Below are 57,457 nucleotides of genomic sequence, written 5' to 3'. Positions count from 1 at the left end.
AACGCCATCGACCACATCGAAATCCTGCGCGACGGCGCGGGCGCCCAGTACGGCAGCGACGCCGTGGCGGGCGTGATCAACATCGTGCTGAAAAAGGCGCGCACGGGCGGCACCGCCTCCGTCAGCTACGGCGCCAACCATACGCATTTCGCCCCCACCGATCAAACCCTGACGGATGGCCAGACCGTCATCGTCAACGCCGACTATGGCGTGCCGCTGGGCGAGGCGGGCTACTTCCGCTTCGGCGCGGAAACGCGACGCCGCTCGCCCACGGAACGGGCCGGCCCCAGCGACGCAGGCTGGACGTCCTACAATTTCACGCCGGCCGACCAGGCACTCGACGGCAAGGTGGTATTCAAGTCGGGCGACTCGCGCCAGCGCAACAACTACCTGTTCTACAACACCCAACTTACCCTGGCCAACGGCCTGGACCTGTACTCGTTTGCCACGCTCAACGAGCGCAAGTCCGACGGCAGCGCCTACTTCCGCTATCCGGGCGACCCGTCGAATGTACCGGCCCTGTATCCGCACGGCTACCGCCCCGTCACCAACGGCGACAAGCGCGACCTCAGCATCGTTGCCGGCGTGCGCGGCAGCGCGGGCGAGTGGAATTGGGACGCCAGCGCGCGCCACGGCAGCGACCGCTTTGACTACGGCGTGAGCCACTCCGTCAACGCCTCGCTGGGCGCGGCCAGCCCCACGCATTTCAATCTGGCCGGTTTCGACTTCCGCCAGAATGCCTTGAATATCGATGCCACGCGCAGCATCGACATCGGCTTGCCAGCACCGTTGAGCGTGGCCGTGGGCGCCGAATGGATGCGCGAAACCTACCAAAGCTCGGCCGGCGACCCTGCATCCTATGCGGCCGGCAGCTTCACCGATGCGCCACCGGGCGCCCAAGCGGGACCGGGCTTGCGCCCGTCGGATGCCTACGACGGCAGCCGGCAGATCCGCTCCGTGTATGCGGACGTGGAAAGCGACCTCACGCCGCGCCTGCTGGTGGGCGCCGCCGCCCGCTATTCCGACTACAGCGACTTCGGCAGCGCCAGCACAGGCAAGCTGTCCACGCGCTATAAAGTGACGGAGAATTTCCTCGTGCGCGGCTCGCTGTCGAACAGCTTCCGCGCGCCGGCCCTCGTGCAGACGGGTTTCCGCTTCGCCACCTTGAACTTCAACGCCGATGGCACGGCCCTGCAAACGGCGGCTTTGCTGCCGGCCAGCGACCCGCTGGCGCGCAGCTTCGGCGCGCAACAGCTGAAACCGGAAAAATCGACGAACGCCTCGCTGGGCCTGGCCTGGAAACCGGCAGCCGCTACCAGCGTGACGGTGGACGCCTACGTGATCCGCATCCGCGACCGCATCACGCGTTCGAGCGACTTGCAAAGCGACGCCGTCACGGCCTACCTGGCCGCGAATGGCCGCGGCGACATCCAGTCCGTCGCTTACCTGGCCAATTTGCTCGACACCGCTACCCGCGGCCTGGATGTGGTGCTGAACCACGATCTGGCCTTCACATCAGGCAAGCTGAACCTAAACGCGGCCCTCAACCTGAACAAGACCAGTCTCGACAAGGTGCACCAGAGTTCCACCGCGCTGGCCAATATCGATCCGAGTCTGACCCTGCTGACGGAGACGAGTTTGTTCCGCATCAAACATGCGTCGCCCACCAGCAAAGTGATCCTCGGCGCCGACTGGCAGGCGGAAGGCTGGGGCGTGCAGGCACGCGCCACGCGCTTTGGCGAACTGAAAGATTTTTCGTATGACAGCGATGCGCCCTTGATCGACGGCATTCCCGCGCAGCGCTTCGGCGCCGTCTGGTCGCTGGACCTGGAAGGGCAATTGAAACTGAGCAAGCAACTGACGGTGAGCGTGGGCGGCAACAATATCCTCGACCGCTATCCGCAGCGCGTACGGGAAACGAATAACGCCACCTATGGCGGCGCCCTGCCCTACAATTTCATCAACCCCATCGGTGTCAATGGCGCGTACTTTTACGCTAAATTAAGCTACACGTTCTGACACTGGATACAAAGGACATCATGATCATCAAACGCCTCTCCCACCTCGTCGCCGGCGCCTGCCTGAGCGCCCTGCTGCTGTCCAGCGCCCAAGCTGCCGCGCCGCTGGTGCTGATGACGGACTTCGGCACGGCCGACGGCGCCGTGTCCGCCATGCATGGCGTCGCCTATGGCGTCGATCCCCAGCTCACCATTTCGGACCTGACGCACCAGATTCCCGACTACGACATCTGGCTGGGCGCCTACCGTTTGTACCAGACGGCCAATTACTGGCCGCAAGGCACCGTGTTCGTCTCCGTCATCGATCCGGGCGTGGGCACCAACCGCAAGTCGGTGGTGCTGAAAACCAAAGGCGGCCGCTACTTCGTGGGGCCGGACAACGGCCTGTTTACCCTGATCGCCGAGCGCGACGGCGTGGCCGAACTGCGCGAAATCGATGAAAAGGTCAACCGTCTGGCGGGCTCCGCCGAGTCCTACACCTTCCATGGCCGCGATGTCTACGCCTACGTGGGCGCGCGCCTGGCGTCGGGCGCCATCACGTATGAACAGGTGGGCCCGCCATTGCCCAATGAATCCGTGATCAAGATCGCGTACCAAAAGCCTGTGCGCGACGGCAATACCATCCGCGGCATCGTGCCCGTGCTCGATGTGAAATATGGCAATGTGTGGACGAATATCCCGAAATCGCTGCTCGACGAATTGCAGGTGAAATTGCACGATCCGCTGCAAGTGCGCATCTTGCACAAGGGCAAGCAAGTGGCCAAGGTCACGGCACCGTTCGAGCACACGTTTGGCGGCGTCGCCAAGGGCAAGCCGCTGGTCTACCTGAACAGCCTGCTCGACGTGGCCGTGGCCATCAGCCAGGGCGACTTCGCCGCCAAACACCACGTCGAGTCGGGCGTGGATTGGGAAGTGGAAGTGAGCAAGGCCCCTGCCGCCAAATAAGCCCCTCGCCCGCGGCCGGGACGTCTTGTCCTGGCCCTTTCTTTCTCGTTCACGTGGCGCGTTTGCGCCATATCAAAACAGATCGCCGCTCCTGCTGCCGATAGCCGTTGATTTGTAAATCCGGTGAACCTGTGCGCACCTGCCCACTCTAATTTTTGCAAGCGATGCCAGCCTTGCTACGACGGCCCGCCCGCACCGTGGCAGGCAGCTGGCAAGGTATGACTACCCACGATAGCTTTCCAACGAGAAAGGAACAATCATGACGGCCCCACTCCCTAGCACCAGCAAGCTTGTCCTCGGCACCGCCATCGTGTGTGCGCTGCTGGGCGGCTGCAACAAGCACAACGAAACCACCACCGCGCCGGCCGCGCCGGCCACCACGCCCGGCACGGGCGGCAGCGGCACCTCGGGCACCAGCGGCACCACCACGCCGGACACCACCACGCCCGCCACCCCATCCGTTGCGCCGGGCACCACCACCAATCCCGACGGCACGACCACGCCGCCGGCCACTCCGCCCAGCACGACACCGGGTACCGGCACGGGCACCGGTAACGGGACGGGCACAGGGACCGGCACCACGCCACCGCGCAGCAGCTAAACGCCGCTTCCGTTCCGCGCCAACGCCCGGCCAGGCTGCACGCCTGCAGCAGAATACGCAACCAGGAGCCTTCCGATGAAGGCTCTTTTTATTGCACAGCGCAACAATCTCCCTGCCACGGCGCGTCAGTGGGCCGGCACCGCCTTGCCGGCCGCCCGGGCGCTCAGCGCCTGGTGGTCCGCCGCCAGGAACAAATACATGGCAGGCACCACGAACAGGGTAAACAAGGTGCCGATGGACAGGCCCGTGAAAATCACCAGCCCCATCGCGTGACGCCCGGCCGCGCCCGCGCCTGAGGCGATCACCAGCGGCAGCACGCCAAACACCATGGCGGCCGTCGTCATCAGGATGGGGCGCAGGCGCACCGCGGCCGCCTCTTCGACGGCCTCGCGCTTGCTCTTGCCTGTCTTTTGCAGCTGATTGGCCACTTCCACGATCAGGATGCCATGCTTGCTGATCAATCCCATCAGGGTCACCAGGCCCACCTCCGTGTAGATATTGATCGATGCAAAGCCGAGGAAGATGAACATGGTCGCGCCAAACAGGGCCAGCGGCACGGAAACGAGGATCACGACGGGGTCGCGGAAGCTCTCGAACTGCGCCGCCAGCGCCAGGAAGACGATCACCACGGCAAACAGCATGGTGACGATGAAGCCGCCCGATTCCTGCACGAACTGCCGCGACTGGCCCGCGTAATCGGCCGTGTAGCCGCTGGGCGCCACCTGGGCCAGCGTCTCGCGCATGAAGCCCAGCACCTCGCCCTGCGAGGCGCCGGACACGCCGGAAAGCGTCACGGAATTGAGCTGCTGGAAGCGGTTGATCGACTCGGGCACGACATCGTACTGGATATGCGCGACGGTACTGGCCGGTATCATCGTGCCGTTGGGCGTCTTGATATGGAAATCCAGCACGGCCGACGGATTCAGGCGGTCGACCTGCAGCACCTGCGGGATCACTTTATACGAACGCCCGGCGATGGAAAAGTAATTGACGTAGCCGCCGCCCAGGGCCGCGCCCAGCGCCTGCCCCACATCCTGCTGCGTCATGCCCAGCGCGGCGACGCTGTCGCGGTCGACCGCCACGGTGGCTTGCGGCTTGTCGATTTTCAAGTCCGTATCGATGAAATAGAACTTGCCCGATGCGCGCGCCTTCTCCAGCACCTGCTGCGCGATGGCATCGAGGTTCTCAAACGGCTCCGTGGTGGCGATGACGAATTGCACGGGCAAGCCAGAGGAACCGGGCAAGGCGGGAAACTGGAAAGCGGCCACGCGCGCGCCGGCGATCTTGTTCCAGCCCGCCTGCAAGTCTTGCTGCACCTCCTGGGCGCTGCGCGTGCGCTGGTCCCAGGGCGTCATCAGCATGCCGCCAAAACCCGAATTGACCGTCGGCACGCCCGTGATCTGGAACATCTGGCTGTATTCGGGCATGGCCTTGGCCACCTGGTAGATTTGCTCCGCATATACTTGCATCTGGTCCGACGTGGCCGTCGGGTCGCCCACCACCTGCGACAGCACGACGCCCTGGTCTTCCTCGGGCGCCAGCTCGGACTGCGACATCTTGAACATCAGCCCCAGCACCACCATCAATAGCGCCGCCATGACGATGAGCACCACCCAGGTGTCGAGCAGCGCATGCAGCAGGCGTTGATACGTGCCGTGCACCTTGCCGAAGACGCGGTCGATGGCTTGCACGAAGCGGCCGCTGTCCTGTTCCGGACGGAAAAAGCGCGAACACATCATGGGCGACAGGGTCAGGGCCACCACGCCCGACACGGCCACGGCGCCGGCCAGGGTGAAGGCGAATTCCGTGAAAAGCGCCCCCGTCAGGCCGCCCTGGAAACCGATGGGCACGTACACGGCGATGAGCACCACCGTCATGGCCAAAATCGGGCTGCCCAGTTCGCGCGCCGCCAGCAGGCTCGCTTCCAGCGGCGGCTGGCCCTGCTTCATGTGGCGGTCCACGTTTTCCACCACGATGATGGCGTCGTCGACCACCAGGCCGATGGCCAGCACGATGGCCAGCAAGGTCAGCAAGTTGATGGAATAGCCGAGCGCCAGCATGGCCGTAAACGTGCCGATCAGCGATAGCGGCATGGCGATCACGGGAACGATCACGGCCCGCAGGCTGCCCAGGAACAGATAGATGACGATGGTGACGATCAGCAGCGCCTCGACCAGGGTCTTGATGACCTCCTTGATCGAGGTATTGATGAAGAAAGTCGAGTCGTACACGATTTCGCCCGTCAGTCCGGCCGGCAACTGGGACTGGATGTCGGGGAAGACGGCGCGCACGCGCTTGGCCACGTCGAGGATATTGGCTTCCGGCGCCACCTTGATGCCGATGAAGACGGAGCGCACGCCGCTGAAAGCCACGTTGAAATCATAGTTTTCCGAACCCAGCACGACGGTGGCCAGGTCTTCCAGCCGCACGATGGAGTCGCCGCTGCGCTTGACGACGAGCTTCCTGAATTCCCCGACCGAATGCAGGTCCGTGCCGGCCGTCAGGGGAACGGTCACCATCTGGCCCTTGCTGGCCCCCAGCGCAGCCAGGTAATTGTTATTGCCCAGGGCGGTGCTGACCTCGGCCGCCGTCACGCCGAACGCGGCCATCTTGTCCGCATCGAGCCAGGCGCGCAGGGCGAACTGGCGCGCGCCCAGCAGTTCCGCCGTCTGCACGCCGCTGACGGAGTCGAGCTTGGGCTTGACGACACGGCTCAGGTAATCCGTCACATTATTCGTCGGCAAGGTATTACTGTAAAAACCCAGGTACATGGCATCCGTCGTCTGTCCCATCTGCACCGTCAGCACGGGCGTCTGCGCCTGGGCGGGCAACTGGTTCTTCACGGAACTGACCTGGGTGTTGATCTCCGTCAAAGCCCGGTTCGCGTCGTAATTGAGGCGCAAGGTAGCCGTGATGGTCGACACGCCGCTGCTGCTGGACGAGGACAGGTAATCGATGCCCTGCGCCTGGGCGATGGCCGATTCCAGCGGCTGCGTAATGAAACCGGCCACCGTCTGCGCGTCGGCGCCGTAATACGTGGTGGAGATCGTCACCACGGCATTCTGCGTCTTCGGATACTGGTTGATGGGCAAGCTGAACAGGGAGCGCAAGCCCAGCACCACCAGCAGCAGGCTCACCACCATCGCCAGCACGGGCCGGCGGATAAAGAGATCGGTGAAGTTCATGGCGGCGCCTCAGTGTTCCTGCGGGGTGGGCTGCGGATTGTTGCCCGGCTCGACGACGTTGCTGATCACCACGGGGCTGCCGTTCTTGAGCTTGATCTGCCCGCTGGTGACGACTTGCTGCCCCTCGGTGAGCCCCGTCAGCACGGCCACCTGGTCGCCGCGCGTTTCACCCGTCGTGACAAACACTTGCCGCACCGCCAGCTCGCCCGCCTTCGGCGGTGGGGCGGCGGGAGCGGCGCCGCCCGGCGCGGCGGCCTTGGGCGCCTGCTGCGCCGGCTGCACGACGAAGACGGTGGAACCATACGGGTTGTAGGTGATCGCCGTCTGCGGCAAGGTCAGGTACTGTTTCTTCCCTCCCACTTCGACAGTGACGTTGGCAAACATACCCGGCAGCAACTGCCGCTGGGGATTGGCCACCGTAGCTTCCACCTGCACATTGCGCGTGGCGGGGTCGACCTTGGAACTGATGGCGCTGACCTTGCCCGCAAACACCGTGTTCGCATGCGCATCGCTGGACAGATTCAATACCTGGCCCACCTGCAGGCCGCTCAGCTGCTTTTGCGGAATATAGAAGTCGACATAGATGGGGTCGATGGTTTGCAAGGTGACGATCTTGTCGCCGGGATTCAGATACTGGCCTGGATTGACGGTGGTGATGCCGAGCTTGCCCGCGAACGGCGAGCGGATGGTTTTCTTCTCCACCAGCGCCGCTTGCTGGGCCGCTAGCGCCTTGCGGCTTTTCAGGTCGGCCACGTCGTTGTCGATCTGCGCCTGGCTGATCGCCTGCACGGCAAACTGCTGGCGGTCGCGCGCCAGCACGGACGCGGCCAGTTCGGCGGCCGCCTCCAGGGCGCGCAGCTGCGCCAGGTCGGCGTCGGCGTTCAGCTGCAGCAGAACTTGCCCTGCCGTCACTTCCTGGCCGGACTTGAAATGGATGGACCTGACGAGGCCGGCGATTTCGCTCGTCACGTCGACACCGCGCACGGCCACCAGGGTGCCCACGGATGCCAGGTGCGGCTGCCACTCGACCTTACGGATGATGGTGGCCGACACCGTCTGCGGCGTGGGCTTGGGGGAACTGGCCATGAGCTGGCGGATGTGCAGGAAAAATCCCAGCGCCAGCAGGGCAATCAACAGCACCACCGCCCCCAGCATGATGAGCATGCGTTTCGTGCGTTTCGTCATGGATACGCTCCTTGTCATTGCTTCCCGCTGCCATTGCGCGTGCCGTGTTGCAAGGCCTTGCCGAGCCGGCCCGTCAATCCGCTGCCGTGGAAACGGCCTGCAGCGCAGGACGGTTCCACCAGCCACCGCCCAGCGCCTGGAACAGCGCGGCGCTATCGGCATAGCGGGCCGCCTGCGCCTGGACCAGCCCCACCCGGGCCTGCTGGTAGGTGCGCTGGGCGTCCAGCAAGCTCAGATAGCTGATGGCGCCCAGCTTGAATTGCTGCGTACTCAGCGCCAGCGATTCGCTGGCCAGCGCCTCCACCTCGGCTTGCTGCTGCAAGGCGGCGGCATCGGCTTCGAGCGCGCGCAGACTGTCCGCCACATTCTGGAAAGCGCCCAGCACGGTGGCGCGGTAATCGGCCGCCGCGCCCTCGTAGGCGGCGATGGCGGCACGCCGCCCGGCGCGCAATGCGCCCCCATTGAAAATAGGCTGGGCCAGCCCCGCCGCCACGCCCCACACTGCAGAACTGGCGTGCAGCAGCGCGGGAACGCTGGTGGCCAGCGCGCCGACATTGCCCGTCAGGGTGAACTGGGGATACATGGCTGCCGTGGCGACGCCGATCTGTGCGCTGGCCTGCTGCAGCAGCGCTTCGCTGGCGCGGATGTCGGGACGCTGGCGCACCAGGGCCGACGGCAGGGAAACGGGCAAGTCCTGCGGCAGGCGCAGCGACGCCAGGTCGAATTCAGGCATGCCGGGCTCGCTGGGCAAGCGGCCCGCATACACGGACAGCTGGTGGCGCGTCAGGGCCAGCGCCTTTTCCAGCGGCGGCACGCTGGAGCGCGTCTGCGCCACCGTGTTGCGCTGGACCAGCACCGTGGCGCGGCCGATGGCGCCGAAGCGCAATTGCTGCTCGATCAGGTCCAGCTGTTTCTGCTGCGCGTCGAGTATCTCGTCGGTGGCCTGCAGCTGGGCGCGCAACGATGCTTCGCGGATGGCCGTCGTCACGAGGTTGGCCGTCAGGGCCAGGTACACGGCTTCCAGCTGATACTGCCGATAGTCGACCAGCGCTTGCAAGCCTTCCAGCTGGCGCTTGTTGCCGCCAAACACATCCAGCGCATACGACACATTCACCGAGGCATTGTACAAATTGAGGATGCCGCCCTTGCTTTCCAGGCTGCTGTTTTTTTCGCGGCTGACGCCGAGCCTGGCGCCCACCTCGGGGTACAGCAGGCTGCCGGACAGGGCGCGGTAATTTTCATCGGCCTGGCGCAGGGCCGCCTGGGCCGACGCCAGGCCGGGACTGCGCGCGAGGGCGCCGCGCACCAGCTGGTCCAGCGCCGGCGACTGGAACAGCGACCACCATTGCGCGGGAATGTCCTGGCCCGGCACAAAGCGCTGCGCCTGGCCGGCGGGACCCGGCGCCGCCGCCGTTTGCGCCGGCAACGGTGCCGGCGTGTAGCGGTCGCCGCCGCCGGGGGCGGCGGGCGGCCGGAAGTCCGGTCCGACGGCGCAAGCGGCCAGCAGGCATGCCATGAGGATGCCGAGTATGGGCTGCCGGATGCTGGAGAACATGGTGCTGGTCCGTTACGTTGCCGTGCCACATTGCCGTTGAAAAACATCGCAAAAGTATTGCGATACCAGGCTGGCGAACTCGCCCACCCGTCTTACGATTGTAGAGCACCAGACGTAAAAAGAGCCTTCCGAAGAAGGCTCTTTGACATGGCACAAGTACCGCGCAGCCGAGGCTGCCTGACTTATTTTTGCAGGCTGACCGGCACCGCTTTCGGCGTGCGGCGGCCCATCAGGAACAGCACGGCTTTCTTCAGCATGCGGTAGACGAAGCGCACCAGCAGCAGGGTCAGCACGCACTCGATCAGGGTCAGGATCAGGGCGAAAGCCACAGGCATGCGCGCGGCGCGGCGGTGGAACTTGGCCACGGCGCCATCGCGGGCGATTTCGATGCTGTCATAGAAGGTCGGCACGACCAGCAGGGTCAGAATCGTCGAGGTGATGGTGCCGCCGATGATGGCGATCGCCAATGGACGGTAGAACTCGCCGCCCTCGCCCAGGCCCAGCGCCACGGGGAACATGCCGGCGATCAGCGCGAACGTCGTCATCAGGATGGGGCGCAGACGCATGCGGCCCGCATACATCAGCGCATCTTCGCGGCCATGGCCTTCTTCCTCGCGCTTGCGCGCCGCGTCGAGCAGCAGGATGGCGTTCTTGGCGACCAGCCCCATCAGCATGATGATGCCGATAAAGCTCATCAGGTTGAGGGTATTGTTCGTGATCACCAGCGCCACCACCACGCCGATCAAACTGAGCGGCAAGGACATCATCACGGCCACCGGCGCGGTAAATGAACCGAACTGCATCACCAGGATCAAATACATCAGGCCGATACCCATCACCAGCGCGATCAGCATTTCCGTGAACAGCTCCTGCTGGTCCTGGCCGGCGCCGCCCAGCGCCAGGCCGTAGCCGGGCGGGAAGTCGATGGAGTTGGCCAGTTTCATGGCGTCGCTCGTCACTTCGCCATTCGAGCGGCCTTGCGCATTGGCCGAGACGGTGATCGTGCGCTTGCCGTTCTTGTGCTCGATGCCGGACGGGCCCTTGCCCATGGTGATGGTGGCGATCTGGTCGAGCGGCACCATTTGCGAGGTGCCTGTCACGCTGATCGGCAGGCGCTCGATGTTCTCGGAGGCCACGCGGTCGTCGGGATGCAGGCGCACGGCCACGTCGCGCGTTTCGCCCGTCGGATCGACCCAGTCGCCCACTTCCACGCCGGCAAACGCCACGCGCAGCGATTGCGCCGCGTCATTGACGGAAATGCCCATCGAGTTGGCCAGGCCGCGGTTGAGCTCAATCTGCAGCTCGTTCTTCGGGTCCTGCTCCGACAAGCCCACGTCGACGGCGCCGGGAATGGCGCGCAGCTTGTCCATGTAGGCGTTGGTAATTTCCATGAGTTTACGCGAATCGGGACCCGTGAACTCCACCTGGATCGGCTTTTGCGAACCGTTGCTCAAGTCGTCCTGCACCACGTATTCGGCGCCCACCAGGCGCGACATCTTCTCGCGCAGCTCGACGGCGATTTCCTTGGCCGAACGCTTGCGCGTGTTGCGCTTGCCGATGTCGACATACACGCGGCCGCCGCCCGCATTGATGGAGCTGTTGGTATCCTTGGTTTCAGGCAAGGTGCGCGCCAGCACGGCCGCCGCTTCCAGTTTCAAACGCGAATACTCGATGCTGCTCGACGATGGCGTGCGCACATTGATCATCAGATTGCCCGAATCGGATGCCGGCAGGAAACTAGTGCCGCCATGCGTAGCGTGCAGAACAATGGCGCCCACCAGACTGCCGAAGGCGATCACGGCCATCCAGCGGCGGTGATGCAAGGCCCAGGCGATCACGCGGCCATAGCGGTCGGCCTGGTGATCGAACCAGTGATTGAATTTCTCCAGCACGCGGCCGATGCCTTTTTTCGGCGCCGCATGTTCCTCGACGGGGTCGCCCCAGTAAGCCGACAGCATCGGGTCGAGCGTAAACGAGATGCCCAGGCTGACGAGCACCGAGCACGTCACCGTCAAGGCAAACGGACGGAACCATTCGCCGGAGATCCCCGGCATGAAGGCCACGGGAATGAAGACGGCGATAATCGAGAAGGTCGTGGCGGCCACGGCCATGCCGATCTCGGCCGTGCCTTCCAGCGCGGCCGTGCGACGGTCCTTGCCCATCTGCATGTGGCGCACGATGTTTTCGCGCACCACGATGGCGTCATCGATCAGCACGCCGATGGCCAGCGACAGGCCCAGCAGGGTCATGAAGTTCAGGGTAAAGCCGCACAGCCAGACGGCGATGAAGGCGGCAATCACGGACGTCGGCAGGCTCAACGCCGTGATCAGGGTCGAACGCCACGAGTTCAGGAAGGCGTAGACGACGAAAATCGTCAGCACGGCGCCCAGCACCAGCGATTCGATCACATTGTTCAAGCTATGCTGGGCGTTTTCGCCGCCGTCGCGCGTCACTTGCAGGATCGTGCCTTTAGGCAAGGTCTTGTTGATTTCCGCCACCATGTCGCGGATCTTGTTGGCCACGCTGACGGTGGATGCGTCGCGCACGCGGGTGATCGAAATGCCCACGTTGGGCTTGCCGCTGCGCATGCTCAGGCTGTTGACTTCGGCAAAGCCGTCCTCGATGGTGGCCACTTGCGCCAGGCGCACGATTTCCTCGCCGCGGCGCTTGATCACCACTTTTTCGAAGTCGGCCGGCGACTCGATGCGGCCCACGAGACGGATGCTTTTCTCGTCCAGGGTGCCGCGCACCTTGCCCACGGGGGCGTTCGTGTTCTGGTTGCGCAGGGCGGTGACGACGTCGCTGACGGACACATTGTATTCACGCAGTTTTTCCGCCCGCAGCAGCACGGACAGTTCGCGCTTGAGCGAACCGCCCACGTTGACCAGCGCCACGCCATCGACGGTGCGGAAGCGGTCCGACAGCACGTCCTCGGCCAGGCGCGAAATTTCCGCATGGCTTTGCGAGTTCGACGACAGCGCCAGCTGCATGATCGGCTCGGCAGCCGGATCGATGCGCTGCAGGATGGGCTCGCGCATTTCCGTCGGCAACTTGTAGCGCACGGCGGCAATCGCATTGCGGATATTGTCGGACGCTTCGATCAAATTCGTATTGAAGGAAAACTTCAGGAAGATGCTGGCGGCACCTTCATTCGAGTCGCTGTTGACTTCGGTCACGCCGGAAATGCTTTGCAGCGACTTTTCCAGGCGGTTCACCACTTCGCGCTCGACCGTGTCGGGCGAGGCGCCAGGGTAAGGAATGCTGACGACGATGAACGGCACTTCGACGTCCGGATTCTGGTTGACGCGCAATTTCTTGAGCGCCAGCAAACCGACGCACATCATCGCCAGGATCAGGACGATGGTGGCGGTGGGCCGCTTGATACTGAAATCGGAAAGGAACATGGCTTAGTTTCCTTTACCGGCAACGACGGCACTGCTGCTGGCCATGGCGGCTGCCGGTACGGCTTTGCCGGCCGTCAACTCCACTTTCTGACCATCCTTGAAGGTCGAACCGGGCGTGCGCAGCACGGTATCGCCGCTGGCCAGGCCGCTTTGCACTTCCCACTGGCCCGTGCGCACGTCGCGCGCGCCGATGCGCAAGTTGACTTTATGCAAGGCCTTGTCCTTGACTTTCCACGTGTACGTGACGTCGCCCGCCTTCACCAGGGCCGAGTCGGGTATCATCAGCGCGCTGATGGTTTCCGTCTCGATGCGCCCTTCCGCGTACAGGCCGGCCACGCGCGGCTGTTGCTTGTCATTGAAATCGACGAGCACGGCCACCTGGCGCGTGACGGCGTTGGCGGCAGGATCGACGCGGCGCACCTTGCCCGCGAAATCCTGGCCGGGATAGCCATTGATGCGGAACAGCACGGGCTGGCCCACCTTGACGACGCCGATCTTGTCGGCCGACACCAGGCCCTCCAGGCGCATGCTGGTCGGATCGATGACCTTGATCAATTCCTTGCCGATTTGCGCCGTATCGCCATTCGATACCTTGCGCTCGCTCACGATGCCGTCGAACGGCGCGCGCACGAGGGTGCGCTGCAGCTGCTGGCGGGCCTGGGCGGCGCGGCTTTTCGCGGCGGACAAATCGCTTTGCGCATTGTTGCGGCGGATTTCCGCGTCTTCCAGCGCCTGCGTCGACGTCATGCCCGAGGCGCGCAGGGTTTTCATGCGCTGGAACATGCGTTCGGACTGTTCCAGCACCTGGCTCGAGGCGCGGCTGGCTTCCTCGGCCGAATTGAGACTGTCGCGGATGGCCGTTTCGTCCAGGCGCACCAGCACGTCGCCCCGTTTGACGATTTCGCCGTTTTCCTTCATGACCTGGATCACCACGGCCGACACTTCAGCGCGCAAGTCCGCGTTGCGCTCGGGCTGCACGGAACCGGTGATGACGGGGCCCGAGGCCAGCGCATTGCTCTGGATGGTCAGCAGGTCTTCCGGGGACACCAGCAGATTGACGCTGGCGCCCGCCTGTTCCTTGGCATTCTTGCCGCCCTTGCCGGGATCTTTGGACTCTTTGCCACAAGCGGCCAAGGCAGAAGCGATTGCCAGAACAAACAGGGTTTTGCGCAACATGGGTATTTCTCCGGATAGATAGCGCCGCGACCGTCCCGCCGACCCGGATAGGGCTGCAGGCGATGGCAGGCATATATTTTTATTAAAACCACAAGCGCCAAAGTATCCCTGAGCGCATCCGGCCATGTCAATCGGCCGTTTCCTGTAATGCTTTATTCAATGGATGAAACGTAGTTTTTACGCCCTGAAACGCAAAACCCCGCCTTGAAGCGGGGTTGGTACGGGAAGAAACGAGTGCTTAGCGGGCAAACACGTAATTGATCAGGAAACCGATCGCCACGCCCGTGCACAGGCCGCCGGCGATTTCCACCAGGGTATGGCCCATGCGCTCGCGCAAGGTCTTGTGCGCAGGGCTGGCCGCTTCCCCCGCCAGGCGGTTGATGGCGGCCGCCTGCTTGCCCACGTGCTGGCGCAGGCTGTTGGCGTCGATGATGACGATGAAAGCCAGGGTCACGGCCACACCGAAGGCGGGGTGGCCTATGCCTTCGCGCAAGGCGATCAGGGTAGCCATGCTGGACACGACGGCGCTATGGTTGCTGGGAAAGCCGCCATTGCCGACCAGGCCGAACGCCCATTGCCGCGTGCGGACACTGTTGATCAGGAATTTGATCGGTCCGACCAGGATCCAGGTGATCAGGGGCGTGACGAGGTAAGCGATATCCACGGGGTATTCCTTCTTATATATATGTCGAGAGTGTGCAAGAGACTGCGGCAGCCGGATGGGCGCGCCGCAATTATCGCAGATCGTCCGCGCCAGCAGAACTGTCTGTCGCCGGTCTACAAAACGCCGCCCCGGACGGCAACTAATATAAAATCATGGCATATACAACAATTGACGTATATCAACACTGAGTGCGGCGCGCACAGCGGCGCGGATAATCAAACGTCTTTCATACTTGCAACGGGGTACTCATGCGGCATTTCAGAATTTCCTTTTTAGTCACTTTTGTCTTGATGGCGGTGTCGGGCTGGTGGGGTTACAGCCATGGCGGCATGCCCGGCCTGATCAATGCCCTGTGGATCACGGGCGTGCTGGGCGTCATGGAAGTGTCGCTGTCGTTCGACAATGCCGTGGTGAATGCCTCGGTCTTGCGCCACTGGAATGAATTCTGGCAAAAACTGTTCCTCACGGTCGGTATTCTCGTGGCCGTCTTCGGCATGCGACTGCTGTTCCCGCTGGTCATCGTTTCCGTCGCCACGGGCCTGGGACTGGTCGACGTGTGGACCATGGCCACGACCACGCCGGACGTGTATGCCAAGCACCTGACGGACAACCACGCGCAAGTGGCGGCCTTCGGCGGCGCCTTCCTGTTGCTGGTGTTCCTGAACTTCCTGTTCGACGACGAGAAGGAACTGCACTGGCTGGGCTGGGCCGAGGAAAAAGTCAACGCGCTGGGCACCGAAAGCCTGGCCGTGCTGATCACCATGGGCGCCGTCGCCGCCTGCGTGGCCATGGGTCCTGCGGAAGCAAAATACAGCGTGCTCGCGTCGGGCATCGTCGGCATCGCCGTCTACATCGGCGTGAACTGGATCAGCGGCTTGCTGGAAGAAGGCGAGCCGGACTTGCAGGATGATGATGAAGAAGGCGCCGCGCCCGCCAAAAGCGGCAATGGCGACCTGGTAAAAACGGTGGCGCGCGGCAGTATCGGCGGCTTCCTGTACCTGGAAGTGCTCGATGCCTCGTTCAGCTTTGACGGCGTGATCGGCGCGTTCGCCATCACCAACGACGTCGTCATCATCATGCTGGGCCTGGCCATCGGCGCCATGTTCGTGCGCTCGATGACGGTGTACCTGGTGCACAAGGGCACCTTGGACGAGTTCGTCTACCTCGAGCACGGCGCCCATTATGCGATCGGCATCCTCGCCCTGATCATGCTGGCGTCCGTCAAGTACCATATTCCGGAGTGGTTCACGGGCCTGTCGGGCGTGGCCTTCATTCTGGTCTCGCTGTGGTCGTCCCTGCGCTATCGCAAACGGCACGCGGCACAAGCTTGAAATCGGGGGTTCCGCCCCCAATTGAGAGAGTAATGGCACGAGCGCCTGGCGCTCATCCCATGAAGGCATGTTTAACAACGCCTGACAAAACCGTAGCGAGCGGAAGGAAGTTGTGGCAGAGAAGCGCAACTGTACGAAGGTACAGTGAGCATCGCAGGCCGCAAATTACGACGCGCAGTAGGTTTTGATTGGCGTTTTGAGTTAATTACTGAAAAGGAGCACCACATGGCAATCAGTTTGCAAAAAGGCGGCAACGTCAACCTGAGCAAGGAAGCACCGAACCTGAAGAAGATCATCGTCGGCCTCGGCTGGGATCCTCGTTCGACGGATGGCGCCACCTTCGACCTTGACGGCAGTGCATTCCTCCTGAAAAGCGACGGCAAAGTCCGTGGCGACTCTGACTTCATCTTCTACAACAACCTGAAGTCGACCGACGGCTCCGTCGTGCACACGGGCGACAACCAGACCGGCGAAGGCGAAGGCGACGACGAGCGCATCGAAATCGACCTGACCCGCGTGCCAGCCGACATCGACCGCATCAGCATCACCGTCACCATCCACGACGCCGACGCGCGCCGCCAGAACTTCGGCATGGTCTCGAAAGCCTTCATCCGCTGCCTGAATGCGGAAGGCGAAAAAGAAATCGCCCGCTACGACCTGTCCGAAGACAGCTCGACGGAAACGGCGATGATCTTTGGCGAAATCTACCGCTACAACGGCGAATGGAAGTTCAAGGCCATCGGCCAGGGCTTCAACGGCGGCCTGGGCCCCCTCGCCCGCTCGTTCGGCGTCAATGCTTGATTTTTTCATGAGCTAAACGCAGCCGCCTGAATATCCTCAGGCGGCTTTTTTTTGGAGATTTATCATGCCAGTATTTAGTGTCACGGGCGACGTCGATCCCTTCCTCCACGTCAGCATGAAGCAGGGCGAAACCATCTATTGCGAATCGGATGCGATGGTGATGATGGAAACGGCGCTCGATTTGAAGGGCAAGATGACGGGCGGCCTCGGCAGCGCCATCATGCGCCGCTTCGCCAACGGCGAATCGTTCTTCCAGCAGCACATCGAAGCGGTGCGCGGCAGCGGCGATTGCCTGCTCTCGCCCACCCTGCCGGGCGCCATCGAAGTGGTCGACGTGGGCGCGCGCCAGTACCTGCTCAACGACGGCGCCTTTGTCGCCGCCACCTCGGGCACGGAAATGAAGGTGCGCACGCAAAGCATCGGCAACGCGCTGTTCGCCCAGTCGGGCGGCTTCTTCGTCATGGAAACGGCCGGCACGGGACAAGTGGTGGTGTCGGGCTTCGGCTCCATGTTCCAGCTCGACGTCGAGCCGGGCAAGGACGTCGTGATCGACAATTCCCACGTGGTGTGCTGGGACAATAGCCTGAAATACGAGATTTCCGTGACCACGGGCGGCGGCTCGGGCGGCGGCGGCATCGGCGGCTTCCTCGGCAATATCGTCAACAGCGTGACCAGCGGCGAAGGCATCGTGCTGCGCTTTTCCGGCTCGGGCAAGGTGTTCATCTGCTCGCGCAACCGCGACGCCTTCCTCAAGTGGACAGCATCCGGCAAGGCCGGCTGATTTCCTCCCCTCTATAAGGCCAGGTTAAGTTTTTCTGGCTACACTGCCCGCGCGCGCACCTGCGCGCGGCTTCTCCTTTCTTTACCCGGTCCCCCGTACATGCAAAGAGTCTGGTTCAACAAAACATTTTCCTCGGTCGGCACGGCCATGCGCCTGATCCGCGAAGCCGATATGGCCGCGACCAGTGGCGCGCCCCGCTATCACATCGTGTGCAGCAATACGAACGCGCATGCGGCCGCCTTTTTGTCGGCCCACGAATACGCGGTCGAACCGTCGGGACTGACGGGCCACAACTATGTCGAGTGGTGCCTGGAATTTTGCCGCGACCGGGGCATCACGATTTTCTGGCCCGGCAAGGAAGCGGGCCTGATCGGCAGCGCCAGCGCGCGCTTCGCCGCCATCGGCACGCGCGTGCTCAGCGTGGCCAGCGAAGACACCCTGACCCTGATGCATGACAAGGCGCGCTTCTGCGAGGGCCTCGACCTGCCCATGGCGCGCCCGGCCGACTACCGCGCCGTGACCACCATTGCAGAATACGACGCCGCCTACGCCGAACTGCGCCCCCGCTACCCTAAGCTGTGCATCAAGCCGTCCGAATCCGTGTATGCCCTGGGCTTTGCCATACTCGATGAAGAGCGCACCAGCGCCCAGCTGCTGCTGGCTGGCGCCGCCTACCAGATCAATGCGCAGGAACTGCGCGCGGGCCTGGCGCAGATGGCATCGTTCAAGACCCTGCTGCTGATGGAATACCTCGACGGCCACGAATACAGCGCCGACTGCGTGGCCGACCAGGGCAAGCTCATTTGCGCCGTGCCGCGCAAGAAGATGCATGGGGGTGGCAGCGGCCAGCTGATCGAGCTGCGCGCCGACCTGCTGGCGGCCTGCGACAAACTGACGCGCGACTACCGGCTCAATGGCGTGTTCAACATCCAGTTCCGCGAAGGGGCGAATGGCCTGGCGCTGCTGGAGATCAACCCGCGCATGTCGGGCGGCATCGGCATGGCCTGCGCGGCCGGCCCCAACCTGCCCTACCTGGCGCTGGCCGGCTTCGACCAGGGTTTCGACAAGCTCACCGTGCCTGCCATCCGCGATGGCATGCGCGTGGGCGAAGCCGCCTACGCCGTGGAGCTGCCATGAACCTCGTCAAGCAGCAAATGCCCACGGGCGAACTGACCCTGAAGGTGGACGAGGCGCGCTTTCCGCTCGACTGGCTGATCGGCTTTGCCGCCCGTGCCAACGCCAAGCGGGGCTTTTTGTTCCTCTCGAAGGTGCTGGGCAAGCACTGGCCCGTCACGCCGCGCGCCATGCAAGCCATCCACGACGACCTGGCCGCGCAGATTCCCCCCAGCCTGCCCGGCCCCGTCGTCTTCATCGCCATGGCGGAAACGGCCGTCGGCCTTGGCCAGGGCGTGTTCGAGGCCTGGCTGCGCGCCAACCCGAACGGCAAGGCCCTGTTCCTGCACAGTTCGCGCTACCGCGTGGGCACGGTGCCCTTCTTCGAATTCGAGGAATCGCACAGCCACGCGCCGCGCCAGTTTTTACACTTGTCCGACGCGGCCAGCGCCCTGTTTTCCACGGCGCGCAGCCTGGTGCTGATCGACGATGAAGCGTCGACGGGCAATACCTTCGCCAACCTGGTGCAAGTGTGCCGCGCGCGCTATCCGCAACTGGAAAAGCTGCACCTGGGCGTGATCACCAATTTCATGGGCCAGGCCGCCAACGCGGGCTTGAGTGAGCGTTTCGGCCTGCCCACGACCATCGGCGCGGCGCTGTCCGGCCACTACGCCTTCCAGGCCTGCGCCGCGCCCGCTCCCGTGGCGGCCAGCGCGCAGCGCTTCGAAGCCAACGAAGAACGGGGCGCCAGCCCCGCCTTCGGGCGCATCGGTGTGGGCCGTGCCCTGGCGCCGCCGCAAGGCCTGGCCGTGCGGCTGGCGCAGGAAATCGGCGCCGGCGACTCGGTGCTGGTGCTGGGCACGGGCGAATTCATGCACCCGTCGTTTTTGCTGGCGCGCGAGCTGGAAGCACTGGGCAAGAACGTCGTGGTGCAGTCGACCACGCGCTCACCCATTTTGTCGTGGGGCGCCGTCGGCCATATCGTCCACTGCGACGACAATTACGGCGAAGGCATCGCCAACTACCTGTACAACGTGGCGCCTGGCCAGTACCAGCACGTTTTCATCTGCCATGAAACCCCGGCCAGCCCGGCCCTCATGCAACTCGCCGGCCAGTTGAACGGCCGCCTGTTCCACTTTCAGTCAGAGACCAAAATTGAAGAAATTCCTGTTTGTTGATCTGGACGACACACTGTTCCAGACCCCGAAAAAATGCCCGGGCGAGACCGATTTGCAAGCGGCCGCCTATTTGAAAAATGGCGACGCCTGCTCGTTTACGACGGCGCGCCAGCGCGCCTTCTTTGAATTCGCGCAAAGCGGCATGACATTGATCCCCGCCACGGCCAGGAATGGCGACGCCTTCCGCCGCGTCGACCTGCCGTTTACCAGCTACAGCGTGCTCGATTACGGCGGCATCGTGCTGCAGCCCGGCGGCGCGCTCGACGCGGGCTGGCTGGCCCTGATGCAGGACGACATGCAGACGGCACTGCCCGGCCTGCGGGACGCCATGCGCATCATCGATGATTTCCAGGTCAAGACGGGCATGCCTTCGCGCGCGCGCCTGATCGAGGACTACAACACGCCGTTCTACATCGTCGTCAAGGACCATGAAGCGCGCGGCGAGCGCCTGGCCGACATCGAAGAGCAAGTGCTGCAGCAGTGGATCGCCGGTGAAGGTTCCGACTACTTCATCCATCGCAATGGCAACAACCTGGCCGTGCTGCCGAAAACCTTGAACAAGGCGCGCGCCGTGGCCTACCTGCGCGCGGAACTGGAAGCCGAACATGGCCCCATCGTCAGCTTCGGCATGGGCGACAGCCGCTCGGACGCGCGCTTCATGGCCGCCTGCGACTACGCCATCATCCCCAACGGCACCCAGCTGGCGGCACTCACGGTGGCGGCGCTATGACCGACGGCATGCAGCATTTCAGCGGCAGCTATCGCCAGGAAGACGTGGAGTTTCTGTTGACGCCGATGGCGCTCGAACCCATCCTCGACCTGGCCGAAAAAGAGCGCTTGATCCAGTCGGGCCAGCGCCACTACAGCGAGATGCTGTCGCCGGAGTCCCTGCCCTCGCCCGCCTACCTGGCCCTGTTCCAGAGCGCGTTCGCAGCCAACCGCCTGCAGATGGCGCGCGACTGCCTGCGCCTGGCGGCCCTGATCGCGGCGCGCCGCACGGGTGCCATCACTTTGGTGTCGCTGGCGCGCGCCGGCACGCCCGTGGGCGTCATCCTCGGGCACTTGCTGCGCCAGGTATTCCAGCGCGAGTGCAGCCATTATTCCGTCTCCATCATCCGCGACCGCGGCATCGACGCGAATGCCCTGAAACATATCCTGGCGCAGGGCCATGCGGCCGACTCCATCGTCTTCGTCGACGGCTGGACGGGCAAGGGCGTGATTTCGCGCGAACTGCGCCAGACGGTCCACGATTTCAACGCGGCCAATGGCACGGCGATCGACGGCGGCCTGTTCGTGCTGTCCGACCTGGCCGGCACGGCCGCCTGCGCCGCCTCGTCGGGCGACTACCTGATCCCGTCGAGCATCTTGAACGCCACCGTCTCGGGCCTGGTGAGCCGCTCCGTGCTCAATGAATCCATCGGCCCGGACGACTTCCACGGCTGCGTGTACTACGCGCAGTTCGAGCAGCACGACCAGTCGCGCGCTTTCGCGGACGGTCTGGTGGCCGACGCCATGGCGATCGCCGCCAGCAGCGGCATCCCGCTGGCCGAGGCGAGCGATGCGCCAACCATGGCGGCCCGTTCGCAAGCCTACATGGCCGCCGCGCAGCAGCAATACGGCATCAGCGACATCAACCTGATCAAGCCAGGCATCGGCGAAGCGACGCGCGTGCTGCTGCGCCGCGTGCCCGAGCGCCTGATCGTGCGCGACACGAATGCGCCGGACGTGGCACATTTGCTGCTTCTGGCGCAGGAAAAAGCCATACCCGTCACAGTAGAACCGGCGCTGCCTTACCAGGCGGTCGCCCTTATCAGGAGCGCAGTCGATGGATAACAACTCCCTACACCCGCAAAGCGAACATAAAGCGGCGCTGGGTGCCTCCATGTATGTGCCGACCACGCACAAGGACTTGCTGGCGATCGCCAATGGCGACAAATTCAGCCATTTGCGCTCGGTCATCCTTTGCACCGAAGACGCCATCGCCGAACGCGACCTCAGTTACGCATTGTTCAACCTGTCGCTGGCGCTGCAAAACATGGCCGACGAATCGGACACCTTGCGCTTCGTGCGGGTGCGCAATCTCGAGGTGCTGGCGCGCGTGCTGGCCATGCCGGGCGCCGACAAATTGAGCGGCTTCGTGCTGCCGAAATCCACGCGCCACAATTTCGCCGCGTATTTCGAGCTGGTGCGCCACACGCATCACCTCTTGATGCCGACCCTGGAAACGGCGGAAGTGTTCGACGACGAGGAAATGAAGCAGTTCCGCCTCCTCCTGTCGGCGCCCGAAGTGCGCCGGCGCATCCTGGCCCTGCGCATCGGCGGCAACGATTTATTAGCCCTGCTGGGCCTGCGCCGCCCCACCAGCGGCACGATTTATTCAACGCCGCTGGGCCAGGTCATCGGCCGCCTGGTGACGATCTTCAAGCCGCACGGCTTCCAGCTGACGGCGCCCGTCTTCGAGCATCTGTCGCAGGGCAGCTGGCTCGACGCCGAAGTGGCGCAGGACATGGCGCACGGCATGATCGCCAAGACGGCCATCCACCCGGACCAGGTGCCGCAGATCGAGCGCCATTACCAGGTGGCGCAGTCGGACATCGAGCTGGCGCTGCGCATCATCGACCCGGACAGCCCGGCCGTGTTCCGCATGCAGGAATCGATGTGCGAAGTGGCCACGCACAGCAGCTGGGCCCTGCGCATCATCGAGCAGGCGCGCCTGTTCGGCATCCGCCATGCGGCCGACAACGCCGCCGCGCACCAGACGAATACCTCATTGACTCAACTCTCAAGCGACGAAGGGATTGCACGACCATGACCAATTTCACACGCGGACAAAAAGGCAAACTGGCTGACCTGGGCTTGAATGGCCCGTTTGCCGTCACGCTCGATATCGTTTCGGGCTCGATGGAAGTGGACGTCAGCTGCTTCGGCGTCGATGCTGCTGGCAAGCTGTCGGACGACCGCTACATGGTGTTCTACAACCAGAAAAGCGCGCCGGACAACGCCGTCACGGTGGAATTGAACGGTCCCCGCTCCACCTTCCAGGTCGACCTTTCCCGCTTGCCCGCCTCGATCGACAAGCTGGTATTCACGGCCGCGACGGAACAGGGCAGCATGCGCGCGCTGGGCAACTCCAGCATGACGCTGGGCCAGGCCGCCACGTTTGCCTTCACGGGCAATGACTTCCAGGACGAAAAAGCCGTCATCATCGGCGAACTGTATCGCCGCGACGGCAGCTGGCGCTTCGGCGCCGTGGGCCAGGGTTTTGCGGGCGGCCTGGCGGCGCTGCTGAAGCACTTCGGCGGCAGCGAGGCAGCGCAATCAGCCCCGGCTCCTGCACCGGTTCCCGTGCCTACGCCAGCGGCGCCGCCGGCGGCGAACAAAATCTCGCTCTCAAAAATTCGCCTGGAAAAACGCGGCGACAAGATTTCGCTCGACAAGCGCGACAGCGGCGGCTATGGCCGCATCCGCGTCAACCTGAACTGGAACCAGAACGCGTCGCAAGGCCAGGCGCCCGTATCAAAACTGGACACGGGCTTCCTCGGCAAGCTGTTCAACAAGCCGGCCAGCCGCGCGGGCGGCATCGACCTCGACATCGGCTGCCTGTTCGAGATGAGCAATGGCGCCAAGAGCGCCGTGCAGGCGCTGGGCAACAGCTGGGGCGCCTACGACCGTCCGCCGTACATCCACCTGGAAGGCGACGACCGCACGGGCAGCGTCAGCAGCGGTGAAAACATCTTCATCAACGGCACCCATTTCGACCAGATCAAGCGCGTGCTCGTGTACGCCTTCATCTACGAAGGCGTGCCGAACTGGGCCGCCACGGATGGTGTCGTGACGATCGAAATTCCCGGCCAGCCGACCGTGGAAGTGCGCCTCGACAGCGACAGCCAGCACGCCATGTGCGCCATCGCCATGCTGGAAAACCACGGCGGCAACCTGCAGGTGACAAAATTGGTGGAATACTTCGGCGGCCAAGGTAAAATCACGGCGCACCAGGCCATGGACGAGAAATATAATTTCGGCCTGAACTGGAAAGCCGGCCGCAAGGACTGATCCTTTTACCTAGACACCCCTACCATGACCCCTACGACCAAAAAAGTCACCTTCGCCTTCGTCATCTTCCTCGTGGCCGGCTTCCTGCTGCTGGCCGCCTACACGTGGATGGCCCTCAGCTTCTCGTACTCGGAAGGCGAACGGGCGGGTTACCTGCAAAAGTTCTCCAAACGAGGCTGGATTTGCAAGACCTGGGAGGGTGAATTGCTGCTGACGGCGCTGCCAGGCACCATCCCGGAAAAATTCCAGTTCAGCGTGCGCGACGAGGAAGTGGCGAAGCAGCTGTCGGCCGCCGCCGGCAAGCGCATCCTCGTCACCTACAGCCAGCACAAGGGCGTGCCCACGCAATGCTTCGGCGAGACGGAATACTATGCCGACAAAGTCGTCCTGAGTCAGTAATAGGGACAGCAATACCACCGCAAGTCCAGCAACTTCTGCAGCATCGCGCCGGCCAGCCAATCTCGCGCCGGCGCCCTTCCCCGCTCTCCAGCCGCATGGCGTGCCTCACCCATTCCCGCTTTCTTATACACTATCGCAATTAGTTCTGACTGGAAATGTTCATTGCTGTAGTAAAAACACACAATGCTTGCGCTAGCGCAGCACGTCCAGCCAGCCCGCCGTTAGCGTGTATCACCACTACCGGAAATACCTTGCGCATACGCCCCGTCGCCCTGGCCTTGCTGGCCGCCTCGCTTCCCCTGTCCGCCCAGGCACAGGATATCTCCGGCATGGCCGGCGTCCTGCAAGTCAACGCGACCAATGAGCGCACCTTTGTCGCCGCCATCAGCTACACGCAGCCCGTGGGCAACTACAGCGCCGTCAGCCTGTCGTACATCAACGAGGGGCACCCGCAAAACCATCACCGCGACGGCATGGCGGGCCAGGTCTGGCTGCGCACGAAAAAGGTGGACGAGGGCCTGATGCTGGGCGCCGGCGCGGGCCGCTACTTTTTCTTCGACACGGCCAGGATCGACGACGGCCTGCACAATTTCGACAATGACCACGGCTGGGGTTCCATCGTCAGCCTGCAGGCGCGCTGGCAGTTCGACAACCGCTGGTATGCGCAAGCGCAGCTCAACCGCATCAAGCCCGACGGCAAGGACAACACCACGCACCTGCTGATCGGCGCCGGCTACCGCTATGAGGGCGTGCCGGGCGCCAAGCTGCACTTGCAGAACTGGGCGCACGACGACACCTTGACCTTATCGACCGGCCACACCATCATCAACAGCTTGCGCTCGGAGTCCTCGCGCCCGTTCACGCTGGAATACCGGCGCGCGGCGGGGAAATACGTGGACTGGACCGTCACCGCACTCGATGAAGGCGACACCGACCTGGCGCACCGGCGCGGCGCGGCCGCCCAGCTGTGGCTGATCCGCTCGCTCAATGAAAAGGTGGAATTCGGCATGGGCGGCGGGCCCTATGTGGCGTGGGATACGCGCGACACCCAGGGCCACGGCATGCGTCTGACCGGCTTGCTGTCGGCCGTGGCCCGCTACCACATCGACCGCCGCTGGGTGACGCACCTGGCGTGGAACCGGGTCATCACCGATTATCACCGCGATGCGGATGTGTTTTTGGCGGGAGTAGGACGGAAGTTTTGAACGTTCCAGCCTAGCGCGAACGCCAGACGGCGCCAGCTTCGTTTGGCTGCGTCAAGCGCTCGATCACTTCGCGCGTCAAACTGGCTGAACTCACCTGTTCGGCTTTCGCGCGGGCGGCGCTCAAGGAGCTGGAAAATGCGCTTTGCGGTTGCTCCAGGCTGGCGCGCAGGGCGGCCAGTTCACGTTCCTGCTGCTGCGCGCGCGCCGTGTCCCGTTCCAGCAACTGCTGTTTGGCGGCCGCCATCGCGCGCGTGGTCTCGGCGGCCTTGCGCTGCAGCGCGGCATGGGCTTGCGCACTGGCCAGCAAGGCTTGCTGCGCGTCGAGTTTCTCGCTGGCGGCCTGCTGCGCGGCCAGTTCCAGCTGCTCGCGCTGGCGCATGGCGTCGAGCGCCTGCTGTTCCATGGCGGCGCGCGTTTCGGCTGCCGCCGTCGCCTGCTTTTCCGCTTCCAGGCGGCCGGCGATCGCTTGCGAGGCGCGCTCTTCGGCGCTGCTGGTCTGGCGCTGCTGCACCAGTTTTTGCGCGATCAGGGCCAGCGACTCGCGCTCGGCCGCAACGAAATCGCGCTCGGACGCCAGCAGCGCTTCGGCAGCTTGCGCCTTGTCTTCTTCCACGCGGGCGCGCTCGCCATGCACTTGTCCCAGCTCCACGGCCAGGCGCGCCTGCGCCTGCACCGCTTGCGCGGCAGCGGCCTTTTTCTCGCCCTCGACCAGCGCCTGGTCCATCAGGATGCGGATGGCGTCCGCTTCCTTTTGCGCCGCCTCCCGCAAGGCCTGTTCGGCCGCATGCTGGCCGCGCAGCAGTTCCGCTTGCGCGCCTTCGGCGGCGATGCGTTCCTGCGCCGCGGCAAACGCCAGCGCTTCCGCTTCCAGTTTTTCCTTCAGGGCGGCGATGGCGGCCTGTTCGGCGGCCACGCGCTCCTGCTCGGCCTGCAGCACCTGCGCGGCCTGCAAGGCTTTTTCCTGCGCCAGCTGCGCTGCCTGCTCCTGCGCAGCCAGTGTCGCCTTGCCGGCATCGACCTCGGCCTGCTCGGCGTCGTTCTGGCTGGCGGCCAGTTCCGCCGCCTGGCGCGCCAGTTCGGCGCGTTCCTGCGCCAGGCCGGCGGCGCGCTGCTGCTCTTCCAGTTCGCGGGCCGCTGCCGCAGCGGCAGCCTGCTCGGCCGCTTCGCGTGCCTTGGTTTCCTCGAGCGCCGCCGTTTCCGCTTCCAGCTTGGCGTGGCCGGCGATTTCCGCATCCTGTTCGGCGGCCACGCGGGCCAGGGCCACGGCGCGCAGCTGGCGGTCCACTTCGATGCGCGCCTCGGTGGCGGCCAGGATGCGCACGTCGGCATCGCGGCGCGCCTGCGCGCTGGCGACGGCGACCATTTCCAGGCGCTCGCGATGGATGGCCGCGTCGCGCAATTCCTTTTCCGTCTGCAGGCGCAAACGCAGCGACTGCGCCGCATGGCGTTCCGATTCCGCCTGCGCCAGGGCGATGGCTTCGCGTTCCTGTTCCAGGTGCGCCAGCGCGCGCGCTTCTTCCAGCGCGCGCACTTCGGCGGCGGCGCGGTTGAAGGCCGATTCCAGCGCGATCTGATCGGCGCGCTCGCGCTGCACCGTCAAGTCCAGCGCTTCGCTTTCCGCTTCGGCCAGCATCTGCGCCGTCTGGCGCGCGCCGTGCGCATGGCGCTCGCGTTCGCGGGCCAGCACGGCGACGCGGGCATCGGCCGAGGCGATGCCCACCATTTCTTCCTTGGCCGCCTGCACGGCGGCGACGCGCTCGACGGCTTGCAGGCGCGCCTGCTCCGTCTGCACCTGCAATTCCTCGGCGGCGCGGGCGGCCTGCTCGGCCAGTTCCGACTGCACCGCCACCTGCTCGCTGGCGCGCAGCCGGCTTTCCTGCTCGGCGCGGGCGCGCTGTTCGGCGGCCAGACGGATGGCATTGTCGGACTCCACGCGGGCGCGCAGTTCGGCCGTCTCCTGCTTGACGGCTTCCAGGCGGGCCACGCTGGCCTGCGCGGCGGCGCGCATGGTGTCGAGACGTTCGCGGTTGGCGGCGATCGCTTCTTCGGCCGCCTGCGCATTTTGCTGCGCGGCGGCGGCGGCGGCCGCGTCGATGGCGGCGCGGTCCTCGGCCAGCGAGCGCACGCGCGCCTCAGCCAGCGCCCGGCTTTCGGCGGCGCAGGTAGCCTTCGCTTCCGCTTCCACGCGGGCAATCGCCTCGTGGATCGCTTTCAATTCCATTTTCTGGCGTTCGGCGGCGGGCGCCCTGGCATCGGCTTCGGCGGCCGGCTCGGCCTGCAATTCGGCTTGCGGTTCGGACGCGATGGCAACAGCCGGCGCCTCAGCCTTGCGCTCCAGGTCCTTGAAATCATGCAGCGAAACGATGCTGTCCTGGTCGAACTCGTCGTCGGCGGAATACGCGACGGTGAGGGAGGCGGCCTGGCGCTGATTTTGCTGTGCTTGCATGATTTCTCGCTTATTCGGGTGAATTCCGTTGCTTATGGGAATTTATTACCACCATTATCGAGCAGGCATGCACAAATCAGCGCGGCAAGAAGAAGGACGTTTACCGTTCTTTTCGCTACTTAACTCAAATGGGCCACAAAGGCGCCTCGTCCATCAGCGCCACCTGCTCGCGCAGTTCCAGGATACGGTCCTGCCAGTAGCGCTGCGTGTTAAACCACGGGAAGGCGACGGGGAAGGCGGGATCGTCCCAGCGGCGCGCCAGCCAGGCCGAATAATGGATCAGGCGCAGGGTACGCAGCGCTTCGACCAGGTACAGCTGGCGCGGGTCGAAATCGCAGAAATCCTCGTAGCCGGCCAGGATGTCGCTCATCTGGCGCACCTGGTCGCCGCGTTCGCCCGACAGCATCATCCACAGGTCCTGGATGGCCGGGCCCATGCGGCTGTCGTCGAAATCGACGAAATGGGGACCGGCATCCGTCCACAGCACGTTACCGCCATGACAATCGCCATGCGTGCGCAGCACGGCCACGTCGCCCGCGCGGTCATAGCAGCGCTTGACGCCATCGAGCGCCTGCTGCGCCACGCTGGAATAGGCGGCCAGCAGTTCGGGCGGCAAAAAATTACCTTCCAGCAAGAACTCGCGCGGTTCGACGCCAAACGTCTGGTGATCGAGCGCCGGCCGTTCCTTGTACGTGGACAGCGCGCCGACGGCGTGGATGCGGCCGATGAAGCGCCCTATCCATTCCAGGGTGGCCGGGTCATCCAGCTCGGGCGCGCGGCCGCCGTGACGGGGGAAGACGGCAAAACGGAAGCCCTGGTACTGGTGCAGGGTGCTGCCGTTGATCGCCAGCGCGGGCACCACCTGGATTTCGCGTTCGACCAGCTCGGACACGAACGCGTGTTCTTCCAGGATGGCCGCATCGCTCCAGCGCGCGGGACGGTAAAACTTCGCCACCAGGGGCGCGCTGTCTTCGATGCCCACCTGGTAGACGCGGTTTTCATAACTGTTCAGGGCCAGCAGGCGGCCATCGCCGCGCAAGCCCACGCTGTCGAGGGCGTCAAGCACGCAGTCGGGGCTCAGGGCGGAAAAGGGATGGACGGGCCGGTCGTCCTCGTGCGGCTGATTTTCATTGTGCATGAGCGACATTGTAAGGCGCGCGCGGGCCGCCGGTGCAAACACTTCGGTGATGAAGCGCCGCAAGGCGTATACTGGCGCCTTACATTTCATCAAAGAGCAAGCCATGTCACTCGAACAGCCATTATCAGAAAAAGAATTCGACGAATTAGACCAATTCCTGTTGTCGGAGCGCTGCTCCGAAGACGCGATGACCATGGATATGCTGCACGGCTATCTGACGGCCGTCGCCATCGGCCCGGAACCGATCATGCCGGCCGAGTGGTTGCCGCGCGTGTGGGGCGAGAATGCCGAAGATGCGCCGAAATTCAAGAACAGCAAGGAAGAAGAGCGCATCGTCAACCTGATCATGCGCTTCATGAACGAAGTGCTGGTGACGTTTGAAGTCGCGCCCAAGGAATTCGAAGCCCTGTTCGTCGAACACGACTACGAAGGCCAGACCCTGATCGACGCCGAAGCCTGGTGCTGGGGCTTCTGGGACGGCATGGAACTGCGTCCGGGCTCGTGGAACGAAATCTGGGATTCCGAAGTGGCCGAGCTGATGCAGCCGATCTATCTGCTGGGCGCCGACGAAATCAAGGAAGAAGAACTGAAACTGGTGGAAGACCCGGTCAAGGCGCACAAGCTGGCGCAGGAACTGGAAGCGAACCTGCCGGCCATCCACCGTTTCTGGGTACCGCGCCGCAAGGCACCGGTGCAAACCATGAAGCGCGAAGAGCCGAAAGTGGGCCGCAACGACGACTGCCCTTGCGGCAGCGGCAAGAAATTCAAGAAATGCTGCGGCGCCGAGCCGGCAGCCGAGTAATCAGCACATCCGCGCCGGGCACTGTCCCGGCGTTTTCTTATCCCCTCCTGTTACGTCCCCTCGGCGCACATCAGTTGCAGCCGTGCAGCCAGTCCCCCCTTTGACCCGGCCTGCCCCCAGCTAGCCTACCTGCGGCAACTTTTGCGTCTTGAGCGGGTACGACGAAGTGACATCGCCCCCCGCGCTGGCGATGCGCTGCGGCGAGTCTGGATTCAGCTGGCCCGCGTCGGCAACGGCGGCCAGCGCCAGCGCACCCGCCCCCATTTTTTTCAGCGCGATGCGGCGCGCCACGCTGGCGGCGATCATGCGGCGCATAGTTCGCCCTCCTGCGCCACCCGGTCGACGATATGGCGCCATTCGCACAATTCATGCATGCCCGGCTTGCGTTCGCCGAAGAACATGACGATGGTGTCCCCCTTCGCATCGAACAGTTCCACGGACGTCACCAGGCCGTCGACGGTGGGCTTTTTCACCACCCAGGCGCTGGCGATATGGTCTTCGCGCAAATGCAGATTGAAGCGCTGGTCGAGGACATTGATCCATGGCCCCATCACGGCGATCTTGTGCACGGGCCCCGAATGGATCTGGATCATGCCGGCATTGCCGACGAAGGCCATGATGGACACTTTTTCGAGGGCGGCATCGTTGAGCAGGTCGAGCACGCAGGATTTGTCGATCTGCTGCACGAAGCGCGCTTCGGCCAGGCGCAGTCCCTGCAGGCGCGAGACCGCATATTTTTTCAGCACGGTGAAAAATTCATGCGTGTCGCGCAGGTCGGCCCAGGCGGCCCTAAAACCGGCCACGTCGATCTGCGCATCGGGCAATTCCGCCGGCGTCGGCGGCGGCGCCGTCACGGCGATGCCGGCTGCCTGGTCCGCGTCGGCAAAACGCGTCACCAGTGCGTCATAGGCGGCCAGGTCGCTTTGCGGCTTGAGGAAAATCTTGTGCACGGCATGGCCGGCCGCATCGAAAAATTGCAGGCTGCGCTGCACTTCCTGCTCGCCCATCTCGCGTACGGCAAAGCCATGCGCCCACTGGCGGTAAAACACGCGCAGGTCGATGTCGCCGCCCAGCACCAGGCCCACGTGATTGCTGTGGCTGGCCTTGCGGTAGACGCCCGTCTTTTCATGCACGCACGAGGCGTTGCGCGTCAGCGCCATGACTTCGCCCAGCGGCTCCAGCGCCTGGACGATGGCGGGCCAGTCGGCCTGCAGGCGCTCGGCGCCCAGCAAGGCGCCATCGGCCAGCGACAGGCCCGCATGCGCGGCGATCAGCTCACCTTCGGCTATACCCAGTTCCTCGGCGATGTCACGGTGGCGGGCTTTCTTTTCGCGGCGCAGGCGGGCAAATTCGCTGGCGACCAGCTCGGTATTGCAAATGGGGAACGTGCTCGACACGGTGTCTCCTTTCAAGGCGAACACTGGCTGGCATGGGCTGGCTGGTGGTGGGGAAATTGAATCTAATTATAAATGAGAATCATTCGCAATCAAGTCTTATTTGTGCGCGCATAAAAAAAGCGCCGCGACAGGAAACCCGTCGCGGCGCCAAAGGAGACCGATCGATACAGCCGATCAGTTCAGGAAAAACAGGATCAGGCGCTGGCCTGCACGCCCGCCATGGAAACCGGCTTGGCAGCGGGCCGCTGCGCCAGCAAGACCACGGCGGCCAGCACCATGGCACCGCCCAGCAATTGCGTGCCGCTGACGGATTCCTTCAGCAAGGTCACGCCGAACGCCATCGTGATGACGGGTTCAAAGGTGGAAATGATCGAGGCCTTGGCCGCGCCGATCTGCGCCACGCCGGCAAAGAAGGCGGCGATCGCGATGGCCGTCGAGAACAGGGCGATGGCGCTGACGGCCAGCCAGCCCGTCGCCGTGCCCGGCAAGGACACGCCTTGCCACAAGGCAATCGCACTGTTCGACAGGCCCGCCGTGCCCAGAATCACCACGCAAGCGGCCAATGGGTGAATATTCTCGCGGCTTTTCGACAGGCTGTTGCCAAACAGGATGTACACGGCATACACGCCAGCGGCCATCAAGGCCAGGGCGATGCCGATGGGCTGGCCCTGCAGCTTGCCGCCCAGGGTGATGGCCATGCCGGCAATGGCCAGCGCCATCAGCACCAGCATGCGCCGGTCCAGCTTTTCCCAGCCCAGCGCCAGCGCGAGGATGGTGACCAGCACGGGATACACGTACAGCAGCATGCCGCACAGGCCGCTGCTGGCATACATGAGGGCATTGAAATAGCCTTGCGACTGGGCCGTGTACATCAGGCCCATCAGCATATAGCCGGCCAGCAAGCGGCCGCGCGGCAAGCGCCAGCCGCCCAGCCACACGAGCGGCAGCAACAGCATGGCGGCGATGACGAAACGCAAGGCCAGCATGGTCGACGGGTTGACCCCGGACGCATAGGCCGCCTTGGCAAACACTGCGGAACTGCCGAAACCGGCAGCCGACAGCAACACCAGCGCAACGGCGCGGCGATCAGACATGACTAAACCTCTTTGAGTACGCCAGGGCAAACCTGCTGCGCGTCGCGCTTTGCGGCCTGCGATGCTCACCGTACTGAAGTACGGCTGCGCTTCTCAGCCACAAATCACTGCCGCTCGCGACGGTTTTCCCAGGCGTTGTAAATATAAATGAATGGCAAGACTGGGGGATACTGCATGCGTGAATCCTATTGCGGGTCGTTTCACGCAATGACGGCATCATATTCGCTTGCGCAAAATGAAACAAACCAATATTCTTCACGGATAGGCCGAATATTACTGAGGCTCAATTCCCTTGAAGACTGCCATGTCACGTCCCTTGCCACCGCTCGCCGCCCTGCACGCCTTCGAGGCGGCCGCCCGCCATGAAGGTTTCCAGCGCGCGGGCGAAGAATTGCACGTCTCTGCCGGCGCCATCGGCCATCACGTAAAACAACTGGAAGCGTGGCTCGGCATCGTGCTGTTCCAGCGCCTGCCGCGCGGCGTGGTGCTCACCAGCGCCGGCCAGCGCTATGCGGCCTCGCTGGGGCCGATACTCAACCAGCTGGCCGACGTCTCCGAGCAGGCGCGGCGCCAGGGCGACGACAAGGTGGTGACGGTGACGGCCACCAGCTCGCTCGTCTCGCGCTGGCTGATGCCGCGCCTGGGCCGCCTGCGCGACCGCTACCCGCAGATCGAGCTGCGCGTGCTGGCGTCGATGCACCCGGTCGACCTGGCGCGCGACGGCGTGGATGTGGCCATCCGCCTGGGTCCTGGCCGCTATCCGGGCCTGAAAGTGGATTTATTGATGGAGGAATGGTTTTCCGCCGTCTGCAGCCCCGGCTTCCGCGCCAATGCGGCCAGCCTGCGCCAACCGGCCGATCTGCTGCGCTATCCGCTGCTGCACGACGAACCGGAAGTGCACCTGCCCGGCGAAATCGACTGGACGCGCTGGCTGCACAGCTGCGGCGTGCATTACAGCGGCAATAGCGGCAACAGCGGCGCGCGCTTTTCGCACACGTATTTATGCCTGGACGCGGCCGCCAGCGGCCAGGGCGTGGCCATTGCCGCCAGTCCCCTGATCGGCGACGATTTGCGCTCGGGCCGCCTGGTGCGCGTGTTCGAGCACGCCGTGCGCGGCCCCCACTGCTATTATCTGCTGCGTTCGCCCCAGGCGGAAACGCGGCCCCTCGTGCACGCGTTCTGCGAATGGCTGATCGCCGAAGCGCGCGCCGACCAGGAAACCGTCTGGCCCACCGTGGAGACAGCATGACGAGCAGGGAACTGGCGCGCAGCGCCCGATACATAGTCCAGCATGAATATGAACACGCCAGGGTGACGGCGGCCGATGGCCGGCAAGCGAGCCTGGGCGAGTTCTATGGCGACCCGGCCGTGGCCTTGATCGATGTCAATGAGCAATGGTGCGCCGTGGCGGGCGAGGGATTGGTGCTGTGCCGGCTGGGACAGCCGTTCGGCCAGTGCGTGGAATATTTCCGCCAGCCTGGCGAAGTGCGCTGGATCACGGCTTTACGGCAAACGGGACCGTTTGCGCTGGAGTGGCAGGATGAAGACGGCGTTTGGCACACCCTCGATTTTGACTTTGATACGATGTAACAGAACCTTCGCGACGCCTCACAAAACCGTAGCGAGCGGAAGGGAGAGAGGTAGGTCGGCTTAGCGCGCAGCGCGTAAGCCGACAACCCCATTACAATTTAATGAAATGCTCGCGGTAGTACTTCAATTCTTCGATCGATTCCAGAATATCGGCCAGCGCCGTGTGCTTCTGGTGTTTCTTGAAACCGGTGGCGATTTCCGGCTTCCAGCGCTTGCACAGCTCTTTCAGTGTCGATACGTCAACATTGCGATAGTGGAAGAACGCTTCCAGCTTCGGCATGCCGCGCACCATGAAGCGGCGATCCTGGCCGATGGTGTTGCCGCACATGGGCGACTTGCCTGCAGGCACGTATTTCTTCAGGAACGCGATCAGTTCCGCTTCCGCCTGCGCTTCCGTCACGGTCGACGCTTTCACCTTGTCGATCAGGCCCGAGCGGCCGTGCGTGCCCTTGTTCCAGGCATCCATCTTGTTCAGGGTTTCATCCGACTGGTGAATCACGAACACGGGGCCTTCGGCCAGCAGGTTCAAGTGCATGTCCGTCACCACCACCGCCACCTCGATGATGCGGTCGGTATCGGGCTCCAGGCCCGTCATTTCCATGTCGACCCAGACCAGGTTCATCTCGTTGGGACGTGCGGGGACAGCGGGTGCGGGGGTGGATGCAGCTAAGTCGGTCGCTTGTGACATAATTCTCTCTTGGCCTAATCAAACTAAATAATCAGCCATTTTCTCACAGGCACAGAATGTATTCACTCGCGTTTTCGATTTTGTTTGTATCCGTCCTCGTTTTGACCCTAGCCGTGCGCTTCTGGCTCGCTTCGCGGCAGATCCGCCACGTGCTGGCGCACCGCGCGGCAGTCCCGCCCGAATTCGCGGAAAAAATCCCCTTGGCCGCGCACCAGAAGGCGGCCGACTATACAGTGGCAAAGACCAAGTTTGGCCTGCTGACCTTGCTGGTCAACTATGCCGTGCTGATCGGTTTTACCCTGCTGGGCGGCTTGCAATGGCTGGCGCTGCACCTGCATGAATGGATGGGAGCGGGTTCGCCCATGCTGTACCAGATCGGCCTGATCGCTGCCTTTGCCGTCATTTCCGGCCTGATCGACCTGCCCTTCGATTACTACCGCCAATTCGTGCTGGAACAACGTTTCGGCTTCAATACCATGGCGCGCAAGCTGTTCTTCACGGACATGCTCAAGGGCGTGGGCCTGGGCGCGGCCATCGGCTTGCCGCTGATCTGGGTCGTGCTGACCCTGATGGCCAAGTCGGGCGGCTTGTGGTGGCTGTATGCGTGGTTCGTCTGGAGCGGCTTCCAGCTGCTGATGATGGTGCTGTTTCCCACCGTCATCGCGCCCCTGTTCAACAAATTCACGCCGCTGGCCGACGAATCCTTGAAAAGCCGCATCGAAGGCTTGATGCAGCGCGTCGGTTTCGCCTCGAAAGGCTTGTTCGTCATGGACGGTTCGAAGCGCAGCGCCCACGGCAATGCGTATTTCTCGGGCTTTGGCGCCAACAAGCGCATCGTCTTCTTCGACACCCTGCTGTCGCGCCTGGCGCCGCAGGAAATCGAAGCCGTGCTGGCGCATGAACTGGGCCACTTCAAGCTCAAGCACATCGTCAAGCGCATCGCCATGATGTTCGTCATCTCGCTGGGCTTTCTGGCGCTGCTGGGCTTCCTGAAGACGCAGCCATGGTTCTATGCGGGCCTGGGCGTCGACCCCGTTGCGCTGACGCTCACCGGCCAGCCGACGGACGCGCTGGCCCTGCTGCTGTTCATGCTGGCCTTGCCCGTCTTCACCTTCCTGCTGGGACCGTTGACCTCGCTCAGCTCGCGCAAGCACGAATTCGAAGCCGACGCCTTTGCCGCCACGCACACGCAGGCGGACGACCTGGTCTCGGCCCTCGTGAAAATGTATGAAGACAATGCGTCGACCCTGACGCCCGACCCGCTGCACTCGGCCTTCTACGACAGCCACCCGCCGGCCAGCGTGCGCATCCGCCACCTGAAAGGGGCTACAACATGAATACGCCATCGACCTCGCAAGACCTGGCCCAACTGTCCTGCACGCCGCGCCAGCAGGCGCTGGGCGACACGGATATTGCCACCCTGCACACCCTGCTGCCCCAGTGGACGCTGCAAAATGGCAAGCTGTGCCGCGACTTCGGCTTCAAGAATTACTACCAGACCCTGGCGTTCGTGAACGCCCTGGCCTATATGACCCATACGCAAGACCACCATCCGGAGCTCATCATTACTTACAAAACCTGCGCCGTGCGCTACGACACGCACTCGGTCAACCAGGGCGCCGGCGGCCTGTCCGAAAACGACTTCATCTGCGCCGCCAAGGCCGACCTCATCTTCCAGAGCAGCCAGGTGGCCCCATGAGCGAAGGCAAGTTGACAGGCGTCATCATCGCCGCCCACGGCCGCCACTACCTGGCCGACGTGGACGGCGCCAAGCTGCAATGCGTGACGCGCGGCAAGAAAACCAATGTGGCCGTGGGCGACATCGTGCACCTGACGCGCACCTCGAACGACCAGGCCGTCATCGACCGCATCGAGGAACGCAAGACCCTGCTGTACCGCTCGGACCAGTACAAATCCAAGCTGCTGGCCGCCAATTTGACGCAGCTGTTCATCGTCGTGGCGACGGAGCCGGGCTTTGCCGACGACCTGATCTCGCGCTCGCTGGTGGCGGCCGATGCGGCCGGCATCGAGGCGCGCATCATCCTGAATAAAACAGACGTGACCGCTTCGCTGGAACGGGCCCGCGAACGCCTGCTGCCGTATTCCTCGATGGGCTATCCCGTCGATGAAGTGTCGGCGCGCGCCGAACCGGAGCACGCCGTGGCCACCCTGGCGCCCCTGCTGGCGGGCCAGTCGTCGATCCTGATCGGCCAGTCGGGCATGGGCAAGTCGTCGCTGATCAACCTGCTGGTGCCGGACGCGGACATCGCCGTGCGCGAAATCTCGGCCGCGCTCGACACGGGCAAGCACACGACGACCTTCACGCGGCTGTACAAGCTCGACGAACTGGGCGCCAACAGTTCCATCATCGATTCCCCCGGCTTCCAGGAATTCGGCCTGTACCACCTGTCCGAAGGCATGCTCGAGCGCGCCTTCCGCGAATTCCAGCCCTACCTGGGCGGCTGCAAGTTCTATAACTGCCGCCACCTGATCGAGCCGCAATGCGCCATCCTGCAAGCCTTGTCTGAAGGCAAGATCGCCAAGATGCGCCATACCCTGTATGGCCAGCTGCTGCACGAATCGGCGCAGACGCTGTATTGAGCATACGCCGCAGCACAAACAAAGCAATAATAAAACCTCGGCAGGCAAAATTTAATTTTGCGGCCGAGCTTGCTTTTCGATTTTAATCCCAAAACCGTTCATCCAGCGTTTTAAGCGTTTCAGCGCGCAAAACCTGCCATCCGTCGCCTGTCGCTGGTGCTGGACAGGCGCGTTTGCTAACTTGACACCAGTCCCTGCCGGAAACCTGCCAGCGACCACACGATCTAACTCCAACCCATCCTGTCATCCTGATCGAAGGTGAATGTCATGCATACCAAACGCTTACTCCCCCTCCTCGCCGCTCTCTTCGCCCTTGCCGGCGGCACGGCCCAGGCCCAGACCGCGATGGCGCCGCAAGCTGCAGACAGCGTGCGCGTCACCTCCGGCACCTACTATCACGTCACGGCAAAGGAAGCCTTCGACATCGAGCAGCAATACCGCCTGTCGAATGGCCAACGCCTGGAAGTGCACCAGCAGGACACCCATTTTTTTGGCCGCCTGATCGATGACCGCGAATGGCAGGCAAAGCCCAGCGTGGAAATCTATCCCACTGGCCCCGGCCAATTCGTCACCAGGCAGGGCTCGACCTTCGTCTTCAGCAATGAAGGCGAGCGCGTGGTGATCGACGACGCCCAGTTCCTGCCCGGCTTGCGCATGCCTGCCGACATGCGCAGCGCCAGCACCGTGAGCGGCAGCGCCAGCATCCGTCTGGTGTCACGCTAGGCGCCGCCAGCCGGCGCTACACGGCACGGCAAATGCCCTGCCGTGGCGCCCGTGCGGGACGCACAATTCTGTCCTGCGCACTGAACAATTCCCCTGAATGCAGCTTACAATGCGATGACGCATGGCCTGTATGGTCGCAGGCTGGCACCACTGTTTGCGGGGAGAATGCTTGAATGGAAATGTTCGCGCTCGAACATGACGTAGCGCAATGGGAAAGCGCCTTGCTGCCGTTGCGCGGCGCCGGGCGCGTACCACTGCTGCTGTTGCTGTCCTGGCATTTGCGCCAGCGGGATTGCAATAGAGCAAGTCAACTGAGCGAAGAGGCGCATCTGCTGCTGCCGCTGGCTGGCCTGGAAGGTGCCGCACTGGAACAGGCGCGCGCGCGCCTGCAACTGGTGCAGGCGGAGCTGGCCTGGCTGCAAGGCGCGCTCGACTCCGCGGAAAGCCTGGCCCTGGCGGCGCGCGCCACCTGCGACGCACACGGCGATGGGGCCGGCTGCGCCGATGCCCACTGGCTGCTGTCCTCGATCGCCGTCGACCGCGGCGACCATGCCCGCTGCGATACCGAACTGCTGGCCGCGGCGCAGCAAGCGCGCGGCGCCGGCGATGCGATGCGCGCCAGCCTGGCCGACGCGGCCACGGCACGCTGGGCCGTCTTGCGCGACGCGCCGGCCGCCCAGGCCCGCTGGGGCGGCCACTTCCAGGCCGACGGCGCCAGCGGCAAGCTGCCCGCGCCGCTGGCTGCCTGGGTGCACGATTTCCACGGCTTGCTGGCGCACACCTCGCGCGACCTGGGCACGGCCGCCGGCCACTACATGCAAAGCTATGAGGCGGCCCTGGAAAGCGGCCAGCTGCGCGGCGCGATCACGGCCGCCATCAATATCGGCGACTGCTTCTCCAGCCTTAACGACAACGAATCGGCCCTCGAATGGATGCAGTGCGCGCTGGATCTGGCGCGCCCCACCGGCTGGCCGCGCAGCATCGGCGCCTGCCAGACGCACACGGCCGAAACCATGCGCAAGCTGGGGCGCCTGGCCGCCGCCGAGGACTTGCTGCGCGAAGCGCTGCACATCCTCGCTCCCGTGGCGGGCGCCCGCACCTATGCCAACGCCCTGTTTCACCTGGGCGAACTGAGCCTGGACAAGGGCGACTACGACACGGCGCTCGACGCCTTCAGCCGGCTGGCGCAGCGCGCCGAAGCGCTGGGCCAGGCCGATTTCCGCAGCATGGCCCAGCGCGGCAGCGCCCATGCGCTGTCTTACCTGGACCGCCCGGACGAAGCGCTGCAGGCGGCCGAACGGGCTTGCCAGCTGGCCACCGCGCAGGGCGACGCCATGCACCAGGTAGCCGCGCTGCGCGTGCTGGCCATGCTGCATGCGCGCCACGACTTGCCGCCGCCGGCAGGCATGCAGGAACGCAATCCCGCCCTGCATTTCCTGCACCAGGCGCTGCAGGTGGCCGCCTCGATCGACGGCTATGTGCCGCCCGGCGAACTGCTCGATGCGCTGGCGCGCGAATACGCGCATGCGGGCGACTATGCGCGCGCCTACGATATCGCCCTCGATGCGGGCGTGGCGCGCGAAAAAAGCCACACCCAGCAAGCGAGCAACCGCGCCACCGCCATGCAGGTTTACCACCAGACGGAACATGCGCGCTCGGAAGGCTATCATCACCGCGAACTGGCCGCCTCCGAAGCGCGCCGTGCCGAAGTATTGCAACAGACCAGCGATACGCTGGAACGGCTGTCGGCCATCGGCCAGGAGATCACCACCCACCTGGACGCCAGCGCCGTGTTCCAGGTCCTCGACCGCCACGTGCATGCCTTGCTGCCAGTCAACACTTTTGCCGTCTACATGCTCGACGCAGCGGGCACGGCGCTGCGCCGCGCGCACGGCATGGAAGCGGGCCGGCCCCTGTCCGACAACGCCATTCCACTGAGCAACCCACGCGCCTACTCCGTGCGCTGCCTGCTGGGCCGGCGCGAAGTGTATATCGACCAGGTACCACCCAAGCGCCACGCCTACACCGTACCCGGCACCCTGCATAACCAGAGCGTGCTGTACGTGCCCTTGACGGTGGGCGAGCGCGTGCTGGGCGTGATGACGGTGCAGGCTTGCCATGCCCACGCCTATGGCGAACGCGAACGCCTGATCTTCCGCACCCTGTGCGCGTATGGTGCCATCGCGCTCGACAATGCCAGTGCCTACCGGCAACTGCAAGACGCCCAGGCGCAACTGGCGTCGCAGGAAAAACTGGCCGCCCTGGGTTCCTTGATGGCCGGCGTGGCGCATGAACTCAATACGCCGATCGGCAACAGTTTATTGATCGCCAGCACCATGCAGCAAAAGACGGAAGATGTGGAACGCCTGATGAACGGCCCCGGCCTGCGCCGCTCGGACCTGGCCGCCTACATCGAGGATGCGGGCAAGGCATCAGCGCTGGTGATGCGCGGCTTGCACAGCGCGGCCGACCTGGTCAACAGCTTCAAGCAGGTGGCCGTCGACCGCACCACCGAGCAGCGGCGCCAGTTCGACCTGCAACAGGTGAGCAATGAAATCATCGCCACCGTCATGAACCGCATCCGCAGCTCGGGCCACCGCATCGAAATGGAGATAGCCTTCGGCATCGCCATGGACAGCTATCCCGGTCCGTTCGGCCAGGTGATCACCAACCTGATCAACAACGCCCTGCTGCATGCCTTTCCCCTCGCGCCCAACGATGGCGCCGCCGGCGCGGGCTGCATGCGCCTGTCCGCCGCGCCCGATGGCGCGCGCGTGCGGATCGTCTTCGCCGACAATGGCGGCGGCATCGCGGAACAGCATCTGTCGCGCATCTTCGACCCCTTCTTTACCACCAAGCTGGGCCAGGGCGGCAGCGGCCTCGGTTTGTCGATCAGCTACAACATCGTCACGGCCCTGCTGGGCGGCACCATCCAGGTGGCCAGCAGCCCCGCCGGCACGCGTTTTACCCTGGACTTGCCCCTGGTGGCACCCCAGTTGGACGAGGCCGCGCCCGCCAGCATCTATTAATCCACCGCCCTTTGCCCGGGCGCACGCTTGCCTATACAAGTACGCGCCCGGACGGTCTTTCCAATCTAAAAGCAAAACCCTTATAATTGAACGGCTGAAGTACTTGCCATTGCATTATTTTCAACTTGGCAAACCGCATCGACCCGCGCGACAAACAGGCAAGGGCACCGATCAACACAGCAGCGCGCCGGGCGAGGCAGTCATCAGACGAGATGTTGTACGCTGATGCAACCCGGCGGGAAAGGCACGCCGCCGGCGGCCTGCGCATCTTCAAGTGGTCATTATGTCGACAAAAAAACCGATCAAGCACTACCTCCAGTTCTCCGATTTCACGTTGGAAGAGTACGAATATGTGATCGAACGCGCCCATCTGATCAAGCGCAAGTTCAAGAATTACGAAATCTACCATCCACTGATCGACCGCACCCTGGTGATGGTCTTTGAAAAGAACTCCACCCGCACGCGATTGTCGTTCGAAGCGGGCATGCACCAGCTGGGCGGAGCCGCCATCTACCTGAACACGCGCGACTCCCAGCTGGGCCGCGGCGAGCCGGTGGAAGACGCTGGCCAGGTCATGTCGCGCATGTGCGACATCATCATGGTGCGTACCTTCGGCCAGGAGATCATCGAGCGTTTCGCCGCCAATTCGCGCGTGCCGGTGATCAATGGCCTGACCAATGAACACCACCCTTGCCAGGTCTTTGCCGACATCTTCACCTACATCGAACACCGCGGCTCGATCGCCGGCAAGGTCGTCGCCTGGATCGGCGACGCCAACAACATGCTGTACTCGTGGCTGCAGGCGGCCGAAGTGTTCGGTTTCCACGTCAACGTCTCGACGCCGAAGGGCTACGACATCGACCTGTCGCAAGTCAAGACCGAGCGCTACACCTTCTTCGACAACCCGTCCGACGCCTGCGCAGGCGCGCACCTGGTCAACACGGACGTGTGGACCAGCATGGGCTACGAGGCGGAAAACGCGGCCCGTATCGCCGCCTTCGACGGCTGGATCGTCGATGGCGCGAAGATGGCCCGCGCCGCGCCCGACGCCCTGTTCATGCACTGCCTGCCCGCCCACCGCGGCGAGGAAGTGGCCGCCGAAGTGATCGACGGCCCGCAATCGGTGGTGTGGGACGAGGCGGAAAACCGCTTGCACGTGCAAAAAGCGCTGATCGAATACCTGTTACTCGGTAAAATCCAATAATTCGCCCGGCACTGCATAAAACCTGGCAGCATCGCAATACATACATCGACAACGACAACTGGAAGCAATATGAGCGACATTAAAAAAGTAGTCCTGGCCTATTCCGGCGGACTCGACACCTCCGTCATCCTGAAATGGCTGCAAGATAACTACCAGTGCGAAATCGTCACCTTCACGGCCGACCTGGGCCAGGGCGAAGAACTGGAACCGGCGCGCGCCAAGGCCATCAAATTCGGCATCAAGCCGGAAAACATCCATATCGAAGACGTGCGCGAAGAATTCGTGCGCGATTTCGTCTTCCCGATGTTCCGCGCCAACACCGTCTACGAAGGCGAATACCTGCTGGGCACCTCGATCGCCCGTCCGCTGATCGCCAAGCGCCTGATCGAAATCGCCAACGCCACGGGCGCCGACGCCATCTCGCACGGCGCGACCGGCAAGGGCAACGACCAGGTGCGTTTCGAACTGGGCGCCTATGCGCTCAAGCCAGGCGTGAAGATCATCGCCCCGTGGCGCGAATGGGATCTGCTGTCGCGCGAAAAACTGCTGAAGTACGCGGAAGACGCCGGCATCGAAATCGACATGAAGCACAAGAACGGCGGCGCGCCGTACTCGATGGACGCCAACTTGCTGCACATCAGCTTTGAAGGCCGCCATCTGGAAAACCCGAGCGCCGAAGCGGAAGAAACCATGTGGCGCTGGACCGTCAGCCCTGAAAAGGCGCCGGACGAAGCGGAATACCTGGACATCGAATACGAAAAAGGCGATATCGTCGCCATCAACGGCGTGCGCATGTCGCCCGCCACCGTGCTGGCCGAACTGAACAAGGTTGGCGGCAAGCATGGCGTGGGACGCCTGGACCTGGTGGAAAACCGCTACGTCGGCATGAAATCGCGCGGCTGCTATGAAACCCCGGGCGGCACCATCATGCTCAAGGCCCACCGCGCCATCGAATCGATCACCCTGGACCGCGAAGTGGCCCACCTGAAAGATGACCTGATGCCGCGCTACGCGTCGATGATCTACAACGGCTACTGGTGGGCGCCCGAGCGCGTCGCCCTGCAAACCCTGATCGATCACACGCAGGAAACCGTGAACGGCTGGGTACGCATCAAGCTGTACAAGGGCAATGTCATCGTCGTCTCGCGCGACTCGAAGACCGATTCGCTGTTCGACATGAACATCGCCACCTTCGACGAAGACGGCGGCGCCTACAACCAGGCCGACGCCGGCGGCTTCATCAAGCTGAACGCCTTGCGCATGCGCATCGCCGCCATCGCCCGCGAAAAGCGGGGCCAGAAGTAATTAGTTGCAGGGAGGCACCATCTCCCGCATCAAGCAAAGCCGCCCACGGGCGGCTTTTTTACGTTTGAAACGCACTCGTCCGCGATTTACGGCCCTGCACGCGCCCCATTTTGCTGTCCGCATGGCAAAATGCTACAGTGCAATTGTGCTGACCTTCCCGCTTCCGGAGCCCCCATGTTCAAAGACCTGAGTATCAAGAATAAACTGTACCTGGGCTTCGGCTCCATCGTGGCCATCATCCTGATCCTGCTGGGCGTGGCCTACAACAGCTTTTCGCGGCTGTCCGAGGCCAATGCATGGGACCGCCACACGATGGAAGTCTTGATCGAGATCGACAAGATCCACAATTCCATCCTGCAAATCCAGGTGGAAACACGCGGCTACATCCTGACCGGCAACGAAGCCTCGCTGACGCCGGAAACGGACGAGGCGGCAATGCTGAGCCAGCACACGCAAAAAGCCATCAGCATGACGGTCGACAACAAGCAACAGTCGGAACGCTTCCGCAAGATCGACCAGCTGAGCACCACCTGGGTCAAGGACTGGATCAATCCCCTGATCGAAAAGCGCCGCGCGCTGGGCAATGCGCCGGGCGCGACGGAATCGGTGGCGCGCACCATGCCGCCGTCCGGCTACCCGGCCGTCGCGCAAGCGAACAAGCTGCTCGACGAGGCGGCGGCCGAGGAAACCCGCCTGCTGGCCGAGCGCTCGAACACGACCAGCAAGCTGCAGGAAACCATGCTGCTGACCCTGTCCCTGGGCGGTCTGCTGTGCATCGTGCTGGCGCTGGGCATTTCCTACCTGCTGGGCCGCTCCATCCTCGGCCCGCTGAACAGCCTGACGGACGCCGTCGGGCGCATCGCCGGCGGCGAGCAGGGCGCGCGCGCCGCCATCATCTCGCGCGACGAACTGGGCAAGGTGACGGAAGAATTCAACCGCATGGCGCAAACCATCCAGGACAACCAGGCCAATGAACTGGCCGCCACCAACACCTTGCGGGCCAAGGTCGATTCCTTGCTGGAAGTGGTGTCGAAGGCGGCCTCGGGCGACCTGACGGGCAAGGTCAGCATCACGGGCAGCGATGCCATCGGGCAACTGGGCAATGGCCTGGCGAAGATGTTCGAAAACCTGCGCAGCCTGCTCAATAATGTACAAAAGGCCGGTATCCAGGTGACGACATCCGCCACGGAAATTGCCGCCTCGGCGCGCCAGCAGGAAGCCACGGGCATTGAGCAAGCGCAAACGAGCGTGGAAATTCTCAGCACCACCAAGGAAATCTCGGCCAATACGAGCCAGTTGCTCAAAACCATGGAAGACGCCACCGCCGTGGCCGACTACACGACGAATGCCACGGCCGAAGCGCAGAATAACCTCAAGCGCATGGATTCGACCATGCAGCACATGGTTTCGGCCACCGATTCCATCAACGCCAAGCTGGCCGCCCTGTCGGAAAAGGCCAGCAATATCAATAGCGTGCTGATCACCATCACGAAGGTGGCGGACCAGACCAACATCCTGTCGCTGAACGCCGCCATCGAGGCGGAAAAAGCGGGCGAGGCGGGCCGCGGCTTTTCCGTGGTGGCGACGGAAATCCGCCGCCTGGCCGACCAGACCTCCGTTTCCACCTGGGATATCGAGCAAATGCTCAAGGAAATGCAGTCGGCCGTGTCCGCCAGCGTGATGGGCATGGATAAATTTTCGGAAGAAATTCGCCGCAGCGTGGGCGAAGTGCGCCAGGTGGCCGAGCAGCTGTCATCCGTGATGGACCAGGTCCAAAAGCTCACGCCGCAGTTCGATGCCGTGCTGCAAGGCATGCAGTCGCAGGCCATCGGCGCCTCGCAAATCTCCGACACCATGATGCAGCTCAACGATGCCACGCAGCAGACGGTGGAGTCATTAAAAGCCACCAGCGAGGCGGTGCACCAGCTGCAATATGCGGCGGGCGACCTGCAGTCGAGCGTATCGACCTTCGCCGTCACCATCTGATCCCATGAAAGTGCTGCTCTTTCACATCGGACGCGACCGCTACGGCCTGCCACTGGCCAGCATCGTGCGCGTGCTGCCGCTGCTGGAACTGAAACAGTTGCCGCTCACGCCAGACTACGTGGCCGGCCTGATGGACTTGCACGGCACGCCCGTGCCCGTGATCGACCTGTCGCGCCTGGCCGGACTGCCGCCCGCCGCCGCGCAATTCGACACGCGCATCGTCATCGTCGACTACCGCGCGCCGGACGGCGCCATGCATGCGCTGGGCTTGCTCGCCTCGCAGGTGCGCGGCATCGCCGACATCGACCCGCAAGGGCTTGAAGACAGCGGCGTGGCGACGGCACCCTTCCTGGGCCAGGTGGCCAGCGATGCCGACGGCATCGTGCAGCTGGTGGAACTGGAACAGCTGCTGCCGCCCGACGTGCGCGCGCTGCTGTTTCAGGAAGCGAGCGCGGCATGACGGCACAAGCCCTGCTGCGCCGCGCGACCGGCCTGTCCGTCTCCAAATCCGTGGCCGAGCGGGCCGTCAACCAGCGCATGGAGCAGACGGGCTTTAGCGATAGCGAAACCTATCTGCAGGCGCTCACGCCGGCCGAAATGACGCAATTGATCGAGCTGGTGGTGGTGCCCGAATCGTGGCTGTTCCGCGATCCGCAGGCGTTCTACGCCACCGTCGAACTGGTACAGGAACGCTGGGCCCGGGGGCGCGCCACGCGCATCCTGTCGATCCCGTGCGCGGGCGGCGAGGAACCGTATTCGATGGCCATGGCGCTGCGCGACGGCGGCGTGCCGAAACAGGCGTTCAGCATCGATGCCTATGACCTGAGCCCTGGCTGCATCGAGCGGGCGCAGGCCGGCGTGTATGGGCGCAACGCCTTCCGCGCGCAGGACGTGGCCTTCCGCGAGCGCTATTTCACGCACGTGGCCGATGACGCCTACCGCGTCATCGATTCCTTGCGCGAGCAAGTCACCTTCAGGCAGGGCAATCTGCTGCAGTTCGATACCGCCAGCTACAGCAAACACTACGACGTCATCTTCTGCCGCAACCTGCTGATTTACTTCGACAAACCGACCACGCGCGCGGCCATCGCCAACCTGTCCGCCCTGCTGGCCGACGACGGCATGCTGCTGGCCGGCTATGCGGAAGTGCCGTCGTTCTGCCAGAACGGCTTCGCGCCGCTGCAGTTCCGCCAGGCCTTCGCCCTGAAGAAGGAAACGGCGGCGCCGGCCAGTCCCGTGCAAGTGGCGCCGCTGCCTGCCGCGCGTCCCCTGCGCAGCGTGCCGCGCGCGCCAGGGCGCGCTGCAGCAGCGGCCCCCTCTTCCGCCGCGCCGGCGGCGCCGCGCACGCGCCCCGTGTCCGTGCCGGCACCGGCAGCGCAAGCCGATTTGCTGGCGGAGGCGCGCCTGCTGGCCGACCGCGGCCAGTTGCGCGAAGCGGGCGAAAAATGCCACGCTCACCTTGCCCGCGTCCCCGAAGCGGCGGAAGCGTATTTCATGCTGGGTATCATCAATGAACTGGCCGGCAAGATGGACCTGGCCGACGACTACTGGCGCCGCTGCATCTACCTGCAGCCCGACCATTACGAAGCGCTGTGCCATCTGTCCCTGCTGGCCGAACGCAATGGCAACCACACGGCCGCCGCCACCCTGAAGGCGCGCGCGGCGCGCATCTACCAGCGCCGCCAGGCGTCCAACTAAGGGGCACGCATGACAACCATCATCGCCAGCGAGACTCTGGAAACCATCGACGACTGCTGGAACCATATCGGCGTGGTCGGCGACCAGAGTTGTCCCAAGCTGCCCGCCAACGTCCATTGCCGCAACTGCGACGTGTATGCGGGCGCCGCCCAGCGCAACCTGCAACGGCCCGTGGACGCGCACTACCAGCGCGACTGGGCCAGCCACTTCCGCCAGATCGATTCAGGCGGCGAAGTGCGCGACAGCTCGGCGCTGGTATTTCGCATCGGCCGCGAATGGCTGGCGCTGCCCACGCGCGTGTTCGACGCCGTGGCGCCGCAAGCCAAGCCGCATGTGCTGCCGCACCGCAGCGGGCGCGGCCTGTCCGGCATCGTCAATATCGGCGGCAAGCTGTATCCATGCATGTCGCTGGCACACCTGCTGGGCATCGACGAACAGGGCGCGCCGCCGTCCCGCGGCCGCCACACCTTTGCGCGCCTGCTGCTGCTGCGCTGGGAAGAACAGGCTTACGCCCTGCCCGTGGCCGACCTGCACGGCATCGTGCGCTACGCCTCGGCCAAGGTGCAGACGCCGGCGGCGACCATCAACAAGGGCCTGTCGCGCTTCCTGTCCGGCGTCATCACCGAGGGCGACATGCGCATCGGCTGCCTCGACACGGCGCTGATCGGCTTTCAACTTGCGAGACTATTACGATGAGCCAGGACCAGCACGGCGACCTGAGTGCCTTTTCCATGCTGGACCTGTTCCGCATGGAGGCGGACAGCCAGACCCAGATTCTCACCGACGGCTTGCTGGCCATGGAGCGCCATGCGGGCGACGCGACCGCCGTCGAGGCGATGATGCGCGCGGCGCACTCGATCAAGGGCGCCGCTGCCATCGTCGGCCTGCAAGTGGTGGTGCAGCTGGCGCACGGCATGGAAGACAGCTTTGTCGCCGCCCAGCATGGCCGCTTGAAACTGACGCCGGAACGGGTCGACGTGCTGCTGTCTGGCGTCGACCTGATCGTGCAGCTGTCGCGCCTGGACGACGCGGGCGCCGAAGCGTGGCTGGCCGCGAATGCGGCGCAGATCGACCAGACCCTGAACGCCATCGCCGGCATCGCCGACCTGCCCGAATTGCCGGCCCTGCCTTCGGCGCCGGCCCCCATGCCAGCGCCGGCAGCGGCCCCCTTGCCGCAGGAAGCGGCCGAACCGCAGGCTCCCGTCGCCAGCGGCCTGGCGGGCGAGGAGCCCGAGTCCGCGGCCGCGCCTGCGCAGCGCACGGGTGCCGCATCGGCCAAGGCAGCGGCGCAAAACTTCGACAAACTGCTGTCGCTGGCCAGCGAATCGCGCATCAATGCGCACCAGATGCACCCGTTCGTCGGCGCGCTGCAGCGCTTCAAGCGCAACCAGAGCAGCCTGTTTTCCGCCATCGAGCACCTGCACGAAGCCATTACCCGCTCGGCCGACCCGAGCCTGATGGAAAAGTCCCTGCTGGCGCTGCAAAAGACGCAACCGCTGAAGCAGTTCATGCTCGAGCACATCGCCGATATCGAAACCTACGAGCGGCGCCTGCTGGCCGTCTCGCAGGGCATGGTCGACGAAGTGCTGGCCCTGCGCATGCGCCCTTTCCGCGACGGCATCCACGCGTTTCCGCGCATGGTGCGCGACCTGGCGCGCAGCCTGGGCAAGGAAGTGCAGCTGGAAATCGAGGGCGAAGACACCCTGGTCGACCGCGATATCCTGGCGAAGATCGAAAGTCCGCTGAACCACATGCTCAGGAATGCCATCGACCATGGCATGGAAGGCCCGTACGAGCGCATCGACGCGGGCAAGGAAGCGCTAGGCACGATACGCATGGAAGCGCGCCATCGCGCCGGCATGCTGAGCATCGAGATCAGCGACGACGGGCGCGGCGTCGACCTGGAGAAGATCCGCCAGTCCGTCATCGAGCGCAAGATGGCCAGCCCCGCCATGGCCGCCGCGCTGTCGCCGGGCGAACTGCTGGAGTTCCTGTTCCTGCCCGCCTTCAGCCTGAAGGCCACGGCCAATCAATTGTCCGGACGCGGCGTGGGACTCGACATCGTGCACGAGACGATACGCCAGCAAAACGGCACGGTGCGCCTGGAATCGGAGCCGGGCCGCGGTTTCCGCGCCCTGATCACCCTGCCGCTGACGCAATCGATCGTGCGCGCGCTGGTGGTCGACGTGCACGGCGAAGCCTACGCCATCCCCATCGTCAAGGTGGAAAGCGTGGTGCGCGTGCCGCAAGCGGCCATCCATACCCTGGAAAACAAGCAGTTCTTCGAACTCAAGGGCGAGCATCTGGGCCTGGTGTCGGCCGCGCAGGTACTGGAACTGGGCGAAGCGGCCAGCCAGGCCGAGGACTTGCCGGTGGTGGTGATCGGCCGCGGCAAGCAAAGCTATGCGCTGGTGGTCGACGCCATCCGCGGCGAGCAAAGCCTGGCGGTGCAGGCCATCGACCCGATCTTCGGCAAGATGCGCGACATTTCCGCCGCCGCCCTGCTCGACGACGGCGAACCGGTGCTGATCCTCGACGTGCCCGATTTGCTGCTGTCGATCGACAAGCTGCTGCACGAAGGCGGCCTGCACCAGCTGGCGCAGGCCGGCCACGCGCAGCAGCGCCGCGCCAAGCGCATTCTCGTCGTCGACGATTCGCTGACGGTGCGCGAGATGGAGCGCAAGCTGCTGCTAGCGCGCGGCTTCGACGTCGACGTGGCCATCGACGGCATCGACGGCTGGAACGTGGTGCGCAGCGGCGAATACGACCTGGTGATCACCGACGTCGACATGCCGCGCATGGATGGCATCGAACTCGTTTCGCTGATCAAGAAGGACCTGCACCTGCACAAGCTGCCGGTGATGATCGTCTCGTACAAGGACCGTCCGGAAGACCGCGCGCGCGGCCTGTCCGCCGGCGCCGATTATTATCTGACCAAAGGCAGCTTCCACGACGAGACCTTGCTCGACGCGGTGGCCGACCTGATAGGAGATGCCCGCTTATGAGCTGTCATTCATGAAAATTGCCATTGCCAACGATGTCGCCATGGCCGCCGAGGCCCTGCGCCGGGTGGTCGCCAGTACGCAGGAACACCAGGTGCTGTGGATCGCCCGCACGGGGCTTGAGGCCGTGCGCATGTGCGAGGGCAACCGCCCCGACCTGATCCTGATGGACCTGAACATGCCGGAGATGGATGGCGTGGAAGCGACGCGCCTGATCATGGAGCAGAGCCCGTGCGCCATCCTCGTCGTCACGGGCCGCCCGCAGGACAATGTCAACCAGGTGTTCCGCGCGCTGGGCGCGGGCGCGCTCGACGTCACCGCCACGCCGGTGCTGCAGGGAGAAGTGGGCGGTGACAGCGAACTGCTGGCCAAGATCAAGACCATCGGCAAGCTGATACGCCACAGCGCCGAGCCACCGCCGCCGCGCCAGGCGAACGGCAATGGCGGCGAACGGAGCGACGGCCAGGTATCGACCCTGGTGGCCATCGGCGCCTCGACGGGCGGGCCCTCAGCGGTAGCCAAGGTGCTGGCCGGCTGGACGGCGCCGCCCGGCTGCGCCATCGTCGTGGTGCAGCATATCGATGAAACCTTCGCCTCGCACTTCGCCAAATGGCTGGACGACCAGCTCAGCATGCCCGTGCGCGTGATCGCCGAAGGCGACGAGCTGGTGTCCGGCACGGTACTGATCGCCAAGACCAATGATCACCTGCTGCTAGATCAAAATTATCGTTTGGGTTACGATGCAGCACCGCGCGACTATGTTTACCGCCCGTCCGTCGATGTCTTCTTCAACTGCGTGGCCCAGCACTGGCGCGGCGACGCCATCGGCGTATTGCTCACAGGCATGGGACGCGACGGCGGCGACGGTTTGCTGGCCATGCGCCGCGCGGGCAAGGCGACGATTGCGCAAGACCAGGCCAGCAGTGCCGTGTACGGCATGCCGCGCGCGGCGGCTGAACTCGATGCGGCGCAGCAAATCCTGCCCCTCGATAGAATAGGCGCCAGCCTGCGCAGCCGGTTGGGTGCCAAGCTCAACAATGGGTGGGAGCCCTCCCCTAACATCTGAAAAGAATGCAATGCCAGAATTCTCCTCCAGTTTCACCCAGCATGAGCCCGCATTGACCGAATTCAAGGTCAGCGTGCTGCTGGTGGACGACCAGCTGATCATTGCCGAGGCCGTGCGGCGCATGCTCAGCGACCAGCAGGATATCGAATTTCATTACGTGACCGACGCCACGCAGGCGCTGGACACGGCGCAGCGCTTGCAACCGACTGTCATCCTGCAAGACCTGGTGATGCCGGGCATCGACGGCTTCGCCCTGATTCAGCTGTACCGCGAAAACGCGGCGCTGGCGCACGTGCCGGTGATCGTGATGTCGGCCAAGGATGACCCGAAACTGAAGGCGCACAGCTTTGCCGTCGGTGCCAACGATTACGTGGTGAAACTGCCGGACCGCCTGGAGCTGCTGGCCCGCATACGCTACCATTCCAATGCGCACATCAGCCGGCTGCAGCGCGACCAGGCTTTTCGTTTCCTGCGAGAAAGTCAAAAGAACCTGGCCGACGCAAATATAGAATTGCAGAAACTGGCCGCCCTCGACGGCTTGACGGGCATCGCCAACCGCCGCCGCTTCGATGAAACCCTGCAATTCGAATGGCAGCGGGGTCAGCGCGACAAGACGCCGCTGAGCCTGCTGTTCTGCGATATCGACCATTTCAAGAGCTATAACGATCACTTTGGCCACCTGGCGGGCGACCTGTGCCTGAAAAAAGTCGCCGCCGTGCTGACGGAACATTTGAAACGCCCGGCCGACCTGGCCGCCCGCTACGGCGGCGAGGAATTCGCCCTGATCCTGCCGGAAACGGAAGCGGCCGGCGCGCTGCTGATCGCCGAAGCATGCCGGCGCCACCTGGAAGGCTTGCCGATCGAGAACCCGGCGGCAAGCACGGGCATCGTCACCATCTCGATCGGCGTGGCCACCGTCGTGCCGTCGCCCGACTCGACGGTCGAGCAACTGATCAACCGCGCCGACCAGGCTCTGTATGCGGCCAAGCGCGGCGGACGCAACAGCGTGCTGAGCGCCGCTGACGTCGAAGACTGATTTTTAACAGCAAGGAAAGTGAAGCATGAGCACACAACTGGACAATGTCAGCGTCGTCAAGAAGTCGAATATCTACTTTGACGGCAAATGCATCTCGCACAACGTCATCCTGGCCGACGGCACGAAGAAAAGCGTGGGCGTAATTTTCGCGTCATCGTTGCGCTTCAACACGGGCGCCCCGGAAATCATGGAAATCGTCGGCGGCCTGTGCAAGGTGCGCCTGGCCGACGCGACGGAGTGGAACAGCTATGGCCCGGGCACGCAATTCAAGGTGCCGGGCAATAGCTATTTTGATATTGAAACGGTGGAGACGCTCGATTACGTCTGCCACTTTGCTTAATTAGACAAACACAGGCTCGGGCGACAGGCGCACGCCATATTTCGCCTCTACATCATCCTGTATCGCTTCCGCCAGCCGGGTAATGTCCGCGCCACGAGCGCCGCCATTATTCACCAGAACCAGCGCCTGCTTGGGATACACTCCCGCGGGCCCCAGGTTTTTTCCCTTCCAGCCACATTGGTCGATCAGCCAGCCGGCCGCCAGCTTTTCCGTGCCATCGGGCTGCGCATGGTGCACCAAGGTGGGAAAGCGTGCCAGCAAGGCAAGACATTGCTCCCGTGACACCACCGGATTCTTGAAGAAGCTGCCCGCATTGCCGATCACGGCCGGGTCCGGCAATTTTCGCCGGCGGATCGCCATCACCGTTTCAGCCACCTGTTGTGCTGTCGGCTCGGCAAGATTGCGCTCAGCCACGGCCTGCGCCAGTTCCGCGTAGCGCAAGTTCGGCTGCCACTCGGCGGGCAAGGCAAACGTCACTTCCAGCACGATCAGCTCGCGTCCGTCCGCCTGCTTGAAGATGCTGTCGCGGTAGGCGAAGCGGCAGGCATCGCGGTCCATGTCGAAGACGATGCCGCTGCCGCTGTGCATGACGCTCACCTTATGCAGATAATCCTTGATTTCAACGCCATACGCGCCGATATTCTGGATAGGCGCCGCGCCCACCGTGCCGGGGATCAAGGACAGGTTTTCCAGCCCGCCCACGCCTTGCGCCAGGGTCCACTGCACGAAATCGTGCCAGTTTTCCCCGGCCGCGGCCGTGACGAGTATCGTCTCGAAGTCCGCCTGCGCCAGGCGCATGCCGCGCGTGGCCATGTGCAGCACGGCGCCGGGAAAGTCGCCCGTGAGCACGATGTTGCTGCCGCCGCCCAATATCAGGCGCGGCATGGCGGACAAGGCGGGGTCTTGCAGCGCGGCCTGCAATTCGGCCTGCGAAGTGATGCGTACGTAGGCGGCCGCATGGGCCGCGATGCCGAAGGTATTCAGGCGCTGGAGGTTGTAATTGTGTTCGATGGTGAGCTCTGGATGCATGGGATAGGGAAATTTTGCTCGATTATAGAGCGAAAGCGACAAAAAACCACCTCAGGACAAGGGCGACTTGCCCGTTGTCCGTTAAAATGTCGCATCTTTAACAGGGCCGTCCCATGGCGCAGAATCAGCCGCCAAGGCCCAGCGCGCCGAGCGCGCGCTCGCTTTAACAAGAAAAGGAACAGACCATGCCGTCATTTGATGTAGTCTCCGAAGCCGATATGATCGAAGTCAAGAATGCCGTCGAGCAATCCAACAAGGAAATCACGACCCGCTTCGACTTCAAGGGCAGCGACGCTCGCGTCGAACACAAGGAAAACGAATTGACCGCGTTTGCGGATTCGGAATTCCAGCTCAGCCAGGTGCGCGACGTGCTGACGAACAAATTGACCAAACGCAAGGTCGATGTGCGCTTCCTCGACGAAGGCGACATCAAGAAGATCGGCGGCGACAAGGTCAAGCAGATCATCAAGATCAAGAATGGCATCGAATCGGATGATGCCAAGAAAATCGTGCGCGTCATCAAGGACAGCAAGATGAAAGTGCAAGCGAGCATCCAGGGCGAAGCCGTGCGCGTCACGGGCGCCAAGCGCGACGACCTGCAGGCGGCCATGGCCATGCTGCGCAAGGACGTGCCCGACATGCCGCTGGAATTTAACAATTTCCGCGATTAATTTCGATGATGCGCACGCTCCGGCCTGCGCTTGCACCGGCATGGCGGCAAGCTGCCTCGGAGCGCCTGCCCGCTTGGGGTAGAATTGAAGCTGCGCACAGCTACATGCGCCCGCGCGCCTGACCGGCAGCGGGCTTGACCGTACATCTGGCTCAGTGATAACCACGGTAGTCTAAGGATAGCAATGAAACGTGTTGATGATTTCCGCCTGCGATTTGGCAAAAAAGAATATGTGCCCATCATGATAGGCGGAATGGGTGTGGATATTTCCACGTCGGAGCTGGCCCTGGAAGCGGCCCGGCTGAACGGTATCGGGCATATCTCCGATGCCATGGTGGAAGACGTGTCGGATCGCCGTTTCGACACCACCTTCGTCAAAGACAAGACGAAACTGTACAAGTTCAACATCAATAACAGCGACAAGGCCGTGGTGCAGTTCGACCTGGGCCGCCTGGCGGAAGCGCAGCGCCTGCATATCGGCCGCACCATGGAAGCGAAAAAAGGCGATGGCTTGATCTTCGTCAATTGCATGGAAAAGCTGACCATGAACGGGCCGCGCGAAACCTTGCGCGTGCGTCTGAATGCCGCGCTGGACGCGGGCATCGACGGCATCACCCTGTCGGCCGGTCTGCACTTCGGTTCGTTCGCCTTGATGGCCGACCATCCGCGTTTCCGTGACGCCAAGCTGGGCATCATCGTCTCGTCCGTGCGCGCCTTGCAGATTTTCCTGCGCAAGAACGCCAAGCTGGACCGCTTGCCCGACTTCATCATCGTCGAAGGACCATTGGCCGGCGGCCACCTGGGTTTCGGCATGGACTGGGCCAATTACGACCTGCACACGATCACGGCTGAACTGCTGGCCTACCTGAAAGCCGAACAGCTGGACATCCCGCTGATCGCCGCCGGCGGCATCTTCACGGGCAGCGATGCCGTCTCCTTCCTGGAAGCGGGCGCGGCCGGCGTGCAAGTGGCCACGCGCTTTACCGTCACCAAGGAATGCGGCTTGCCAAACAAGGTCAAGCAGGAATACTACAAGGCCTCGGAAGAAGACATCATCGTCAACGGCGTCTCGCCGACCGGTTACCCGATGCGCATGCTGAAAAACACGCCCGCCATCGGCGCCGGCATCCGTCCAGGCTGCGAATCGTATGGCTACCTGCTCGATGCGACGGGCAACTGCGCGTACATCAACTCGTACAACCGCGAAGTGGCGGCCCATCCGGAACAAAAAACCGTCGTCGTGATGGACAAGACTTGCCTGTGCACCCACATGCGCAACTTCAACTGCTGGACCTGCGGCCATTACACGTATCGCCTGAAGGACACCACGCATAAGCTCGACAACGGCGAATACCAGATCCTGACGGCCGAACACGTCTTCAAGGACTACCAGTTCAGCGTCGACAACCAGATCGCCCTGCCGGAAAAAGAAATCCAGGTACCTGGCTGAAGATTGCCAGCCTGAGATAAAAATGGCGCAGCCTGCGAAGGCTGCGCCATTTTTTATGCGGGGAGCATTTCTCGCAACGCCCATTCGATAGCGTCGAACCTGGGTCGCCGCAGTACCTCCTCCTGCAGGCACGCATCCAGCAAGGCCTGCAGGGGCGGCAAGGGCGCCGCACAATGTGCGACCAGCTCGCCCAGCAGCACGCCAAAGGCCCTCGCTTCTATGCCCTGCAGCAAGTCCCCTTGCCGCGTGCCTGGCGCAAACATGGAAGCCGCGCCGAAGTCGCCCAGCAGGCAGGCGCCGGCGTCCGCATGCAGGATATTGTGTGCATACAGGTCGCCATGCACGATCCCTCGCGCATGCAGCTGGCATACGGCCGAGGCGATGCCGTGGGCAATGGCCAGGGCTTGCGATGCGTCAAAGTGCACGCCCTCGGCATACACGTCACGCGTGCATGATGACAGGCTGGGCGGCCCGGCGAGGTTGCGGTAGGCCGCATCGATCAGCGGCATGACGAGTCCCAGCGCCCCTTGCGGATGCGCATCGAGCGTGCCGAGGATGGGAATCAGGCCAGGATGGGCACCGGCGCCGACACAGGCAGCCATTTCGCTGCGCGGCAAGCCGTCGCTGGTCATCGCCCCCTTGAATACTTTCACCGCAACATCCTCGGCATCATCGAGGCGGGCATGGTAAATCACGCCCGACGCGCCCTCGCCCAGCTGCTGCGCCAGTTGCAGGCGCTGCCAGGCCACGCCCGCCGTCCCGGCGCCGCTCAGGGCCGCCAGTTCACGCGCTTCCGTAAAGGGATTGCCCGCATACGCGAGCCAGCTCAGGCGTGGCAAGGACAGCAGGCAGTCGGGCAGCGTCGTAAAACGGTTGGCGGCGATGCGCACCAGTTCCAACCGGCGGCAATCGGCCAGGGTGGCGGGCAAGTGGCTCAGGCAATTTCCCGCCAGCATGAGTTTCTGTAGTTGCCCGCACTTGCCCAGCTCATCCGGCATGGACTCGATGACATTGTCGGTCAGGGTCAGCCAGCGCAGTGCCGATGGCAAGGCTGCGGCCGGCACGTGGCCGATCCGGTTCGCCTTGAAACCGATCATGTCCAGCGCAGGACAGGAACCGAGCACGGCGGGCAAGGTGGTGAACAGGTTATCCGAACAAAAAATGATGCGCAGCTTGCGCAGGCGCGGCAGCTCGTCAGGCAGCGAAGACAGCGCATTACCCGACAGGTCGAGGATTTCCAGGCTGTCGGCCAGGTCGAAGATTTCACGGGGGAATTCCGTCAAGCCGCACGACAGCTTCAGGCGGCGCAGGCCGGCCAGTTGGCCAGCGCGTAATTGTTCCAGCGTATGCATCGCAGACAAGATATCCCTTTCAAGGTAGCACGCGGTCAATGCCATGCATAAATCATTGGACGTAAAAAAACCCCAACCGGATCACCGGAAGGGGTTTTTTCGAATAACAAGCCTGACGATAACCTACTTTCACACTGGTTGCAGCACTATCATCGGCGCAAAGTTGTTTCACGGTCCTGTTCGGGATGGGAAGGGGTGGGACCAACTTGCTATGGTC

The 57,457-nt window shown here is 63.7% G+C and carries 48 protein-coding genes and 1 rRNA gene (1 of these 49 cut by a window edge); 34 read left to right on the top strand and 15 right to left on the bottom strand.

Features of this window, described 5'->3' with window-relative positions:
• The 3 genes from ACQ4WQ_RS23325 to ACQ4WQ_RS23315 all read left to right on the top strand — a co-directional run.
• A protein-coding gene (locus tag ACQ4WQ_RS23325) for a TonB-dependent receptor plug domain-containing protein (protein WP_436500349.1) crosses the window boundary here: on the top strand, positions 1-2,019 show its 3' portion. 486 nt of this gene lie to the left of the window's left edge; 2,019 of the gene's 2,505 nt are visible here — the last part of the coding sequence; the start codon falls outside the window, past its left edge; the stop codon is at positions 2,017-2,019.
• 20 nt (positions 2,020-2,039) lie between these two features.
• A complete protein-coding gene (locus ACQ4WQ_RS23320) occupies positions 2,040-2,963 on the top strand; it encodes an SAM hydrolase/SAM-dependent halogenase family protein (RefSeq protein ID WP_436500347.1) in 924 nt (307 codons plus the stop codon).
• A gap of 259 nt (positions 2,964-3,222) precedes the next feature.
• Positions 3,223-3,564, top strand: a complete 342-nt coding sequence (locus ACQ4WQ_RS23315) for a hypothetical protein (RefSeq protein ID WP_436500345.1) — start codon at positions 3,223-3,225, stop codon at positions 3,562-3,564.
• Positions 3,565-3,689: 125 nt separating this feature from the next.
• On the opposite strand, the gene ACQ4WQ_RS23310 is transcribed toward ACQ4WQ_RS23315, so the two are convergent.
• The 6 genes from ACQ4WQ_RS23310 to ACQ4WQ_RS23285 form a co-directional block, all read right to left on the bottom strand.
• The gene (locus ACQ4WQ_RS23310; protein WP_436500343.1) at positions 3,690-6,749 is read right to left on the bottom strand and encodes an efflux RND transporter permease subunit; all 3,060 of its coding nucleotides are present in this window, start codon (positions 6,747-6,749) and stop codon (positions 3,690-3,692) included.
• Positions 6,750-6,758: 9 nt separating this feature from the next.
• Positions 6,759-7,934 carry an efflux RND transporter periplasmic adaptor subunit gene (locus tag ACQ4WQ_RS23305; protein ID WP_436500341.1) on the bottom strand — a complete coding sequence of 392 codons (1,176 nt, stop codon included), beginning with the start codon at positions 7,932-7,934 and terminating at the stop codon, positions 6,759-6,761.
• Positions 7,935-8,007: 73 nt separating this feature from the next.
• Complete coding sequence (locus ACQ4WQ_RS23300) at positions 8,008-9,489, bottom strand: efflux transporter outer membrane subunit (RefSeq protein ID WP_436500339.1); 1,482 nt, start codon at positions 9,487-9,489, stop codon at positions 8,008-8,010.
• A gap of 182 nt (positions 9,490-9,671) precedes the next feature.
• Entirely contained in the window at positions 9,672-12,893 is a 3,222-nt protein-coding gene (locus ACQ4WQ_RS23295) for an efflux RND transporter permease subunit (protein WP_436500337.1), read from the bottom strand.
• A 3-nt stretch (positions 12,894-12,896) separates the two neighbouring features.
• On the bottom strand, positions 12,897-14,069 hold the full coding sequence (locus ACQ4WQ_RS23290) for an efflux RND transporter periplasmic adaptor subunit (RefSeq protein WP_436500335.1): 1,173 nt from the start codon (positions 14,067-14,069) through the stop codon (positions 12,897-12,899).
• A 238-nt stretch (positions 14,070-14,307) separates the two neighbouring features.
• A complete protein-coding gene (locus tag ACQ4WQ_RS23285; RefSeq protein ID WP_070224702.1) occupies positions 14,308-14,733 on the bottom strand; it encodes a divergent PAP2 family protein in 426 nt (141 codons plus the stop codon).
• 248 nt (positions 14,734-14,981) lie between these two features.
• Here ACQ4WQ_RS23285 and ACQ4WQ_RS23280 point away from each other — a divergent pair, with 248 nt between their 5' ends.
• From ACQ4WQ_RS23280 to ACQ4WQ_RS23230, 11 genes are all read left to right on the top strand, one after another.
• A complete protein-coding gene (locus ACQ4WQ_RS23280; RefSeq protein ID WP_436500333.1) occupies positions 14,982-16,064 on the top strand; it encodes a DUF475 domain-containing protein in 1,083 nt (360 codons plus the stop codon).
• Between the two features lie 225 nt (positions 16,065-16,289).
• Positions 16,290-16,865 carry a TerD family protein gene (locus ACQ4WQ_RS23275; RefSeq protein WP_436500331.1) on the top strand — a complete coding sequence of 192 codons (576 nt, stop codon included), beginning with the start codon at positions 16,290-16,292 and terminating at the stop codon, positions 16,863-16,865.
• Positions 16,866-16,929: 64 nt separating this feature from the next.
• Positions 16,930-17,646 carry a TIGR00266 family protein gene (locus ACQ4WQ_RS23270; RefSeq protein ID WP_070224704.1) on the top strand — a complete coding sequence of 239 codons (717 nt, stop codon included), beginning with the start codon at positions 16,930-16,932 and terminating at the stop codon, positions 17,644-17,646.
• 99 nt (positions 17,647-17,745) lie between these two features.
• Complete coding sequence (locus ACQ4WQ_RS23265) at positions 17,746-18,783, top strand: ATP-grasp domain-containing protein (protein WP_436500329.1); 1,038 nt, start codon at positions 17,746-17,748, stop codon at positions 18,781-18,783.
• On the top strand, positions 18,780-19,937 hold the full coding sequence (locus ACQ4WQ_RS23260; RefSeq protein WP_436500327.1) for a phosphoribosyltransferase domain-containing protein: 1,158 nt from the start codon (positions 18,780-18,782) through the stop codon (positions 19,935-19,937). The genes ACQ4WQ_RS23265 and ACQ4WQ_RS23260 overlap by 4 nt, the downstream gene beginning before the upstream one ends.
• Positions 19,915-20,667, top strand: a complete 753-nt coding sequence (locus ACQ4WQ_RS23255; protein ID WP_436500325.1) for an HAD family hydrolase — start codon at positions 19,915-19,917, stop codon at positions 20,665-20,667. Before ACQ4WQ_RS23260 ends, ACQ4WQ_RS23255 begins: the two co-directional genes overlap by 23 nt.
• Entirely contained in the window at positions 20,664-21,770 is a 1,107-nt protein-coding gene (locus tag ACQ4WQ_RS23250) for a cysteine protease StiP family protein (protein ID WP_436500323.1), read from the top strand. The genes ACQ4WQ_RS23255 and ACQ4WQ_RS23250 overlap by 4 nt, the downstream gene beginning before the upstream one ends.
• A complete protein-coding gene (locus tag ACQ4WQ_RS23245; RefSeq protein ID WP_436500321.1) occupies positions 21,763-22,749 on the top strand; it encodes an HpcH/HpaI aldolase/citrate lyase family protein in 987 nt (328 codons plus the stop codon). The genes ACQ4WQ_RS23250 and ACQ4WQ_RS23245 overlap by 8 nt, the downstream gene beginning before the upstream one ends.
• Complete coding sequence (locus ACQ4WQ_RS23240; RefSeq protein ID WP_436500319.1) at positions 22,746-23,990, top strand: TerD family protein; 1,245 nt, start codon at positions 22,746-22,748, stop codon at positions 23,988-23,990. Before ACQ4WQ_RS23245 ends, ACQ4WQ_RS23240 begins: the two co-directional genes overlap by 4 nt.
• A 24-nt stretch (positions 23,991-24,014) precedes the next feature.
• A complete protein-coding gene (locus tag ACQ4WQ_RS23235) occupies positions 24,015-24,389 on the top strand; it encodes a DUF8785 domain-containing protein (protein ID WP_071324734.1) in 375 nt (124 codons plus the stop codon).
• Positions 24,390-24,640: 251 nt separating this feature from the next.
• Positions 24,641-25,594, top strand: coding sequence for a hypothetical protein (locus ACQ4WQ_RS23230; protein ID WP_436500317.1), 954 nt, complete (start codon positions 24,641-24,643; stop codon positions 25,592-25,594).
• A 10-nt stretch (positions 25,595-25,604) separates the two neighbouring features.
• On the opposite strand, the gene ACQ4WQ_RS23225 is transcribed toward ACQ4WQ_RS23230, so the two are convergent.
• Both ACQ4WQ_RS23225 and ACQ4WQ_RS23220 read right to left on the bottom strand, forming a co-directional pair.
• The gene (locus ACQ4WQ_RS23225; RefSeq protein WP_436500315.1) at positions 25,605-28,040 is read right to left on the bottom strand and encodes a coiled-coil domain-containing protein; all 2,436 of its coding nucleotides are present in this window, start codon (positions 28,038-28,040) and stop codon (positions 25,605-25,607) included.
• Positions 28,041-28,164: 124 nt separating this feature from the next.
• Positions 28,165-29,178: a serine/threonine protein kinase gene (locus ACQ4WQ_RS23220; RefSeq protein ID WP_121670981.1), complete on the bottom strand. Its 1,014-nt coding sequence runs from the start codon at positions 29,176-29,178 to the stop codon at positions 28,165-28,167.
• Between the two features lie 103 nt (positions 29,179-29,281).
• On the opposite strand from ACQ4WQ_RS23220, the gene ACQ4WQ_RS23215 reads away from it, so the two are divergent.
• The gene (locus tag ACQ4WQ_RS23215; protein ID WP_436500313.1) at positions 29,282-29,980 is read left to right on the top strand and encodes a UPF0149 family protein; all 699 of its coding nucleotides are present in this window, start codon (positions 29,282-29,284) and stop codon (positions 29,978-29,980) included.
• 120 nt (positions 29,981-30,100) lie between these two features.
• Here ACQ4WQ_RS23215 and ACQ4WQ_RS23210 read toward each other — a convergent pair whose 3' ends face one another.
• From ACQ4WQ_RS23210 to ACQ4WQ_RS23200, 3 genes are all read right to left on the bottom strand, one after another.
• A complete protein-coding gene (locus tag ACQ4WQ_RS23210) occupies positions 30,101-30,295 on the bottom strand; it encodes a hypothetical protein (RefSeq protein WP_326459499.1) in 195 nt (64 codons plus the stop codon).
• Entirely contained in the window at positions 30,283-31,377 is a 1,095-nt protein-coding gene (locus tag ACQ4WQ_RS23205; RefSeq protein ID WP_436500311.1) for a hemin-degrading factor, read from the bottom strand. The genes ACQ4WQ_RS23210 and ACQ4WQ_RS23205 overlap by 13 nt, the downstream gene beginning before the upstream one ends.
• A gap of 194 nt (positions 31,378-31,571) precedes the next feature.
• Positions 31,572-32,471 carry a DMT family transporter gene (locus ACQ4WQ_RS23200; RefSeq protein WP_436500309.1) on the bottom strand — a complete coding sequence of 300 codons (900 nt, stop codon included), beginning with the start codon at positions 32,469-32,471 and terminating at the stop codon, positions 31,572-31,574.
• Between the two features lie 304 nt (positions 32,472-32,775).
• Between ACQ4WQ_RS23200 and gcvA the strand changes: the two genes are divergently transcribed.
• Both gcvA and ACQ4WQ_RS23190 read left to right on the top strand, forming a co-directional pair.
• Positions 32,776-33,720 carry a transcriptional regulator GcvA gene (gene gcvA, locus ACQ4WQ_RS23195; RefSeq protein ID WP_070220093.1) on the top strand — a complete coding sequence of 315 codons (945 nt, stop codon included), beginning with the start codon at positions 32,776-32,778 and terminating at the stop codon, positions 33,718-33,720.
• Complete coding sequence (locus ACQ4WQ_RS23190) at positions 33,717-34,061, top strand: hypothetical protein (protein ID WP_436500307.1); 345 nt, start codon at positions 33,717-33,719, stop codon at positions 34,059-34,061. The genes gcvA and ACQ4WQ_RS23190 overlap by 4 nt, the downstream gene beginning before the upstream one ends.
• A gap of 91 nt (positions 34,062-34,152) precedes the next feature.
• On the opposite strand, the gene orn is transcribed toward ACQ4WQ_RS23190, so the two are convergent.
• A complete protein-coding gene (gene orn / locus ACQ4WQ_RS23185; RefSeq protein WP_180279191.1) occupies positions 34,153-34,749 on the bottom strand; it encodes an oligoribonuclease in 597 nt (198 codons plus the stop codon).
• 56 nt (positions 34,750-34,805) lie between these two features.
• Here orn and ACQ4WQ_RS23180 point away from each other — a divergent pair, with 56 nt between their 5' ends.
• From ACQ4WQ_RS23180 to ppnP, 15 genes are all read left to right on the top strand, one after another.
• The gene (locus tag ACQ4WQ_RS23180; RefSeq protein WP_436500304.1) at positions 34,806-36,086 is read left to right on the top strand and encodes a M48 family metallopeptidase; all 1,281 of its coding nucleotides are present in this window, start codon (positions 34,806-34,808) and stop codon (positions 36,084-36,086) included.
• Positions 36,083-36,448, top strand: a complete 366-nt coding sequence (locus tag ACQ4WQ_RS23175; protein ID WP_436500302.1) for a 4a-hydroxytetrahydrobiopterin dehydratase — start codon at positions 36,083-36,085, stop codon at positions 36,446-36,448. The genes ACQ4WQ_RS23180 and ACQ4WQ_RS23175 overlap by 4 nt, the downstream gene beginning before the upstream one ends.
• Positions 36,445-37,350: a ribosome small subunit-dependent GTPase A gene (gene rsgA / locus ACQ4WQ_RS23170; RefSeq protein ID WP_034785059.1), complete on the top strand. Its 906-nt coding sequence runs from the start codon at positions 36,445-36,447 to the stop codon at positions 37,348-37,350. The genes ACQ4WQ_RS23175 and rsgA overlap by 4 nt, the downstream gene beginning before the upstream one ends.
• A 267-nt stretch (positions 37,351-37,617) precedes the next feature.
• The gene (locus tag ACQ4WQ_RS23165) at positions 37,618-38,073 is read left to right on the top strand and encodes a hypothetical protein (RefSeq protein WP_326459506.1); all 456 of its coding nucleotides are present in this window, start codon (positions 37,618-37,620) and stop codon (positions 38,071-38,073) included.
• A gap of 173 nt (positions 38,074-38,246) precedes the next feature.
• Entirely contained in the window at positions 38,247-41,102 is a 2,856-nt protein-coding gene (locus tag ACQ4WQ_RS23160) for an ATP-binding protein (RefSeq protein ID WP_436500300.1), read from the top strand.
• Between the two features lie 283 nt (positions 41,103-41,385).
• Positions 41,386-42,306 (top strand): ornithine carbamoyltransferase, encoded by a 921-nt coding sequence (gene argF / locus ACQ4WQ_RS23155; protein WP_326459508.1) that lies wholly within the window; start codon positions 41,386-41,388, stop codon positions 42,304-42,306.
• Between the two features lie 69 nt (positions 42,307-42,375).
• Positions 42,376-43,611: an argininosuccinate synthase gene (locus tag ACQ4WQ_RS23150; RefSeq protein ID WP_034759383.1), complete on the top strand. Its 1,236-nt coding sequence runs from the start codon at positions 42,376-42,378 to the stop codon at positions 43,609-43,611.
• 174 nt (positions 43,612-43,785) lie between these two features.
• Positions 43,786-45,597 (top strand): methyl-accepting chemotaxis protein, encoded by a 1,812-nt coding sequence (locus tag ACQ4WQ_RS23145; RefSeq protein ID WP_436500297.1) that lies wholly within the window; start codon positions 43,786-43,788, stop codon positions 45,595-45,597.
• A gap of 4 nt (positions 45,598-45,601) precedes the next feature.
• Positions 45,602-46,057, top strand: coding sequence for a chemotaxis protein CheW (locus ACQ4WQ_RS23140; protein ID WP_436500295.1), 456 nt, complete (start codon positions 45,602-45,604; stop codon positions 46,055-46,057).
• Complete coding sequence (locus ACQ4WQ_RS23135) at positions 46,054-47,295, top strand: CheR family methyltransferase (protein WP_436500293.1); 1,242 nt, start codon at positions 46,054-46,056, stop codon at positions 47,293-47,295. Before ACQ4WQ_RS23140 ends, ACQ4WQ_RS23135 begins: the two co-directional genes overlap by 4 nt.
• A gap of 9 nt (positions 47,296-47,304) precedes the next feature.
• On the top strand, positions 47,305-47,991 hold the full coding sequence (locus ACQ4WQ_RS23130; RefSeq protein ID WP_436500291.1) for a chemotaxis protein CheW: 687 nt from the start codon (positions 47,305-47,307) through the stop codon (positions 47,989-47,991).
• Positions 47,988-50,300 carry a hybrid sensor histidine kinase/response regulator gene (locus ACQ4WQ_RS23125; protein ID WP_436500289.1) on the top strand — a complete coding sequence of 771 codons (2,313 nt, stop codon included), beginning with the start codon at positions 47,988-47,990 and terminating at the stop codon, positions 50,298-50,300. Before ACQ4WQ_RS23130 ends, ACQ4WQ_RS23125 begins: the two co-directional genes overlap by 4 nt.
• A gap of 10 nt (positions 50,301-50,310) precedes the next feature.
• A complete protein-coding gene (gene cheB / locus ACQ4WQ_RS23120; RefSeq protein ID WP_436500287.1) occupies positions 50,311-51,363 on the top strand; it encodes a chemotaxis-specific protein-glutamate methyltransferase CheB in 1,053 nt (350 codons plus the stop codon).
• A 10-nt stretch (positions 51,364-51,373) separates the two neighbouring features.
• The gene (locus tag ACQ4WQ_RS23115) at positions 51,374-52,399 is read left to right on the top strand and encodes a diguanylate cyclase (protein ID WP_436500285.1); all 1,026 of its coding nucleotides are present in this window, start codon (positions 51,374-51,376) and stop codon (positions 52,397-52,399) included.
• A 25-nt stretch (positions 52,400-52,424) separates the two neighbouring features.
• Positions 52,425-52,739, top strand: coding sequence for a pyrimidine/purine nucleoside phosphorylase (gene ppnP, locus ACQ4WQ_RS23110; RefSeq protein ID WP_436500283.1), 315 nt, complete (start codon positions 52,425-52,427; stop codon positions 52,737-52,739).
• Here the strand turns inward: ppnP and murB are convergent, their stop codons facing one another.
• A complete protein-coding gene (gene murB / locus ACQ4WQ_RS23105) occupies positions 52,740-53,768 on the bottom strand; it encodes a UDP-N-acetylmuramate dehydrogenase (protein ID WP_436500281.1) in 1,029 nt (342 codons plus the stop codon). It abuts the gene before it with no gap.
• A gap of 185 nt (positions 53,769-53,953) precedes the next feature.
• Between murB and ACQ4WQ_RS23100 the strand changes: the two genes are divergently transcribed.
• Both ACQ4WQ_RS23100 and ACQ4WQ_RS23095 read left to right on the top strand, forming a co-directional pair.
• Positions 53,954-54,439, top strand: coding sequence for a YajQ family cyclic di-GMP-binding protein (locus tag ACQ4WQ_RS23100; RefSeq protein ID WP_034759416.1), 486 nt, complete (start codon positions 53,954-53,956; stop codon positions 54,437-54,439).
• A gap of 183 nt (positions 54,440-54,622) precedes the next feature.
• The gene (locus ACQ4WQ_RS23095; protein WP_152259527.1) at positions 54,623-55,888 is read left to right on the top strand and encodes a nitronate monooxygenase; all 1,266 of its coding nucleotides are present in this window, start codon (positions 54,623-54,625) and stop codon (positions 55,886-55,888) included.
• Between the two features lie 53 nt (positions 55,889-55,941).
• Here the strand turns inward: ACQ4WQ_RS23095 and ACQ4WQ_RS23090 are convergent, their stop codons facing one another.
• Together ACQ4WQ_RS23090 and rrf are read right to left on the bottom strand one after the other, a co-directional pair.
• Positions 55,942-57,240, bottom strand: coding sequence for a leucine-rich repeat-containing protein kinase family protein (locus tag ACQ4WQ_RS23090; protein WP_436500754.1), 1,299 nt, complete (start codon positions 57,238-57,240; stop codon positions 55,942-55,944).
• Between the two features lie 110 nt (positions 57,241-57,350).
• A 5S ribosomal RNA gene (gene rrf, locus ACQ4WQ_RS23085) occupies positions 57,351-57,457 on the bottom strand; the annotation flags it as partial.

Source organism: Janthinobacterium goodfellowi (assembly GCF_051380695.1).
Classification (GTDB): Bacteria; Pseudomonadota; Gammaproteobacteria; order Burkholderiales; family Burkholderiaceae_D; genus Janthinobacterium.
The sequence above is the reverse complement of the archived record's forward strand: the minus strand, read 5'-3'. Positions and strand labels throughout refer to the sequence as shown.

Excerpts from the sequence above, each read along its gene's own strand:
- ACQ4WQ_RS23175 (WP_436500302.1), top strand. The coding sequence starts at position 36,083 with ATGAATACGCCATCGACCTCGCAAGACCTGGCCCAACTGTCCTGCACG.
- ACQ4WQ_RS23240 (WP_436500319.1), top strand. The coding sequence starts at position 22,746 with ATGACCAATTTCACACGCGGACAAAAAGGCAAACTGGCTGACCTGGGC.
- ppnP (WP_436500283.1), top strand. The coding sequence starts at position 52,425 with ATGAGCACACAACTGGACAATGTCAGCGTCGTCAAGAAGTCGAATATC.
- ACQ4WQ_RS23150 (WP_034759383.1), top strand. The coding sequence starts at position 42,376 with ATGAGCGACATTAAAAAAGTAGTCCTGGCCTATTCCGGCGGACTCGAC.
- ACQ4WQ_RS23200 (WP_436500309.1), bottom strand. The coding sequence starts at position 32,471 with ATGTCTGATCGCCGCGCCGTTGCGCTGGTGTTGCTGTCGGCTGCCGGT.
- ACQ4WQ_RS23250 (WP_436500323.1), top strand. The coding sequence starts at position 20,664 with ATGACCGACGGCATGCAGCATTTCAGCGGCAGCTATCGCCAGGAAGAC.
- ACQ4WQ_RS23310 (WP_436500343.1), bottom strand. The coding sequence starts at position 6,749 with ATGAACTTCACCGATCTCTTTATCCGCCGGCCCGTGCTGGCGATGGTG.
- ACQ4WQ_RS23315 (WP_436500345.1), top strand. The coding sequence starts at position 3,223 with ATGACGGCCCCACTCCCTAGCACCAGCAAGCTTGTCCTCGGCACCGCC.
- ACQ4WQ_RS23305 (WP_436500341.1), bottom strand. The coding sequence starts at position 7,934 with ATGACGAAACGCACGAAACGCATGCTCATCATGCTGGGGGCGGTGGTG.
- ACQ4WQ_RS23270 (WP_070224704.1), top strand. The coding sequence starts at position 16,930 with ATGCCAGTATTTAGTGTCACGGGCGACGTCGATCCCTTCCTCCACGTC.
- ACQ4WQ_RS23245 (WP_436500321.1), top strand. The coding sequence starts at position 21,763 with ATGGATAACAACTCCCTACACCCGCAAAGCGAACATAAAGCGGCGCTG.
- ACQ4WQ_RS23145 (WP_436500297.1), top strand. The coding sequence starts at position 43,786 with ATGTTCAAAGACCTGAGTATCAAGAATAAACTGTACCTGGGCTTCGGC.
- ACQ4WQ_RS23095 (WP_152259527.1), top strand. The coding sequence starts at position 54,623 with ATGAAACGTGTTGATGATTTCCGCCTGCGATTTGGCAAAAAAGAATAT.
- ACQ4WQ_RS23130 (WP_436500291.1), top strand. The coding sequence starts at position 47,305 with ATGACAACCATCATCGCCAGCGAGACTCTGGAAACCATCGACGACTGC.
- ACQ4WQ_RS23320 (WP_436500347.1), top strand. The coding sequence starts at position 2,040 with ATGATCATCAAACGCCTCTCCCACCTCGTCGCCGGCGCCTGCCTGAGC.
- orn (WP_180279191.1), bottom strand. The coding sequence starts at position 34,749 with ATGTCACAAGCGACCGACTTAGCTGCATCCACCCCCGCACCCGCTGTC.
- ACQ4WQ_RS23290 (WP_436500335.1), bottom strand. The coding sequence starts at position 14,069 with ATGTTGCGCAAAACCCTGTTTGTTCTGGCAATCGCTTCTGCCTTGGCC.
- ACQ4WQ_RS23125 (WP_436500289.1), top strand. The coding sequence starts at position 47,988 with ATGAGCCAGGACCAGCACGGCGACCTGAGTGCCTTTTCCATGCTGGAC.
- ACQ4WQ_RS23300 (WP_436500339.1), bottom strand. The coding sequence starts at position 9,489 with ATGTTCTCCAGCATCCGGCAGCCCATACTCGGCATCCTCATGGCATGC.
- murB (WP_436500281.1), bottom strand. The coding sequence starts at position 53,768 with ATGCATCCAGAGCTCACCATCGAACACAATTACAACCTCCAGCGCCTG.
- ACQ4WQ_RS23140 (WP_436500295.1), top strand. The coding sequence starts at position 45,602 with ATGAAAGTGCTGCTCTTTCACATCGGACGCGACCGCTACGGCCTGCCA.
- ACQ4WQ_RS23295 (WP_436500337.1), bottom strand. The coding sequence starts at position 12,893 with ATGTTCCTTTCCGATTTCAGTATCAAGCGGCCCACCGCCACCATCGTC.
- ACQ4WQ_RS23165 (WP_326459506.1), top strand. The coding sequence starts at position 37,618 with ATGCATACCAAACGCTTACTCCCCCTCCTCGCCGCTCTCTTCGCCCTT.
- ACQ4WQ_RS23235 (WP_071324734.1), top strand. The coding sequence starts at position 24,015 with ATGACCCCTACGACCAAAAAAGTCACCTTCGCCTTCGTCATCTTCCTC.
- ACQ4WQ_RS23210 (WP_326459499.1), bottom strand. The coding sequence starts at position 30,295 with ATGCGCCGCATGATCGCCGCCAGCGTGGCGCGCCGCATCGCGCTGAAA.
- ACQ4WQ_RS23180 (WP_436500304.1), top strand. The coding sequence starts at position 34,806 with ATGTATTCACTCGCGTTTTCGATTTTGTTTGTATCCGTCCTCGTTTTG.
- argF (WP_326459508.1), top strand. The coding sequence starts at position 41,386 with ATGTCGACAAAAAAACCGATCAAGCACTACCTCCAGTTCTCCGATTTC.
- ACQ4WQ_RS23275 (WP_436500331.1), top strand. The coding sequence starts at position 16,290 with ATGGCAATCAGTTTGCAAAAAGGCGGCAACGTCAACCTGAGCAAGGAA.
- ACQ4WQ_RS23115 (WP_436500285.1), top strand. The coding sequence starts at position 51,374 with ATGCCAGAATTCTCCTCCAGTTTCACCCAGCATGAGCCCGCATTGACC.
- cheB (WP_436500287.1), top strand. The coding sequence starts at position 50,311 with ATGAAAATTGCCATTGCCAACGATGTCGCCATGGCCGCCGAGGCCCTG.
- ACQ4WQ_RS23215 (WP_436500313.1), top strand. The coding sequence starts at position 29,282 with ATGTCACTCGAACAGCCATTATCAGAAAAAGAATTCGACGAATTAGAC.
- rsgA (WP_034785059.1), top strand. The coding sequence starts at position 36,445 with ATGAGCGAAGGCAAGTTGACAGGCGTCATCATCGCCGCCCACGGCCGC.
- ACQ4WQ_RS23220 (WP_121670981.1), bottom strand. The coding sequence starts at position 29,178 with ATGCACAATGAAAATCAGCCGCACGAGGACGACCGGCCCGTCCATCCC.
- ACQ4WQ_RS23135 (WP_436500293.1), top strand. The coding sequence starts at position 46,054 with ATGACGGCACAAGCCCTGCTGCGCCGCGCGACCGGCCTGTCCGTCTCC.
- ACQ4WQ_RS23260 (WP_436500327.1), top strand. The coding sequence starts at position 18,780 with ATGAACCTCGTCAAGCAGCAAATGCCCACGGGCGAACTGACCCTGAAG.
- ACQ4WQ_RS23160 (WP_436500300.1), top strand. The coding sequence starts at position 38,247 with ATGGAAATGTTCGCGCTCGAACATGACGTAGCGCAATGGGAAAGCGCC.
- gcvA (WP_070220093.1), top strand. The coding sequence starts at position 32,776 with ATGTCACGTCCCTTGCCACCGCTCGCCGCCCTGCACGCCTTCGAGGCG.
- ACQ4WQ_RS23100 (WP_034759416.1), top strand. The coding sequence starts at position 53,954 with ATGCCGTCATTTGATGTAGTCTCCGAAGCCGATATGATCGAAGTCAAG.
- ACQ4WQ_RS23265 (WP_436500329.1), top strand. The coding sequence starts at position 17,746 with ATGCAAAGAGTCTGGTTCAACAAAACATTTTCCTCGGTCGGCACGGCC.
- ACQ4WQ_RS23280 (WP_436500333.1), top strand. The coding sequence starts at position 14,982 with ATGCGGCATTTCAGAATTTCCTTTTTAGTCACTTTTGTCTTGATGGCG.
- ACQ4WQ_RS23225 (WP_436500315.1), bottom strand. The coding sequence starts at position 28,040 with ATGCAAGCACAGCAAAATCAGCGCCAGGCCGCCTCCCTCACCGTCGCG.
- ACQ4WQ_RS23090 (WP_436500754.1), bottom strand. The coding sequence starts at position 57,240 with ATGCATACGCTGGAACAATTACGCGCTGGCCAACTGGCCGGCCTGCGC.
- ACQ4WQ_RS23190 (WP_436500307.1), top strand. The coding sequence starts at position 33,717 with ATGACGAGCAGGGAACTGGCGCGCAGCGCCCGATACATAGTCCAGCAT.